The sequence below is a fragment of the Tenacibaculum singaporense genome (genome assembly GCF_003867015.1).
GTDB classification, from domain to species: Bacteria; Bacteroidota; Bacteroidia; order Flavobacteriales; family Flavobacteriaceae; genus Polaribacter; species Polaribacter singaporensis.
Genome location: NZ_CP032548.1, coordinates 1,684,728 through 1,742,398, shown reverse-complemented (window position 1 = coordinate 1,742,398; position 57,671 = coordinate 1,684,728). Strand labels below are relative to the sequence as shown.

General features: G+C 32.2%; 37 protein-coding genes (2 of these 37 cut by a window edge). 22 read left to right on the top strand and 15 right to left on the bottom strand.

All coding sequences use genetic code 11. The annotated features are described in order from the left end of the window. The 3 genes in view from D6T69_RS07705 to D6T69_RS07695 are tightly spaced (at most 47 nt apart) and all read right to left on the bottom strand, a layout consistent with a single transcriptional unit that may run on beyond the window. Positions 1–10,815: the 5' portion of a T9SS type B sorting domain-containing protein gene (locus D6T69_RS07705; RefSeq protein WP_125067196.1), read on the bottom strand. Its footprint begins 3,480 nt before the window's first position; 10,815 of the gene's 14,295 nt are visible here — the first part of the coding sequence; the start codon lies at positions 10,813–10,815; its stop codon lies off the left edge, out of view. Positions 10,816–10,862: 47 nt separating this feature from the next. Next, positions 10,863–12,692: a PorP/SprF family type IX secretion system membrane protein gene (locus D6T69_RS07700; RefSeq protein ID WP_125067195.1), complete on the bottom strand. Its 1,830-nt coding sequence runs from the start codon at positions 12,690–12,692 to the stop codon at positions 10,863–10,865. 7 nt (positions 12,693–12,699) lie between these two features. Next, complete coding sequence (locus D6T69_RS07695; protein WP_125067194.1) at positions 12,700–14,943, bottom strand: T9SS type B sorting domain-containing protein; 2,244 nt, start codon at positions 14,941–14,943, stop codon at positions 12,700–12,702. Positions 14,944–15,210: 267 nt separating this feature from the next. Between D6T69_RS07695 and cmk the strand changes: the two genes are divergently transcribed. Continuing rightward, positions 15,211–15,900 (top strand): (d)CMP kinase, encoded by a 690-nt coding sequence (cmk, locus tag D6T69_RS07690; protein ID WP_125067193.1) that lies wholly within the window; start codon positions 15,211–15,213, stop codon positions 15,898–15,900. A 90-nt stretch (positions 15,901–15,990) separates the two neighbouring features. After that, positions 15,991–17,478 carry an NAD(P)H-hydrate dehydratase gene (locus D6T69_RS07685; RefSeq protein ID WP_125067192.1) on the top strand — a complete coding sequence of 496 codons (1,488 nt, stop codon included), beginning with the start codon at positions 15,991–15,993 and terminating at the stop codon, positions 17,476–17,478. Here D6T69_RS07685 and D6T69_RS07680 read toward each other — a convergent pair. The 4 genes from D6T69_RS07680 to D6T69_RS07665 all read right to left on the bottom strand — a co-directional run bounded on the left by D6T69_RS07680 (position 17,475) and on the right by D6T69_RS07665 (position 23,396). Continuing rightward, positions 17,475–19,136 (bottom strand): sodium:solute symporter, encoded by a 1,662-nt coding sequence (locus tag D6T69_RS07680; protein ID WP_125067191.1) that lies wholly within the window; start codon positions 19,134–19,136, stop codon positions 17,475–17,477. The genes D6T69_RS07685 and D6T69_RS07680 overlap by 4 nt on opposite strands. 129 nt (positions 19,137–19,265) lie before the next feature. After that, positions 19,266–20,027: a DUF6503 family protein gene (locus D6T69_RS07675; protein ID WP_125067190.1), complete on the bottom strand. Its 762-nt coding sequence runs from the start codon at positions 20,025–20,027 to the stop codon at positions 19,266–19,268. A 115-nt stretch (positions 20,028–20,142) separates the two neighbouring features. After that, on the bottom strand, positions 20,143–21,894 hold the full coding sequence (locus D6T69_RS07670; protein WP_240628389.1) for a cytochrome-c peroxidase: 1,752 nt from the start codon (positions 21,892–21,894) through the stop codon (positions 20,143–20,145). Between the two features lie 41 nt (positions 21,895–21,935). Next, the gene (locus D6T69_RS07665; RefSeq protein WP_125067188.1) at positions 21,936–23,396 is read right to left on the bottom strand and encodes an alkaline phosphatase PhoX; all 1,461 of its coding nucleotides are present in this window, start codon (positions 23,394–23,396) and stop codon (positions 21,936–21,938) included. 1,672 nt (positions 23,397–25,068) lie between these two features. Between D6T69_RS07665 and D6T69_RS07660 the strand changes: the two genes are divergently transcribed. The 3 genes from D6T69_RS07660 to D6T69_RS07650 all read left to right on the top strand — a co-directional run bounded on the left by D6T69_RS07660 (position 25,069) and on the right by D6T69_RS07650 (position 28,043). Further along, complete coding sequence (locus D6T69_RS07660) at positions 25,069–25,278, top strand: hypothetical protein (RefSeq protein ID WP_125067187.1); 210 nt, start codon at positions 25,069–25,071, stop codon at positions 25,276–25,278. A 76-nt stretch (positions 25,279–25,354) separates the two neighbouring features. After that, positions 25,355–27,370: a tetratricopeptide repeat-containing sensor histidine kinase gene (locus tag D6T69_RS07655; protein ID WP_125067186.1), complete on the top strand. Its 2,016-nt coding sequence runs from the start codon at positions 25,355–25,357 to the stop codon at positions 27,368–27,370. Beyond that, positions 27,360–28,043 (top strand): response regulator, encoded by a 684-nt coding sequence (locus D6T69_RS07650; protein ID WP_125067185.1) that lies wholly within the window; start codon positions 27,360–27,362, stop codon positions 28,041–28,043. The genes D6T69_RS07655 and D6T69_RS07650 overlap by 11 nt, the downstream gene beginning before the upstream one ends. 18 nt (positions 28,044–28,061) lie before the next feature. On the opposite strand, the gene acs is transcribed toward D6T69_RS07650, so the two are convergent. Beyond that, a complete protein-coding gene (gene acs, locus D6T69_RS07645; RefSeq protein WP_125067184.1) occupies positions 28,062–29,969 on the bottom strand; it encodes an acetate--CoA ligase in 1,908 nt (635 codons plus the stop codon). A 92-nt stretch (positions 29,970–30,061) separates the two neighbouring features. Then, the gene (locus tag D6T69_RS07640; protein ID WP_369919150.1) at positions 30,062–30,166 is read right to left on the bottom strand and encodes a DUF779 domain-containing protein; all 105 of its coding nucleotides are present in this window, start codon (positions 30,164–30,166) and stop codon (positions 30,062–30,064) included. A 205-nt stretch (positions 30,167–30,371) separates the two neighbouring features. On the opposite strand from D6T69_RS07640, the gene D6T69_RS07635 reads away from it, so the two are divergent. Together D6T69_RS07635 and D6T69_RS07630 are read left to right on the top strand one after the other, a co-directional pair. After that, on the top strand, positions 30,372–31,292 hold the full coding sequence (locus D6T69_RS07635; RefSeq protein WP_125067183.1) for an AraC family transcriptional regulator: 921 nt from the start codon (positions 30,372–30,374) through the stop codon (positions 31,290–31,292). Between the two features lie 46 nt (positions 31,293–31,338). Then, the gene (locus D6T69_RS07630) at positions 31,339–32,118 is read left to right on the top strand and encodes a sulfite exporter TauE/SafE family protein (protein WP_125067182.1); all 780 of its coding nucleotides are present in this window, start codon (positions 31,339–31,341) and stop codon (positions 32,116–32,118) included. Between the two features lie 9 nt (positions 32,119–32,127). Here D6T69_RS07630 and D6T69_RS07625 read toward each other — a convergent pair whose 3' ends face one another. Both D6T69_RS07625 and D6T69_RS07620 read right to left on the bottom strand, forming a co-directional pair. Continuing rightward, positions 32,128–33,516: a serine hydrolase domain-containing protein gene (locus tag D6T69_RS07625; protein ID WP_240628387.1), complete on the bottom strand. Its 1,389-nt coding sequence runs from the start codon at positions 33,514–33,516 to the stop codon at positions 32,128–32,130. A gap of 113 nt (positions 33,517–33,629) precedes the next feature. After that, the gene (locus tag D6T69_RS07620; RefSeq protein WP_125067181.1) at positions 33,630–34,100 is read right to left on the bottom strand and encodes a Dps family protein; all 471 of its coding nucleotides are present in this window, start codon (positions 34,098–34,100) and stop codon (positions 33,630–33,632) included. A gap of 116 nt (positions 34,101–34,216) precedes the next feature. Here D6T69_RS07620 and D6T69_RS07615 point away from each other — a divergent pair, with 116 nt between their 5' ends. Further along, complete coding sequence (locus D6T69_RS07615) at positions 34,217–35,158, top strand: hydrogen peroxide-inducible genes activator (protein ID WP_125067180.1); 942 nt, start codon at positions 34,217–34,219, stop codon at positions 35,156–35,158. Between the two features lie 84 nt (positions 35,159–35,242). On the opposite strand, the gene D6T69_RS07610 is transcribed toward D6T69_RS07615, so the two are convergent. Continuing rightward, positions 35,243–37,135 (bottom strand): SulP family inorganic anion transporter, encoded by a 1,893-nt coding sequence (locus tag D6T69_RS07610; protein WP_125067179.1) that lies wholly within the window; start codon positions 37,133–37,135, stop codon positions 35,243–35,245. Positions 37,136–37,282: 147 nt separating this feature from the next. On the opposite strand from D6T69_RS07610, the gene pyrR reads away from it, so the two are divergent. Genes pyrR through D6T69_RS07585 form a run of 5 tightly spaced genes read left to right on the top strand, consistent with a single transcriptional unit; the run spans position 37,283 to position 40,435 of the window. Continuing rightward, the gene (gene pyrR, locus D6T69_RS07605) at positions 37,283–37,837 is read left to right on the top strand and encodes a bifunctional pyr operon transcriptional regulator/uracil phosphoribosyltransferase PyrR (RefSeq protein WP_125067178.1); all 555 of its coding nucleotides are present in this window, start codon (positions 37,283–37,285) and stop codon (positions 37,835–37,837) included. Between the two features lie 24 nt (positions 37,838–37,861). Then, a complete protein-coding gene (locus D6T69_RS07600) occupies positions 37,862–38,794 on the top strand; it encodes an aspartate carbamoyltransferase catalytic subunit (RefSeq protein ID WP_125067177.1) in 933 nt (310 codons plus the stop codon). A 2-nt stretch (positions 38,795–38,796) separates the two neighbouring features. Next, positions 38,797–39,129 (top strand): hypothetical protein, encoded by a 333-nt coding sequence (locus D6T69_RS07595; protein WP_125067176.1) that lies wholly within the window; start codon positions 38,797–38,799, stop codon positions 39,127–39,129. Between the two features lie 43 nt (positions 39,130–39,172). Then, the gene (locus D6T69_RS07590) at positions 39,173–39,493 is read left to right on the top strand and encodes a T9SS type A sorting domain-containing protein (RefSeq protein ID WP_125067175.1); all 321 of its coding nucleotides are present in this window, start codon (positions 39,173–39,175) and stop codon (positions 39,491–39,493) included. Next, positions 39,494–40,435 (top strand): ribonuclease Z, encoded by a 942-nt coding sequence (locus D6T69_RS07585; RefSeq protein WP_125067174.1) that lies wholly within the window; start codon positions 39,494–39,496, stop codon positions 40,433–40,435. Here D6T69_RS07585 and D6T69_RS07580 read toward each other — a convergent pair. After that, the gene (locus D6T69_RS07580; protein WP_125067173.1) at positions 40,432–40,794 is read right to left on the bottom strand and encodes a CoA-binding protein; all 363 of its coding nucleotides are present in this window, start codon (positions 40,792–40,794) and stop codon (positions 40,432–40,434) included. The genes D6T69_RS07585 and D6T69_RS07580 overlap by 4 nt on opposite strands. A gap of 96 nt (positions 40,795–40,890) precedes the next feature. Here D6T69_RS07580 and D6T69_RS07575 point away from each other — a divergent pair, with 96 nt between their 5' ends. After that, the gene (locus tag D6T69_RS07575) at positions 40,891–43,287 is read left to right on the top strand and encodes an outer membrane beta-barrel family protein (protein ID WP_125067172.1); all 2,397 of its coding nucleotides are present in this window, start codon (positions 40,891–40,893) and stop codon (positions 43,285–43,287) included. A gap of 87 nt (positions 43,288–43,374) precedes the next feature. Beyond that, entirely contained in the window at positions 43,375–45,744 is a 2,370-nt protein-coding gene (locus D6T69_RS07570) for an outer membrane beta-barrel family protein (protein WP_125067171.1), read from the top strand. A gap of 58 nt (positions 45,745–45,802) precedes the next feature. Here the strand turns inward: D6T69_RS07570 and D6T69_RS07565 are convergent, their stop codons facing one another. Continuing rightward, entirely contained in the window at positions 45,803–46,813 is a 1,011-nt protein-coding gene (locus tag D6T69_RS07565) for a 3-oxoacyl-ACP synthase III family protein (RefSeq protein WP_125067170.1), read from the bottom strand. 108 nt (positions 46,814–46,921) lie between these two features. Here D6T69_RS07565 and D6T69_RS07560 point away from each other — a divergent pair, with 108 nt between their 5' ends. Then, a complete protein-coding gene (locus D6T69_RS07560; protein ID WP_125067169.1) occupies positions 46,922–48,313 on the top strand; it encodes a Gfo/Idh/MocA family protein in 1,392 nt (463 codons plus the stop codon). A 78-nt stretch (positions 48,314–48,391) separates the two neighbouring features. On the opposite strand, the gene D6T69_RS07555 is transcribed toward D6T69_RS07560, so the two are convergent. Continuing rightward, entirely contained in the window at positions 48,392–50,194 is a 1,803-nt protein-coding gene (locus tag D6T69_RS07555; protein ID WP_125067168.1) for a sodium:solute symporter family protein, read from the bottom strand. A gap of 71 nt (positions 50,195–50,265) precedes the next feature. Here D6T69_RS07555 and D6T69_RS07550 point away from each other — a divergent pair, with 71 nt between their 5' ends. The 6 genes from D6T69_RS07550 to D6T69_RS07525 all read left to right on the top strand — a co-directional run. Further along, positions 50,266–51,159, top strand: a complete 894-nt coding sequence (locus D6T69_RS07550; protein WP_206197841.1) for a nucleotidyltransferase family protein — start codon at positions 50,266–50,268, stop codon at positions 51,157–51,159. Further along, entirely contained in the window at positions 51,150–52,229 is a 1,080-nt protein-coding gene (locus tag D6T69_RS07545; RefSeq protein WP_125067166.1) for a phosphotransferase enzyme family protein, read from the top strand. Before D6T69_RS07550 ends, D6T69_RS07545 begins: the two co-directional genes overlap by 10 nt. Before the next feature lie 66 nt (positions 52,230–52,295). Then, entirely contained in the window at positions 52,296–54,209 is a 1,914-nt protein-coding gene (gene htpG / locus D6T69_RS07540) for a molecular chaperone HtpG (RefSeq protein WP_125067165.1), read from the top strand. 415 nt (positions 54,210–54,624) lie between these two features. Then, on the top strand, positions 54,625–55,359 hold the full coding sequence (locus tag D6T69_RS07535) for a helix-turn-helix domain-containing protein (RefSeq protein ID WP_164506701.1): 735 nt from the start codon (positions 54,625–54,627) through the stop codon (positions 55,357–55,359). 132 nt (positions 55,360–55,491) lie between these two features. Beyond that, complete coding sequence (locus tag D6T69_RS07530) at positions 55,492–56,622, top strand: DJ-1/PfpI family protein (RefSeq protein WP_125067163.1); 1,131 nt, start codon at positions 55,492–55,494, stop codon at positions 56,620–56,622. Further along, positions 56,623–57,671, top strand: partial view of a serine hydrolase domain-containing protein gene (locus D6T69_RS07525; protein WP_125067162.1) — the 5' portion only. 451 nt of this gene lie beyond the right edge of the window; only the first 1,049 of its 1,500 coding nucleotides appear in the window; its start codon is at positions 56,623–56,625; its stop codon lies beyond the right edge, outside the window.

Below are 57,671 nucleotides of genomic sequence, written 5' to 3'. Positions count from 1 at the left end.
GATTGATATTGTGAATGGATCACTACTTATAATACCTCCAGTTACTAAAACTCCATCTACAGAACCCGCTACATCATATTGATAGTTACTACCAGAAGTCCAGTTAACCAAATCAACTGTTACAATACCATCTGGTGATGCAGAACAATCTACCTTCTTCGTTTCAACTAACGAGAAGTTTACATCTGGATTGATCGTAACATCTGTTGGTGTACCTGCATCACATCCATTTGAATCAACTACATTCACAGTATAATCATCAGCAGGTAAATTCGTAAAGGTATAGGTTGTTGCTGTTAAAATTTGTGTTTCAACAACTCCTCCTGCATTTGATAAAGTATAAGTATACGTACCTGTACCTCCTGCTGCAATTACTTCAATACTGCCTCCTAAAGATGTATCACATACATTATCATTATGAGTCACATTGAATGTTACTGGTGTTGGATTAACTACGGTTACTGTGGTAGAGCGTGGACATCCATTTCCATCTCTTACACGTACCCTATAATCACCTGGAGGGATTCCTTCAAATATATTATCATTACTATAAACAAAGCCTCCATAAGCCACATTAGGAGTAGATTGTAATTCTAATTGATACTCATAGTTACCCCAACCACCTGTTGCTGTTCCTGTAATCGTAGCATCAGAACCATTATTACAACTTACTAATGGATCAACTACAGCAGAAACTAATAATGAGTTTTCCGGTTGATAAATAGTAAAATTAGGACTTCTTACCTCACAATCAGGACTATCAGTCATCGTAACAATGACATAATATGTACGAGAAGTACCTGGATTTGCATCTAAATTAGCAATTGGAGAGTCTCCTGTTTGTCCATTTACAGTTCTATAAATTGAATCGTCACTAGCATCATAAACAACATAATCATATTGTCCTGCATATGGTGTTGAAGTACTAAAGCTCATTAATACACTAGCATCATCATTCTCTCTACAAGATTCATTTACTACATCTGTAATTAATAAGTCAAATTCTGGCTCTTCATCTACCGTATAATATGTTACCAACTCACATCCTGTTGTAGGGTGTGCTATTGTTATTTCATAATCTCCTGTTGGTAAATTGTCAAAATCTCCAGAAGTTACACCATTTTGAGTTACAGCCGCATAACTATTACCATTGATTCCTTGAATTGTAATATTAGCTGCAGTACCTAAAGTTGAAGTATAGGTTACAGTAATATCTTCACCTGCACTACAAGTAATTGCTGTATCTAATGTTGTAATAGGATTAGAAAGTGCATCAAAAGGAGCAATCGTTGCAGTAGTTGTTCCTAAACACCCTTTGTCATCATACACATCTATATTTACAGTACCTCCTGCGGTATTTGATGTCGTAAATGTGAAGTTATTTGAATCTTGAATTTCATCAGCACTTCCATCTGCAGGATCGTAAGTAAATACTACTCGTGTATAAGTTCCTGAACCACCAGTGGTACCTGTTGGTAATTCTACCGTAGCAACATTAACTGTATTACCTGTTGTACAAGCAAACTCTGTTACTATTGGTGTTGATGGAGCTACTGCGATATATTCAGTTATTACAATATCGGTAACTGTTGTTGTACATCCATTAGTTGCTGTACCTGTAATACTATACGTATTTGGAGGTAAATTAGTAAATGTACTATCACCATCATATGTACCAGCTACAGGACTAATTGTATAAGTTACTGGTAAAATACCATTATCAACTGCCGTTAAAGTAATGGTTCCTGAATTATCTCCTGAACATAAACTATTTTCTGCTACATAGGTAAAACTAGGTTCAACAGGATCTTGAACAGTAATTGCTTTCGTTTCTGAACAACCAGAGTTTACATCAGTAACAGTTACATTATGTACTCCTGGTGCAAGTGAAATTACTGTAGTTGAAGTTGCAGGGGAAGTTATTGTTCCATTTGACCCTGTATCAAATGAATAATTATAATTTCCTCCAGTACCTGAAGTTACATTTATTTCTACCTGACCATCATTACCTGGTACACAAGTAGCATTTTGAGTTACACTTAAGTTAAAGTCTATGTCTGGATTTACAATTATTCCTGTTGCAGTATCCGTACACCCATTAGCATCTCTAACTACTACATCATAACTTGCTGGTGTTAATCCATTAAAGGTATATGACGTATTACTTGTTGGAGAAGTAAATGTTGTACCTCCATCAATAGAGTAACTATAAGGAGCTGTACCATTATTTGCATTAACTGTTATTGTTTTATTTGTATCACAGCTTGCAGGAATTGCAGAGACAATATTTGGTGAAGGGCTTAAATTTAAAGCCACCGTACCTAAACTTACTGGTCCACAACCATTCGTATCTTGAGCAAAAGCTTCAACTGTTACTGGTGAACCAGTTACAGTTCCTGCTGCAACAGTAATTGTATTACCTGATAAAACTCCAGTTCCATTTGTTACATTAAAAGTATAAGTGTAACCTGGGAAACCTCCTACTACATTTTCAATTCTTACTAAACCATCTACACTACAAGTAATATCTCTTACTTTAGTTACTTGCCCTGAAATTTCTGTTCCTTCAATTATCTCTACATCTTGACTTCCGAAATCACAAGTTCCTATATCATTCGTTAATACTATATAATATATACCTGGTGAAAGACCTGTTACTGTAATATTTGTAAAACCACTTTGTGCAATATTTGTATAACCAGCTACTGCTGAGCCTACATTTGTTGTTGCATCTCTTTCATACAATGTCCAAGTAAAATCATTCGATAAATCACCACTAGTGTTATCTATTGTGAATGTTATTTGACCTGAGTTTGTACCAAAACAGGCTTGATTATTTACAGTACTAGTAATAGGTACAGTAGGAGTAAAATCAATATAAAGATCTTCATTATTTTTTTCAATACAATCATCTGATGGATCAGCTGTCCCTTTTGTATCTCTAACAAAAAATTCATACGTTAATCCTGGTGTTAAACCTGTAAAAGTATATGTTCTGTCTGGATCACCAAGTGTTCCATTATTAAGTGCATCAGGTCCAACCCAACCTGAAGGGGAGTTAATGGCAAATTCAAATTCACTAGTTAAACCACCTCCTAATGCTTCTACAGTTACCGAAAAACCAACTGAACAGTCACTTGGGTTTGCTATAGGGTCTACAATTAAACCGGTAACGTTGTATGGAATTTCATATGGTCCGTATGCTACTAAACACAGTGTAGTACCAGAACTATCAATTGTTTGTAATACAGGGTGTACTACGTCTCCAGAGTTTAATCCTCTTATTTGACCATTCGTATCAGTAAAGTTTATCCATGTAACACCATTATCTAAACTATACTGTAAAGTATTAGGTAAATAAGTTACAGGATCTATGTTAATAAAATTAAACCCTGTCTGAGATGTATCTTCAATACAACCTGCTGGTAAAACATCTTCTATATCCATTACAATTGCTGGTGGATCTGTTAATGTTACAGTTTTTGTATCCTGGCAATTTAAAGCATCTGTAATTGTAATGGTATAAGTCTCTACTGCTAAATTATCGAAACTAATACTTGATCCTACAAAATTATTAATTGTGTTTGTATACCCTCCTCCACTATCAGAAATTGTAATTGTATAAGGAGACTCTCCTGTATTGGCTAAAATTGCTACATCTATACTTCCTGTATCTCCATTACAAGTTGGTTCGTTAGTCGTAACGTCAATTTCAACAGGTGTAACCGAAGCTACAACTATATCTTGAACGACATATTCACAGCCTTCATCATCTCTCACATACACATCATAAGTTCCTGATGCTAAACCTGTGACAGGGTTTGTTGATGCATACGCTCCTGCTAATGAACCATCAGTCACTACTGAAAACTCATATCCACTTCCTGATCCTCCTGTAGCATTCACTAAAATTTCTCCTGTAGGGTTACAACTTGCATTAGTAGGTGTTGCTGTAGCTGATAATTGTGGATTAATAGTTACTGGAGTATTCTCTGTACATCCTCTGCCATCTTGTACATATACTGTGTAATTTCCATCAGATAATCCAGAGAATGTATAAGTATTAGAGGTTAAAGGTGTTGGTGTTTGCCATGTAGTTCCATTTAAACTAAAGGTATAATCACCATTACCCGAGTTAACTGTTATAACTATTTGTCCATTAGTTCCATCATAACACTGAGGTTCAGCATTAAAAGTTACTGTCTCTATTGGGGCAACTGTTACCCCCACAGAACCTGTACATCCTAACCTGTCAGTTGCTACTACTGTGTAAGTTCCTGCTGGCACATCTGTAAATGATATAGAATTGTTTGAGCTATCTAATAATTCATAAGTATATGTTGGTCCGTTACCTCCACTTGCATCTGGAGTAATTGTAGCTCCTGTAGCAGGATTACAAGTAATCTCTTTTGTTACAGGTGCCGTTACCACTATTGGTGTTGGATCTACCAATGTTTCTTGTAATGTTATTGTACAAGCTGCTGGTGATGCACTATTAGGGCGAACTTCAATCGTGTTTAGTCCTACTGGTAAACCTGTTATTGTAAATGGGTTTGTTCCTGCTGCTTGCCATCCATTTCCATTAGCATTATATTCAAATGAAGTTGGAGTATTCGAAGGAAAAGAAGTCTCTACAGTAATTGTTCCATCGTTACTTCCAATACATGTTTTTGAATTACCTGTAATAGCAGCTGTAAACTCTTGATTTGGTTCAACATTTACCGTAATATCTGTCGTACAATTACTCCCATATTCAACAGAAATAGTATGGGTTCCTACTGCTACATTATTAAATACATTGTTACCTGTTTGTGGTATTCCTCCATCTAATGAATAAATGTAAGTTCCATCTAAAGGAGTTATTGTAATATTTCCTGTTCCATCACAGTTATAATCTACTGTACTATTCAATGTTGGTTCAGTAGGTAAATCTGCAATAGTTACTGGGTTTAAGTCTAAAATACATCCATTAGCATCCACCACTCTGGTATCATAGTTTCCTGGAGCTAGATTTGTTACCGTAGTGCTTCCTGCTTGTGTATAATTACTATCGCTTGTTAACTTATAAAAATATAAGTAATCTGTTGTACCTCCTGTTGGAGCTGTAAAAGTGATTGTTCCTAAAATAGTTCCTGAAGGACTGCACATTAAATCTGTTGCTGTAGCACTACCTCCTGTTAAAGCAGATGGGGCTGTTATTGTTTCTGTTGTAGGTGATGATGAACATCCATTAGCATCAGTCACTACTATTTGATAAGTATCAACAGCTAACCCTGAGAATGTATAATTCAACCCATTTGAAGGCCCTTGTGTTATTGGAGCTCCAGAACCTGTAACGGTAACTGTATAATTTGCTGTACCGTTGGCTACAGTAACATTAATTGTTCCTGTTTCTCCATTACATTTAGGTTGTACAACAGTAGTTGTATGTGTAGGATTTACTATTTGATTTACTGTTACTGTATCTGTAAATTCACAATAGTCTGTTCCTCCATTTTTATCTCTTACATATACATTATATGTACCTGAAGGTACATTTACTGGACTTGATGTTGTCGTTATTGGAGCAATAGCACTTGACGTATCCTCTATATAATATTGATAAGTTCCATCGCCTCCACTTGGGGTAATTACGATTTGACCATCATTACATGTTGCGCTTACTGTAGTAACTGTTGCTGTTACTTGTGGAAGAATTGTTGCCTGTTGTGTATCGCTACAACCTTTACCATCTTGTACGGTAACATCATAAGTACCATCTGTTAATCCTGTAAAAATGTATTCTGTTGGTGTTGCCGCATTAGGTGTTTGCCATGTCGCTCCACCATCTAAACTAAACTGGTAATCATCATTACCTGAAGTTACATTAACCGTAAGTGTTCCATTACTACCATCATAACATGTTACTGGTGTTACCGTAAAATCTACAGAAGCTGGTTCTACTATAGGCACACTAACTGGTACACAGTTTGTTCTATTAATATTAATTTGTACATCATCAATAAAGTTTCCTACAGTGTTATTTCCTCCAGCCGTCGACAATGCATCAAATGCAATAACCGTAGTTGATTGTCCTACAGGAACAGTATATGTCCCTGAATATACTCCCCATGCAGAAGTACCATCACTCATAGTTTCAACAACTGAAGCGGTAGCTAAATCACTTCCTATTTTTACAGTTGCTTCATCTACACCACTTCTACCTCTGTGTGCTACTGACCAATTAATTACGTCTCCTGGTTGTGTACAATACTCTTGGTATAAAGAAGAAACCGTATTAGCATTTAATTCTGCAAAAGCGTTACCTTCATGAGCGGGAACTCCATTAAATCCATTATACCAAATTTCAATCAAATTATCCGACGCTGTAGAATCCCAACCTGGAACTAAATCTTCATTCATTTGCTGGTATGTTGTTGCTGAATTAGCAGGTAACTCAAAACCACCATTTTCAAATAAATTTGCTGTACATCCACATTCATTACAGCTTCTACTGTCTCTAACCATTACAATGTAATCAGTTGCTCTTGGTGGTACATTTGAAAATACTGGGGATGACTGCCAAGTAGCCCCTCCATCAATACTAAATGTATAAGGAGGAATCCCTCCTGTAGCTGAAGCTGTTATTGTTCCTGTTGCTGTATTACAAGTTACTTCTTGAGTAGCTGAAGCAGAAAGTGTTAACTCCTCAGGTTGATTAATAACAACATTTCCTAAGTCTATTGGACAAGTTTGTCCGTTGGCTGTTTCTCTTATAAATATATTATATGTTCCTGCAGCCAATCCTACAACCCTATATGGATTATCGGCGGTCATTGACCAAGTAGTTCCTCCGTCTGTAGAATACTCAAAGCTTCCTCCAATAACGTTATTCGCTGAAATAGTAACGGTTCCATTATCTGACCCATAGCATTCACTATCCGTAGATCCTACAATACTACCTGTAAACGCTTGATTTTGTTCAATAACAAAACTTACTAACGTACTACAATCTTGACCTTTATAGTATACCAAAATCTCATGAGGACCTGGGGCTAAATTTGGAAAGTTATTAATATTAGTTGTTGGTGCTCCATCTAGAGAGTATTCGTAATTATTTTTTATTTCTGAAGGTGGTCCTAATACTACATTTCCTGTACCGTCACAATTATAAGTTATATCTGGTACTAATTGTGGTGCGTTTGGAGAATCCAAAATTTCAATATCTCCTGGTATTTCATATACACAACCATTTTCATCTCTTATGTAAAAACGGTAGAATCCTGGAGTCAAACTATTAAATACTGCTTCTGCCGACCCGTTATCATCAAAAGAATAATAATCAATATTTGTTACGTTTCCACTACCATCTACAGTACCTATACCATATTCATATCCTCCAGTACCTCCAGTTTCATTTTCAAATCTTACTTTACCTCCTGCACCACAGTTGTAGTCTCTTTCTTTTACTACTTCTGCACTAAGCGCTGGTGGTTCTGTAATTGTAGCACTTACTTGGTAAGTACATTGATAGGTGTTTTTTGAGGCTCTAATATCAATGTTATAAGAACCAACTGATAATCCAGAAAATACACCTGTATTATTCGTTGTAGAAAAACCATCTATACTATATTCTAAAGTATATCCTGTAGCATCACCTCCTGTTAACGTTACTTGTATCGTACCATCATTATCTCCATTACATGCAATATTTGTTGGTGTTGCCGTAAACTGCAATGCTGGTTCAACCACAACAGTAGCTTCAGCAGTTGTGCTACAGTTGTTATCATCTCTTACTTCAAACACATATGTTCCTTCACTTCCCATTGGAACTTCGTACGTTGTGTCAGTAAAATATACTTTATCAACATCTGCTACTGGAGTTCCATTTACAGAAATTACAGCATATTCGTATGGTGAAGTTCCTTCACTTGGTGTTAGTGTTATAATTCCTGGAGAGCTACCATTTTCACAAGTAATGTTTTTTGTTGTAATTGCTGAAAGTGCAATTGGCTCAGGTAACGTTATTACTCTTGTTTCATTTGCTGAACAACCACCTTCTGTACTTACAAGAATTTCATAAGTACCACTCTCTGTTATGGTATATCTTTGGTCATTGCTATCAATAAAGCCATTAGACCCTGCCATGTATACATTATCCTTTCTTATTTCATAAGAATATCTACCTGGAACATTTTCTATCTGTACCGTAAGTTCTGATGCTCCACCACAAACATCAATATTTGTAAGCACATTTAAACCAATATCTAGACTTTGTATATTTACACTATCTGTAACATAATTACAAGATCCGTTAGAACCAACTTGACGAATTGTTACAGTATAATCTCCTGGGTTAGTTATAGAAAAAGTATTACTTGTTTGAAAAGGAGTCGTTGTACCATTGCCTGATAAACTATATTCATACCCATCAGGTACACCATTAACCACAATACTTCCGTCTGTACCACATAAAATATCAGTTGGTACAACAGTAGGAGTTAATGAGTTTCTAAATACATTAAAATAATATGTTTTCGGACACGTACCGTCATATAAAACTTCTAGTTTATAAGCTCCTGTTTCATCAAAAGATTGAGTTAAATCTGTTCCTAACGAACTCCAAGAACATCCAGTAGAAGTAGGTGCACAATCTTCAGTTTCAAAGTTATAGCCGCAACCACCATCTCCATTTAATTTAAACCATTCTACAGTTGTATTTGATCCTGCGAAAGGTAAAGTAATATCTCTTGATTCTGTTGTGCTTCCACATAAATAAATTTCAGCCAACTCTGTAGTATTACTAGTACAAGATGTATTGAATCTATCTGCAAAAGGTGGAGCTAATGGGTTTGACACATTAGCAAAACTTATTACTTCTACAATTTCTGGTTTTGTAATACAGCCTAAGGTTGTTGTTTTAGTTACAGTATATACTCCTGCACTACTTACTGTAATACTTTGAGTATTTCCTAAAAACTGACCATTTTCATCTTCCCAACTATAAGTATCAAAACCGTCTCCTGCTGTTAATTCTATACTTCCTCCACAAAGAACCTCTGTTCTTCTAAAATCACAATCATCTAAATTAACTAAGAAGTTTGAAGATCCTACAATACCAAAATCACAACTATCAAAACCTGAATAACTAGGTTCATTGTCTACTACAACTCCACCTCTAACTCCTTCAAATCTAGCAAAAGCCTGGTTTTGAACCACATTAGAACAGACATCTCTTAACTCATTACAATCAGAAACAACTTGTACATGTAAACGAATATTATATTCTGCTCCATTTTCTTGTACCATACTATCTGGTATTCCAAACTCTACTTGAGCTCTAAAACCATTCGTTGCTGATGGTGCTTCATACCCCACTATTGTTACTCCGGCAGGTAAATCGATGTCGAAACGCACACCATTATACACAGTTCCTCCTGTAGAAGTTTCTAATAAGTCTACATTTTTAGGTAACCTATCCGTTATAACCGTATTAGTTGCATCATCAGTACCTACATTTTGAAAGCTTATATTATACCATAATTCACTACCTAAGCCTACAGGTGTCCCTTGAATATCGTTACCGCTACCATCTAAAACAGATTTCACCATTTGTAGCTCTGGTTCAATTATTTCAACTGCCAAAGCATTTAAAAAAGGCCAATAAACATCCCCACTAGTAGTGAATCTAACATTAGCAGAAGTTTGCCCATTAGTAATAACACTATTATTAGTATTACTTAATTGATATAAGTCTACATCAAACCCTAATGTATTTTCACTATCTGGAATACGAGAAGTTAAATATTGATCATTTATACTTATAGAACCATTAAAAAAGTTATAACTTGGGTTTATATTTGGTGTAGATTGACTTACATAGTTGCCACTAGTATCTTCTATTTGAAACCTATCTCCTGAAATACTTCTATCCCCCTCTAACGTAGCAGCCAACAGGCTAACTCTTACTGGTGCTGGGTTTGCTGGGTTTCCAACAGGCACCGTAGTAAAACCAGAATATGATAACTCCACATCATTACTTCCATCTACATCAGCATAACCATCAAAAATAGCAATGTTTTTACTTGATAGTGTTTGATTTTCATAAATTACTACCATGGTCCAACCTCCAGAACCTCCTAGCCCATCTGGATCCTCTCCTCTTGTTGCTCTAATGTTTGCTGCAACATATGTACCGTTATGACCTTCTGGGTCTACAGCTGAAAGCCCTTGAATATCAGATGTAATATCTTTATAATAAACATAACTAAAACCTTGGTCATAAACTGTTTCGTCTGCAGTTATATCTTGATAAACCCCTCCTGGTAATCTAAATTTAATTTGATTTGGGTTACCTGATCTGTTTTCATAATTCCATGTTTCATATGGGTAAACCCCAGCCCAGTATAATCCTGCATATACTACTCTTGAACAAGTAGGTAAACTTAACACATCAGAACTTGATGAAAATGTTGAGGCATCACTATCTATATCAATATATTGCATATTGAGATTTCCATTTGAACTAGAACCGTCATACGGATACTCAGGATCATATTGATTACCTCGATCTCTACTTAAAACATTATTGGCTATAAATGTAATATCTCCTTTTATGTTTATACCACCTGAAGTTCCATCAGGATTTATAGTACGTTGATTAAAACCAGCTGCTAACTTGGCTCCATATTTTTGCGTTTCTAATGATAAGGATGCTTTTAACTTAGCATAACCTTTTGCTTCATTTAAAACTTTTGAAGTTGTTTCCGGTTCTTCTTGTGAAAAACTAAAAAAGGTTTGTAATACAAGTATTAATAAAGTAATTATTCTTTTCATAATTTCAATTGGGGGAATTAATTAATCAAGTTCTTCTGTTATGTATTCTATTTTATTTGTACGATTGCTTTACGATCGTAAAAGGCTCCATTTAAATTTGTATTGTACATTTTTATTGCTTCTGCTCTATCAGTTGTTTTAAAAATGTAAACATGCATAAATCCTGTTTTGGGGTCTACAAAATAATCTGCATCTATATTATCATTTCGTAACTCATCTACATTTCTATCTGCTAATGCTTTTTGTGAGTTAACATATACTCTTAAATAGTACCCTGGTTCTACTCCTTCAGCTTCCATAGGATAAACTCTAGCAGGTGGTTGTGTTTTAGGTTCTTCATAACTACTCAGTGCCCCTCCTAAAGTAATTTTAACCACATATACTGGATCTTTTGTTGTTTTTTGAACTTTTATCGTTGAGTTATCTTTCTTCTCATCGTTCTTTTCAAATAATCGAGTTTTATCGTTAAAATTATCTACCTCTTCTTCTGCATCTTCCTCTTTTGCAAACCTATCAAGGTAAACGTAATACAACTTTTTCTTAGGTTCAAATACATATTTTGCTTCAATATCTAATCGAGACCATTTATCTATTAATGCTTCTGCATTTTCTTTACTTCTAAACTGATCAGAAACTACATAATACATAGTACCGCCTCCTCCTGAACGTGTTATTGTACTCTTACGCCATGGTTTATTTGACCTTCTTTTTAATGAAGTATCTTTTGACTGAACCGTATCTCTTATTATTACTGTATTTGTAGTTGTTTTCGGTGCTGGTTGATTTTTCAATAAACGTAACACCTCATCAATTTTCTTATTCAGAATATCAATAGAATCTTGTGCTTGTTGAATTTCATCAGATAAATCGTTGTGCTCTGGATTTTTATATTCAATTTCACGTTTTGGTGCTCGTTCTGGAAGGTTTACTTTTACATTGCCTGTTCTTCTTTTAGGGCGTTCTCTAGTAAACGACCTTTTTCCAAAGTTATAAATCAACCCTATTTCATTAGTTGCGGCAAAACTACTCTTTTCATAGGTAAAACCAATTGCTAGCTTATCCGATAAATTCACTCCTACACCTGCTGAAATACCGTACGTTTTATCATAACCCGCTTTTACCCAACCTGCTTTAGGTAAATCTACAATAGCATTTGCCCCATAACCAAATTCTCCATTTCCCGGTTTTCTTGCCATTGCTAACATTCGTATATCTGCTCCTTCAAAAAGTCCTTTTGCGTAAGTTAATTCATGTGAATACATTAAATGTCCTGAAAATGTTTTTTCTCCAAAAGAAGTAGCCATTTCACTCTTTTTCAGATTAAAATCAACTAAATTCTCAAAAAACACTCCTACATCAAACTTTCCTATAGATAATGTTATTGCTGGTTGAAAATTAACGATAGGAAGATCTTGGTAATTTGAAATTTGAGGATCTGGTTCTGCTGAATTTACTTTTAACCCATCTGCACTTCTTCTGCTATACAGGAAGTTAAATCCAAAAGTTAAATCCATCGTTTCATTTAACTGCAAACGGTGCGCATAGTTAGCTAAGGCACCGAAATCTTTAAAAACTCCTACTTCTTGTTGATAAATTGCTAAACCAGCTCCTACATTTTCCCGCATTTTCCCTGAATATGTAGCCAAATATAATCTGGGGTTGTCTTCAAACTCAACATTACTATTCCTAACTATAGCAGAAAGTGAAGTTTTATTTTCTCTTAGAGCAGAAAAAGTAGGTACCGTTAAAAAACGATTAAATTTCATAAAGTTACGTGAACTAAAGCTACTATATTGCTGTTCACCACCAGAAAACTGTGCTTGTACCACAAACACATTTAATACTATAATAATAAATAAAGTAATTTTTCTAATCATCTAAAATTTAATCTATTACTGATATCGTTCCTGCTTTAATAAGCCTACCTTCTCTAATAATCTTATAATAAAATATTTTTTGATTGCCTAAACTTTCTACAGGCCAATCATTTTTGTAATCAGTTGTTTTTAAAATTTCTTTTCCACCTGAATTATACAATATTATCTCTACACTTGGTTGGTATGCATACGAATTAGACAATTTCCAAGTATCATTAATTCCATCTTGATTAGGCGATACAATATTAGGCACTATAATTTGTCCATCTGGCTCTACTACTTCTATTGTCTTATATAGTGTACAGTTACCTACTTTTACTTGCACTGTATAAAAACCTAATTCAGTTACCTCTAACTGCTCTGTTGTTGACAACAAAGTTCCTGAAGTATCTTCTCCTTGGTACCATTCATAAGTTTCTCCACCAGCTGCCACAACTATAGCAGAACCTCCTTCTTCCAGCACAACAATTTCTGATGGAGTAACGGTTACTGCTGAATCTTCAAAAGGAATAACATTTATCGGTGCTAACTCGTTGCTGCAGCTTGAATCAGAATATTTTAACACATACTCCCCTACTTCAGTTACTACTAATGTTTTGGGGTCTGTAGGGGTTACATCTTCATCACCGTCTTTTATCCATTGATAAGTATAACTCGTATTAAAGTTATCTATTGTATAAACAATAGAAGAACCTGCACATAAAGAGTTTGAAGTTGATGTAGAAGATACCTGAGGCACCTCTACTAGCTTTACATCAATAGCATTAGAATCACCACTTTTTCCTGTATTTGTACTTACTGTTAATGTATATGAACCATTATCAGCATATGAATTAACAGTATACTCTTCACTTGTTCCTCCGGTAGAAATTCCATCTTTTTTCCAGTCAAAGTTTAGCATAGCTATTTGATCGGAAGTTAAATCATATTCGTTTCCATCTTCAGCTATGGCTTTTACGCCTACCATGCTTAACTTTGTAGTAGCTGAATTACACTCTTCATAATCAGTAGCAGTTCTAATTACTACATTAAATGAGTCTACAGCTAATAGCACAAATTCTTCTGAATCAACTACAGCATCACAAGCAGAACCTGTACTTTTTGTAACTCTTGCAAAGTAAGTTCCTGCTGTTGTTGCATCAATACATAATTGATTTCGCACAGCTGTTCCCATTGCCCCCCCGTTTCTAAACCATTCAATGGTTACATCTTCAATAGGTGTAGCATCATGGCTTATACACAATTCTTTTGATTCTCCAAATAATATAATTCGTTTCAGAGCACCTTCATTGGTTACTGTGTATCCTGCATCTGTTTGTTGTCGTAATACTACATCATTTGAAACTGTAGTACATGTTCCTGCCTCAATTTCTAAACGGTATGTACCAAATTGACCTGCAGTTGGTGTTGTGTATGTTGGATTATTTGAAGATTGTTTTAATTGGCCATCTAAATACCAATTATAGGTATAAGTAGTATTAGTAGCATTTGCTTCAAATGTATGAGATTGATCTCCACAAATTTCAATAGTTGACGCCCCTTTAATTTGCGTATCTGCTCCACTAAGACCATCAACGGTTAAAAACCTTGACTTTGGACCTCCACACAAGCCATAATCAATTACTACATAATATTGTCCTGTTTCTGCTATCGTATATTTAGGTTCTTGTGTAGTTGCTACCAGTTCATCCGTACCACCATTTCTTCTATACCATAAATATTCTCCAATAACATTGGTATCTAAGGAAACCTCTCTTGTCTCTCCATTACATAATGTAAAAGAGTTACCATTATTTATAGATAACTCACCCTCTGCAAACATGTCATAATACGCTTCAAAAGAAGCTGTTTGTACTGTTTGTACAGGATTACTTGTTTTTACACGTATCACATAGTTTTTCCCATAAGTTCCTTCTTGCAGCTGAAAACTAATATTATCCATACCTTGACCTTTATTGTAGTCATTTGCAGCTGTGCTTATAAGTGTTCTTAATGTTTTTACTTTAGCTGGGTCTGAAAAAGACCCATTTTCATCAGAAAGTTCTATTGTAAAAGTATTAGCATCCTCAAAAATACCAGTGAAACTTATATCTAGAGAATAATCTGTCCCTCCTACCTGATCACAAAGAGCTCTATTACTCACGCCCACTAAATCGTTAATAACGATACTTTCAAGCACTTGAGCACTTGAATTTATACACAGTAGAAATGTTGCTAAAAGTAATAATATGCTTTTAGAGCTTCTTTTCATTTAAGGGATTCTTTTAAGGGTGTCAAATTTATAGTTTTTCTTAACAAAAGTATAATAAAACCAATAAAATTAATAGGGAAATATATAAAATCTATTTTTAACAGGCAACTAAAGTTTCTATCTTACTTAATCTGAACTGCTTTTTTACCTTAAAACTATATTAACCAACACCTTAAACCCACTTCTTTTACTGCTTTATTTTCATATTACAAAACCCTTCATCTATATTAAAATTCTACCGTATATTTGCTGTCTATTCTTCATATTATGACCAAGAAAATAACTATAGCCATTGACGGTTTTTCATCTACAGGAAAGAGTACTATTGCTAAACAATTAGCTAAAGAGCTTAGTTATATTTATGTTGATACTGGTGCTATGTATAGAGCTGTTACTTTATATGCCATGCAACATGGTTATATTTCTGAAAATCATTTTAACTCAGAAGATTTAGTTGCTGATTTACCTAACATTTCTTTGTCTTTTACATTTAATGAAAAACTTGGTTTTGCTGAAATGTTTTTAAACGGAACTAATGTTGAAAAAGAAATTAGAAGTATTGAGGTTTCTAAATTAGTAAGTAAAGTTGCTGAAGTTTCTGAAATTAGAAAAAAGTTAGTTCGTGAGCAACAAGAAATGGGTAAAAACAAAGGTATTGTTATGGATGGTCGTGATATTGGAACCGTAGTTTTTCCTAATGCTGAACTAAAATTATTTATGACTGCTTCTGCCGATAAACGTGCTACACGTCGCTACAAAGAATTAATAGACCGTGGTGACAAGGTTAACTACGAAGAAATTTTACAAAACGTACAAGAACGTGACAGAATAGATTCTACCCGAGAAGATTCTCCTTTAGTCATGGCTGACGATGCTATTGAGTTTGATAATTCTGACATGGGGCTTAAAGAACAATTTGAACGTATTATGAGTTTGGTTAATGCTAGAATTCAATAAAAACTACGTATACCATTAATTATAGTAAACCCACAAAATTCTTTGTGGGTTTCTTTTTGCTTTTTTTATGTAATGTTGTAAATTTCTTACATGGAAAATCTTCAAAAAATAATCAATGTTGCTCAAATACGAAAAGCTGACGAACATACTATTACTAAAAAAGGGGTTACCTCTTTTGCTTTGATGGGACAAGCGTCTTTAGCCTTTGTAAAAGCTATTGAACCTTTGCTAAATCGTTCTCTAAAAATTGCTATTGTTAGTGGGGTTGGTAATAATGGAGGTGACGGATTTGCCATTGCTAGAATTTTAAAAAGTAAAAAATATATTGTACAACCTTTTTTAGTTCAGTTTAAAGATACACTTAGCTCAGATTGTAATATTAATTTTCAAAAACTTGATGATACTATCATTATAAAATCAACTAGTAAAGTTCCTGACTTCTCTGAATATGATGTGATTATTGATGCTATTTTTGGTTTTGGACTTTCTAAACCTATTACTGGTTTTATAAAACATGTTATTGAAAGTATTAATAATGCTAAAAAAACTGTATATGCTGTTGATGTTCCTTCTGGGTTGTATTGTGATAAGCTTCCTGATTCTGAAACTGTTGTACAGGCAGACCTTGCTGTAAGTTTTCAACGACCAAAATTTTCATTTTTTTTTCCTGAAAATGGAACCTTTGTAAAAAATTGGAAAACAGTTGATATTGACTTAGATGAAGATTTTATTCAACAACAAGAAAGCAACTATTTTATTTTAAATGAAAAGATTACTGAAATTTTAACACCCCGATTACGTCAATCACACAAAGGAAGTTACGGACACGCTTTATTAATTGCAGGTTCTTATGGAAAAATGGGAGCTGCAGTACTCTCTTCTAAAGCTTGCTTACGAAGTGGTGTAGGTCTGCTGACTAGTTACATACCAAAATGCGGGTACCAAATTATGCAATCTTCCATTCCAGAAGCAATGTGCCTAACCGATGAGAATGAAGAATTCGTGACCCAACTCCCAGAAATTTTCAAATACGACGTTCTCGCGATAGGTCCTGGAATAGGTGTTAACGAAAAAACAACACTACTTGTAAAAAAGTTAGTATCGGAAAGTAATAGTCCGTTAGTTATTGATGCTGATGCTATAAATATTATTGCTCAAAACGAAGAATTAAAATCGTTACTTCCTAAAAACTCTGTCTTAACTCCACATATTAAAGAATTTGATAGATTGGTTGGAAAATCTGACACCTCAACTGAACGTTTTCAAAAGCAACTTGAGTTTTCTAAAAAATATCAATGTGTCGTAGTTTTAAAAAACGCATATACTACTATTTCTTCTCCTGAAGGAAATTTATACTTCAACACTTCTGGAAACCAAGGAATGGCAACAGGTGGTAGCGGTGATGTACTCACAGGAATTATCACAGGGTTGTTAGCACAAAATCACCCTCCATTACATTCCGCTTTATTGGGTGTATTTTTCCATGGAAAAGCAGGTGACGATGCCGCTTACAAAAAAGGACACAAAGCATTAATTGCTTCTGATATTATTGATGCTTTACGAATAGAAAAAAGTTAGTTTTCTTTAGACGTTGATTGAATTAGTATTGCTAATAGCATTACTAAACCGCACCCTAAGGCATTCAACCACAAATACGGTAGCCAATCGATGTACCAAACTGCGATAATAATTAATTGCGTAATTATCGCTGCAATAAATACTGCATTTCCTTTGACAAACTTTACAAAAAAGGCTAATAAAAAAATTCCCAACACATTTCCGTAAAAAATAGAACCAATAATATTTACGAGCTGAATTAAATTATCAAATAAATCTGCTATACAGGCGACTAAAATTGCCAAAATCCCCCAACCTAGGGTAAACCATTTTGACATTTTTACATAATGCTCTTCGCTATATTCTATTTTAGTATTTCGTTTGTATAAATCAATAGCTGTTGTACCTCCTAAAGCGTTTAATTCAGATGCTGTAGAAGACATGGCAGCTGATAAAATTACCGCTAACAACAAACCTATTAATCCTTTGGGTAAATTATTCAGGATAAAGTGAATAAACACATAATCTTTATCATTTGTTTCTACCAATGGATCTACTTTTGAAATAATAGTCTTTGCTTCTTCTTTTAGCACCTTATCTTGTTCATTAAACTCTTGAATCTGTGCTACATTCTCAGGTGTTAATCCTTCAAAGATCAATGCTTTCTTTCTTCCTTCAATAAAACGATGTTGTTCTTCTAGTTTAACATACTGCTCTATTGTTTCAAGGTTAGAATTTGCTATTGCTTCTCCAGCTTTGGGGTTGAAATTTATAGGAGACGGATTAAACTGATAAAATACAAACACCATCACTCCTACTAACAGAATAAAAAACTGCATCGGTACTTTTAACAGCCCATTAAAAATCAATCCTAATTGACTTTCTCTTAATGATTTTCCTGATAAGTATCGCTGTACTTGGCTTTGGTCTGTTCCAAAATACGATAACATTAAAAATGTCCCTCCTAAAATACCTGTCCAAACCGTGTAACGGTTATTCAAATCCCAAGAAAAATCAAGCACTTTCATTTTATCGGAAGCTCCTGCAATTTCTAGTGCTTTGGTAAATGTAATATCGTCGGGTAAGTATTGTAATATCAAGTAAAAAGCTACAAACATTCCTGCGAAAATTACAGCCATTTGTTGTTTTTGTGTAACACTTACTGCCTTTGTTCCTCCAGAAACAGTATAAATAATTACCAAAACCCCAATGATGATATTCAAAGTAATTAAATCCCAACCCAAAACAGCAGACAAAATAATAGCGGGCGCAAAAATGGTGATTCCTGCTGCTAATCCGCGTTGAATTAAAAACAGAATTGCTGTCAAGGTTCGAGTTTTTTGATCAAACCTTCCTTCTAAATATTCGTAGGCTGTGTAAACTTTTAATCGGTGATAAATAGGAATAAACACCAAACAGATAATTACCATGGCTATTGGCAACCCGAAGTAAAACTGTACAAAGCCCATTCCGCTATGGAACGCTTGTCCTGGAGTAGATAAAAAAGTAATAGCACTGGCTTGTGTTGCCATAACTGACAAACCAATCGTCCACCATTTACTTTCGTTTCCCCCTTTTATATAGTCTTCAACATTTTTACTTCCTCTGGTTTTCCAAGCTCCATATAAAACAATAAACAATAAGGTTACCGAAAGAACAATCCAATCTATTAGTTGCATGGTTTATTTTGTATATATGTTAGTGATTATGTAAAATAACACGATGTATACTAAATTAGCCACTAAGACTAATGTATACTCTTTTTTCCATATATACTTTTTATCCATACTTTGTTTTTTATTAGTTGATTATTCTTTTGGTTTTTCGTAAAAACTATTGGCTAATGATGCTTCACTTAACAAAGGCATTTTAAACTGAATTGGTTCTCTTCCTGGTTCTGTTGGTTGCCCGTTTTCATCTTTAGCATACCAAGTTATGGATTTTGGTAATAACAAACCGTTAACATTTTCCCAATCGTTATATTTTATAATTTTATAAGCATCAGTTGGTTCTTTGCTAAAATAAGTAACCGTATACCCTAACCATGCCATTTGTTTTGTTTCTGGATGGTAAAATATAAAATAATTATCATCTGGTGAAGTTCCTACGTTGGCTTTGTATGAAATTTTTATTCCTGGATAGCTAACTCCTTCAAAAGTCAGTGGTTTTGTTTCTGAATACACAATGCCATCATCAGCTAATACAAAAGGCATTGCATAAAAATAAAAATATAGATTGTAATAAAACTCAGGGTTTCCTTTAAACGCTGTTGAATCTTGTTGCTGTAACCACACTTCTCTTCCATCAAACCCTAAAGAATATTCTGGTGAATTCACTACTGTTTTTCGTGAATGCAAATCCGTAGTATGTTCTTCATTTTTAAGTGTGAATGACAATGTTTTCATTTTTTTCCATTGTTCAATCCCTCCATGTTTTTCAAGAACTTTTTCTAATGCTTTCGGATATTTTAATGTTGCTACCTCTTCTTTTTTAATTGTTTCCTTTTTAACTTCTTTTTTGCATGCTATTGAAACAAGAGCTATAGCGATTAGTACTACTATTTTTTTCATGATAATTGATTTGTTCTAATTGGTCGAAACTACCATTAGAAATTACAGTAAAAATAAAAAACTCTCTATATATATATATTAGAGAGTTTTATGTTAACTATAAAAATTGAATGAATTATTCATCCGTTAAGGCTTCCATAAAAGCTATTAGGTCTTTAATTTCTTTTTCTGACAAATTCAATTTATCTGATGGTAACGTTTGATTTGGCACTTTATATCCTAATCCTTGTCCACCACCTTTATTATAAAAATCAACTACTTGTTCTAAGGTTTCATACACCCCATTATGCATATAGGGAGCCGTTTTGGATATGTTACGAACAGTAGAAGTTTTGAAAAAGTATTTGCGTTCTTCAGTTTTAAATATATCATAAGCTCCTAAATCACCATCTAACCCTGTTTCTTTCATATTTGGAACTCCAATAGATTCTACTTCTGTTTCCGTAAAATTAGGTGGAACTGTCCCGTTAAACACAGGTGGAAAGTGACAAGTGGCACATTTTGCTTTCCCCATAAAAAGATTAAATCCGTTGATTTCAGAAGTTGTTAAAGTGTTTTCTTTATTGTTGATATTTTTATCAAACTTAGAACTAAAATCGCCTAAACTTCTAATATAATTTGCTATTGCATTTCGGATGTTAAAATCAGTTACCTTTCCATATAAATTAGCAAACGATTTTGTATACGCACTGTCATTTTTTACAGTTTCTGTCAAGTTTTCTAAATTGGTATGAAACTCATTCTTATTTTCAACAACTCCCACAATTTGCCCCTCTAAACTACCTGCTCTTCCATCGTGAAAAAAAGTTTGTTGGTAAGCAGCATACGGTAAGGTTGGTGTATTTCTTTTTTGCTTCGGAAAAGTTGCTAGTCCATCGGTAAAAGCTTTATCCTTAATATGACAAGTAGCACAGCTCATAACACCGCCTTTTGATAAATTCTTATCATTAAATAGTTTTCTTCCTAAAGCTATTTTTTCATTAGACATTGCCTTTTCTAACTGATGATAATCGTTAAAGAAATCAATATTAAATGTTTCTTTAGAAAATAATGAAGTGATGTTATTGTTGAACGCCATAGTTAAAGGAAATTCCACTTTCCAATCTTCAGCAGTATTCGCCAATAATTCTAATTGTTTATGTGTGTGATTTTTTATAAAATCATAGCGGTTAAAAGACTCAAAATCGCTTTCTTGTAACATTTTTTGAGCTGTCTGCAACTCATTTACAAAATCAGTATACAATTTATCTTTTGAAAACTCACTTTTATACGTATTTATAATAAAGAGTAAGGTTTCGTAGTTTGTTTTTGCTTCTAATAAAGATTGCTCTAACACTGGTGAATCAAAACCTGTTATTCCTACCAAAGCTATACGGGCAATTTGATCACGTAACAGCCATAAAATATGATGCTTTTTTAAATACAACGTGTTGTTTGCCGCTATTAGTTTAAGTCTACTTACTGTCTTTTTTATAATGCTCCCTACCTCTGCAACGTCAACTTCATCCTCATTTAATAACTCTTCAATAACTTGAAACCCAAAAGGGGCTCTTATTTTAATATCCGTAGCATCTTCCTCTTCAATCTTTAAAATATTAGAAGCATTTAGACTCTTGTAGTTTTCTTTATCAGCAAAAGCTAATATAGGTTCTATCAACTTAAACTCCCTTCTCGCCAACTTATACTTATTGAGTTTTTCGGAAATCTCATCAACAACATTAATTTCTTCTAAACTTGAAATACAGTTATCAAGACGCTTTGAATAATATTCTTGAACTTTTGCCACCAAAGCTCGATTATCTAGCTTTGAATAGCTTGTTGCGTTTTCTTGTTTACAACCAATTATAGATACCAGAAAAAGACACATGATAACATGTGCCTTTTGTATTTTTTGAAAATTGTTTGTCATTATCTATCTAATCCTTGAACTACATATAATTGACTTCCTTCTTTTCTTGTTTCTGCTGCATCGTTTGCCATAGGGTCAGTAAATGCTCCTCCATCAGCAGGTTCCCAGCCATGATTTTGAGTAATTAATAAAAATGTATTGCTTACTCCTATAGTTTCAGAAACATCGATCATACCAGTAATTTCCCATGCCTTATCTTGATAAGATACTCCATAACCTTGGGCAGAAGCTGCAACCTGATCGCACTCTAATACCTTCTTTAACTCCCCTGTTTTCAAGTTGTATTGATATAAGCTAGCTGCGTGATTCTTTTCACCATCAAAATATCCGTTTGGATCTTCTTGAATATACGCATAGTTTTCTGTAACTACGATATTATCTGGACTATGGAAAGCTTTTGCTTTACCATCTAATTTATCTCCATCTAAAACACAGGTAATTTTTGCTGCTCCAGTAGGGTCATTTTCATTTAACTCTACTTTATATACACGCCCATAGATAGTTCCTTTTCCTACTAAACCGTCTTTTTTACGACCTGTTACACAAAAATAAATTTCACGATTGTTTTTAGCAGAACCTCTTCTCCAATCAATATCTTCTAAACGAGAGAATCCCATCACTCCTTTTTCTTTAGCTTCCGCATCTAATAAATCGATATTCTTTTCGGTTAACTCAACAAAAGAAGCATTATAAGTTGTACCTTCTTTCATATCTACCTCATAAGCAATCCCTTCATCAGTTACCTTTAAACCATATAATTTACCACCTTCTAAATCTCCTCTATCACCTACATACATTCCTAATTGGCCTGAAGGTACTTCATTATCTGAATGATCATCTCCAATAAATACAACAGTTTTATCTGCGTACGCATCTTTACCAATTGCCACTGCATTTTCTGTAGACCATTGCCCCATAGCCGTTAACATTCTTGGAGTACTTGCTGCTGAAGCATTTTTTAAAGGATCTGTTGCAAAAACCCCTTTAGAAGCTCCTCCCCATTCTCCACCAGATAAATATAATGGACCAAAACCATGTTCTGCCTCTGTAATTAATGAACCTGAGCACTGTGCTGTACTAGCAGTAGCATTTGCATTTAAAATATATTCACCATGTACAGGCTTAAAAGTTTTATCTAATTTAATACGAGCAATTGAATAATCTGCCTCAATATTATTTATTAAAGTATAAGTTCCTTCTGAATTTCTCATTAACCCAGCTCCATCTGCCATAGAACCGTATACAAAGTTTGGTGTATCTTCTAACTTATCTTCAGAAGACAATAAAGGAAAAATGTTTACTCCAGAAAACTCTGATTCTAATTTTAAAAAGTTTGGAGTTTTTGAGTGTGCTTTTAATTCAATTGAATCTCCGTGACTAGGTGTACTATCAGAATCGCAAGATGTTAAAGCAATAGCTCCACAAACACCTAAGAATCCTAATTTAAGTAAGTTTTTCATTATTATGTTAATTTTTGTTTTATGTCCGCAAATCAACAACACTTACTTTAAGAAGTTCTTAGCTGTAGTTTAAATCTAGCTCACTAAAAGGTTACGAAGGTTACCAAAATATTAAATACACAATAACGAAAAGACCTTAACACATTAATTATCAACACTATTTTAAAAATGCTATTATACCTAAAATGAAAGCACTCAATACATAAAAAATATATAGAATTAGATTTAGCAACATTATTTTTGTTCTTTTAATACAAAAAACGCCTTTTTAAAGGCGCTTTTTGTCTTGCATCAAGTTTTTACTTTGGTTAGAGTAAAAAAATCATTTTGTTTTTCTTTTTCTTCATAGAACTTTCCCTACGACGTGATATAATTCCCCATTTTATATCTTAACCTTATTGAAGGTCTAAATTTTAACCGAGACAAAAATAAGCCGTCTAATTTTCTTTTTGGTAAGTCAGTGACTTACTTTTAGTAAGTCACTGACTTACTTTTTCACCAAAATGAGGTAAAAAAGACCCCAAAAGCCAAAAATTTCGTTAAAACAGTAATTATTTTAAATTTTATATATTTGCTTTTTATGAAAAAAATGAATTTACATATAGCACAAGAGCTTGTAAGCTCAACATGTAGTTTTCGTGGGAATCCTGATGAAGGAATCTTTCGAAACCGGACGTTGTATGTTAATTATAATGAAAACTCAAATATGATTTGATTATAAAAACTAATGATATACAAAGCGTCCAATTAATTTTGGACGCTTTTTTTATATTTTTTTTGAAAAATGGAATTTTAATTTAAAACATACTAAAAACTCTTAATTGAACTCTAAGACACTAACGTACAAAACGTTACAAAAACACTACTCATCTGGATATTATCCGGACAGCCCTCCTTCACCTTAAAAACAACGCAAATAACTGATTTACAATTACTTAAATCTAAAAAACACTTGTTTTATTGTAAAAATTTCGTATATTTGTACCATACTTATTAAAGTATATTAATAAATAATAATTTAAAACTATGGTATTAACTAACATAAACAGAAGTATCAGCTTAGCTTATAGAAAAGGAGCTGGTTACGGAACAAAAAAAGACAAGGATGTTTATTGTGGAGCAAAATATTTAATGAGGAATTAGCAATTATTCTACACTTATATATAACACAAAAGCGTCTTTTTTAAAAAAGACGCTTTTTTTATTAAAAAACACATTTTTAACAAGTTAAAACTTGTATAATTCGTTTTTTTTCACTATATTAAGAAGACAAAATAAATGCTATGAAAACATTAAAATTGCACATACTAAATGGAAAAGGACGTTTACTCATTCAACAAGAACGCTTACTAAAATTATCTTCATTATATATAATGTTGTCACTATTTTAGAATTAAAAATCAACTAGCGTTCATTTCAAAATTGCAAATGCTTCCTTTATGACAAAGTAGAATTCCCTGAAGTCTGTTGTACTCAATAGGCCTTAGTAGTAACGCATCTTCATGAATTGATGTTTCTATCAATTTAATTCTACTTACTACCCAAACACTTGGGTTAGATGACTATTGCCTCATTTAAAAAATGATGTAATACACACGAAAATTTATTTCGATGCTATACGAGCCGCACATGCGGCTAGGAAAACTATTGTCAAAATTTAAAAATTGAAATTATGAGAACTTTAAAATTTACACTACTAATATGCATGTTATTTTTGTTAACTACAAGTTGTACAGACTTAACAGAAGATATTGTACCAAACAACAACGATAATCATATAGAGTTAGTTAATTCTATTGATATTGATAACCCTCTTGATCCACCAGTAGATGGAGACACAGGTGATGGTGATGGTGAAAATGATGGTGGTAAAGGAAATTAATACTAATTAATAAGTCAAGCCTTTAACATATGTTAAGGGCTTTTTTTATAGATTTGCTTACCACTTTTAATTTAAAATGATAAAAAGCATCACTTTTTTCCCTCTGTTAATTCTACTTATCAAAAGTAGTTTTGGATACAACACTAATATCAATCTAATTCAAAGTGACAGTATAAAAACTTGGATGAATCAAGCCAAAAACAAAGAATTAGAAGTTAACAACAAAAAGAAGCTACTTCTAAAATCGTACAAACACATATTAAACAATAATTTAAATAGTCCTTTAGAATTAAGCTCTATAGCTTATGAGTATTATAAACTAAAAGACACTTCCTTTTTTAAAAAAATCAACAACAAAGCCATAGAAATTTCTCATAAACAAAAAAATTATTATGCTTTAGGTGATGCTCACTGGAATTATGCCACATATTTTGTTAGAAAACTAAACTACCCTAAGGCTTATTACCATTTCAATAAAGGGTATGAAGCCTTCAATAAAGGAGGGCACAAATATGAAAAAGGGAAAATGTTACATGGTATGGCTCATGTTAAAGGTAGATTTAAAGATTACTATGGTAGTGAGAATTTAACAATTAAAGCTATTGAGATTTTTAAATCTTTAAGTAAAAACCAAGATCTTTATATTTCTTATAACCAATTAGGTTTACTGCAAAAAGATATTAATGAATACGATAAAGCTTTAGAATACTATCATAAAGCCTTATTTTTCCTCAAAAAACTCGACAAAAAAAAATCTAGGGCTAAATACATTCAAGTTTTTAATAACATAGGTAATATATATTCAAAGAAGAAAAAGTTTAAAAAGGCTATAAATTATTACAACGAGGCCTTAATAGACAACAATAAAGCTAGTAGTTTTGCTAGAGTACTTGATAATAAAACATATGCTAGACTTCTTGTAAAAGATACTACAAACATAAAAAAAGACTTTTTCAAAAGTTTGCATATAAGAGACAGCTTAAAAAACAAGGGAGGAATTCTAACTTCAAAAATTCATATTTCAGATTATTATAAATATATCAAAGACACCACAAAAGCGCTACAATATGCCAAAGAAGCTAATATACTGGCCAAAGAATTAAAAAACGGGGGAGATTATTTAACTACTTTAAATCAACTCGCCAATTTAGACAAACAAAATTCTAAAAAATACTTAGATCGTTATATAGAGTTTAACGATAGTTTAATTAGTGCTGAACGTAGAATACAAAATAAATTTACACGTATTGAGTTTGAAACAGATGAGTATATTGAAGAAACGGAGCGTTTAAGCCAACAACGTGCATGGATTATAGTAACTAGTTTTGCAGGTCTGTTAGTTCTTAGCCTACTATATTTTTTACGTGTACAAAAAGTAAAAAATGAAAAATTAAAACTAGAGGCGGAACAACAAAAAGCCAATGAAGAAGTATATGTATTAACACTACAACAACAGGCTAAGTTAGAAGAAGAACGTGTTAACGAACGTAATCGTATCTCAGCAGAACTTCATGATGGTGTTTTAGGAAAACTTTTCGGTACTCGGGTAAACCTTGGTTTTTTAGCAATGCAAATGAAACCCGAAACTCAAGAAAAACACCAAGCTTTTTTAGATGAGTTACAAGAGATAGAAAAGGAAATTAGAGATGTTTCTCATAGGTTAAGCGACAATTTTGATAGCGCCAATATTAACTTTACAACAATTTTAACACAACTTTTAAAGGACAGAAGCGCCATTGGTAACTTTACTTATCAATTTGATTTTGACAAAACTATCCCGTGGAGCGAAATTAGCGAGGTTACAAAAGCCAATGTATATCGTATCATTCAAGAAGCTTTACAAAACATTATTAAGCATTCTAAAGCAAAAAATGTTACCTTAGACGTTTCTTTTAAGAAAAAAGAGCTCATTATTTCGTTAAAAGATGACGGAATTGGTTTTAATACCGAGAAAAAGAAAAAGGGAATTGGTATAAAAAATATTACAGCAAGGGTACAAAAACTAGGTGGTACTTTAGAGTTTTTTTCTAAAGAAAACCAAGGAACTACACTTGTTATTATAACCCCTTTTAATACTAAAAATGGAAAGTAAAAAGTATAACGCTTTAATAATTGACGATCATCCTTTAATATCAGAAGCCTACAAAAGTGCTTTCGCTTACATTGAAAGTCAAAATGAAAATATTTCTTTTCAGGTACAAATAGCAAATAACTGTGGTGCTGCCGATGAAATTATAGAAACGTATTCTTCTTCTAATCGATCTATTGAAATTATTTTTTTAGATATTAGTTTACCCCCTCTAGAAGAAAAAGGTATTTTATCTGGTGAGGATTTAGGTTTGATTATAAACGAAAAACTTCCTGAGTCTAAAATTATTATCTCCACTACTTTTAACGATAATTACCGAGTACATAGTATTTTAAAAAACGTAAACCCTGATGGGTTCTTAGTTAAAAATGACATTACCCCTGTAGAGTTAGTTCATGCTATTGAAGAAGTACTTAACGACCCTCCTTACTACAGCAAAACGGTAATGAAAATGCTGAGAAATCAAGTGTCCAATGAGTATTTTTTAGATGATTTGGATCGAAAAATTTTGTATGAATTATCTATTGGTAATCGTGTAAATAAACTACCCAACATCCTACCTTTATCATTAGCTGCTGTACAAAAAAGAAAACGACAAATGGCTAAAATATTTGAGGTTGACAATTCTGATGATCGTGATTTGATTTTAATAGCAAAAGAAAAAGGATTCTTATAAGAATCCCTTTTCACTATTTTATAATCTGTTATCAATTATATTCTGTACCACTTCAGGATTTAAGAGTGTAGAAACATCTCCTAAATTATCTAATTCATTATGTGCAATTTTTCGAAGAATACGACGCATAATTTTTCCTGAACGTGTTTTGGGTACTCCTTCAGTAAACTGAATTTTATCCAACTTCGCTATCGGACCGATATGCTCCGTAATAATTTGATTTATCTCTTTACGTAAGTTATCTTGATTTCTTACCTCTCCGGTTTCTTTCAAAATCACATAACCATATAAAGCGTTTCCTTTTACTTCGTGCGGAAAACCAACTATAGCGCTTTCTGCTACTGCAGGATGCTCATTAATGGCATCTTCAATAGGTGCAGTTCCTAGGTTATGTCCAGAAACTATAATTACATCATCTACCCTACCTGTAATTCGGTAATAGCCTACCTCATCACGAAGAGCACCATCACCTGTAAAATACATATCATCGAATGCAGAGAAATATGTTTCCTTATAGCGCTGATGATTTCCCCATATAGTTCTTGCCATAGATGGCCAAGGGTATTTTATACACAATCTTCCATCAACCTGATTTCCTTTTACTTCTTTTCCGTTTTCATCCATCAATGCTATTTGAATTCCTGGTAAAGGCAATGTTGCATAAGTAGGTTTTGTTGGAGTGATATAAGGTAAAGGAGAAATCATAATTCCACCAGTTTCAGTTTGCCACCAAGTATCTACAATTGGACTTTTCTTTTTTCCAACATTATCATTATACCAGTGCCATGCTTCTTCGTTTATAGGTTCTCCTACCGTACCTAACACTTTTACTGATGAAAGGTTATGGCTATCAACAAATTCTAAGTTCTCTTTTGCTAATGCTCTAATTGCTGTGGGCGCTGTATAAAATTGATTTATGTTGTGTTTTTCTACAATTTCCCAAAAACGACCGAAATCTGGGTAGCTAGGAACTCCTTCAAACATTACAGTTGTTGCTCCGTTTGCTAACGGACCATACACAATATAACTATGTCCTGTAATCCAACCAATATCTGCGGTACACCAATACACATCATTCTCTTTATAATTGAAAACATTTTTAAACGTATATGCTGTGTATACCATGTAACCCGCTGTGGTATGTAACATTCCTTTTGGACTTCCTGTTGAACCAGAAGTGTATAAAATGAATAATGGATCTTCAGCATCCATAATCTCTGGAACACAATCTTGATAAGCTTCTTCTAATAAAGGTGCTAACCACTTATCTCGTCCTTCTTTTAATTGAATATCTGAATTAATTCTTTTAGCAACCAATACATTTTCTATACTAGGGCAGTCTTCTAATGCTTCATCTACAATACTTTTTAAATCAATAGTTTTTGCTCCTCTGTAAGAACCATCTGAAGTAATTACCATTTTTGCTTCGCAATCATTAATTCTCGTAGCTAATGCTGTTGATGAAAATCCTGCAAAAACAACCGAGTGTACTGCTCCAATTCGTGCGCAAGCTAAAACAGAAATAGCTAATTCTGGAATCATTGGTAAGTAAATACAAACTCTATCTCCTTTCTTAATTCCGTGATCTTTTAACACATTAGCGAACTTACAAACACGCTTGTGTAGCTCTTTATAAGAGATATGTTGAGCTTCTTCTTTTGGGTTGTTGGGTTCAAATAAAATAGCTGTTTTGTCTCCTCTAATATGCAAATGACGATCGATACAGTTTTCTGTAATATTTAGCTTTGCTCCTTCAAACCATTTGAACTCAGTTTTCTCAAAATCATAGTCTAAAACGGTATCCCATTTTTTCCTCCAAACAAAGTGTTCTTCTGCTATTTCTTCCCAAAATAATTCTGGATTTCTAACGGACTTTCTATATACTTGAAAATATTCTTCTAATGTTTTTACGTGGTAGTTACTCATTCTTATACTCCTTTTTATTTTAGCTTAAGCTACTAAAATAAATCATTTTTAATTGTTTATCAACTTATTAATTCTTCTTCTTAAAACATATGCTACTCTTCATCCTCTTGTTGCAATAAACGTGAATGTATAATGAAACGAACTCCTAAAGAAATTTCTAATGAAAAACTTGCTCCTCTTCCTTCAGTTACATCAATGGTTAAGTGCGTATACTTCCGTATTCATATTGATCTTTATTCATATAAAAGGAGAAAAGTGGGTTTTATTTCAGTAATTTGAATTTGTAAAAGTTTTACTTAAATCAACCATCAAAATAAAACATAATATTAAACGTATTTATTAAATTGTTACACATATCTATTATCTCAAAAAAAGGATAGATAGATTTTTGTACTATTGATTATGAACCATTTATTAAGTCGACATAAAGAAAGCAGAAAGCTTACTACTTTAATAGAAAACAGAACTACGTATAATGCTGAATATGCTGAGTTAAATATTTTTGAGACTCATAAAAGTGCTGAACAGGTTTCTTTGACTTTTGATTTTCCTGTGATTGCAAGTATGCTCACTGGAAAAAAAGTAATGCATTTAGAAGGTATGGAGCCTTTTGATTTTTTCCCTGGTGAATCTGTGGTAATGCCAACTAACAAAGAAATGATTATAGATTTCCCCTTGGCTAAAAAAGATAATCCCACTCAATGTTTGGCTTTAGGTATTGACTCTGATAAGATTGATGAAATTGTAGAAAAGTTTAATCACAATGTAACTATAGAACGCGAAAACAATCATTGGAAATTAAACGAAACTTCTTCCCACCTTGTTCATAATACGGATATTAATCATTTAATTGGACGTTTGGTACATACGTTTACCAATCAAAACAAATCTAAAGACATTCTTCTTGATCTTATGATACAAGAATTGATTGTTAGATTATTACAAACGAAGGCTAAAGCTTTTATTTTAAATGATCCTTCCGGTACATTTACAGATACCCGTATTGGCATGGTTATTAAGTTTATTAAAAACAATCTTACTAATAAAGATATCACTGTAGAATTGTTAGCTAAAAAGGCTTGTATGAGCACATCTCATTTTCATAAAAAATTTAAAAACACCTTGGGAATCTCTCCTATTGATTATATAAATTCTGAAAAAATTAAATTTTCTAAAAAACTTATAAAGCAATCTAAAAACCTACGAATCTCTGAAATAGCTTACAAATCAGGATTTAATAATGTTAGCTACTTTAATAGGCAGTTTAAAAAAATGGAGATGATTACTCCTCAGCAATTTAAAAAGTCTTTTATAAAAGAATAAATCATCAGCTTTTTTCAAAAAACTTTTATAGTTACATTTGTTTTATATGGTGATATCTCTTTTTCTAGATGTTTTAAGTACTAATTGGTACATAATCTTACTTTTTTTTATTGTAGCTGTTCTATACTCCTCTGTCGGATTTGGTGGTGGTTCTAGTTACTTAGCTGTTTTAGCACTTACTGGCTTACTTTTTACACAAATAAGAGCTACTGCTTTACTTTGTAATGTAATGGTTGTTACAGGTAATGTTTTCCTCTACATGCAACAAAAACAATATAGCTGGAAAAAGGTTATTCCGCTTACTTTATTTAGTATTCCTATGGCTTTTTTGGGTGGCTATTTACGAATAAGTCAAACGTTTTTCTTTATTCTTTTAGGTTTTACACTACTTTTTGCAGCTATTACCATGTGGGTTTCTAATAAAGTAGTTACCAACAACAATAAAACTACCGATTTAAACCTAGTAAAAAATGCAGGTTATGGCGGAATTATTGGTTTTATTTCTGGAATGGTTGGAATTGGTGGCGGTATTTTCTTAGCTCCGTTACTTCACTTAACCAAATGGGACACTCCTAAAAAAATAGCTGCTACAGCAAGCTTTTTTATTTTAGTAAATTCTATATCTGGATTAATAGGTCAGTATACAAACCCTGAATTTTCTATCAACTGGAAGCTTACTTCTATTTTATTAATTACTGTTTTTATTGGTGGTCAAATTGGTAGTAGAATGAGTAACCAATTCTTTACTCCTACTCAACTAAAAAAGGCAACCGCTATTTTGATTGCCTTTGTGAGTATTCGTATTTTAATTAAGTATTTATTCTAATTTTGTTTTTTAGCTTTGATTAGGCATAAGCATACCTTTTTCTTTTTTTATTCTGTTTTGAAAGATTGCTATTTTCTTTCCTTTTTTCTCTGAAAACTTATACGTGTAAAATCCGTCTTCAAAAGAAAAATTATTTGGTGAAGTAGGATAAATCTTAAATTTGCTTGAACTTCCTTCTCTTTGACTGTACAGCTGGTTATTTTCTATCGTAATAATACGAATTCCTCCATCTTCAAACTTATAAGTACCTACCCATTTTTTTAACTCTTCTTTTGATAAAGAAACAGCGTTATTATTTGTAGAAAAAGGTTTATTAATAGCCAACCCTGCTATTTTTATAGCTGTACTTGTTGGTGATTGATTTCCACAATTAGAGAATATAATTACATACACATCTTCACTAGGAACATATACTCCCATAGACCTATATCCAGGTATTGCTCCACCGTGTTCAATAGTTGGAACACCATTTATTTCATTGTGCCCCCATCCATATCCATAGTTTATTTTCTTACCATTATTTAATGTGTAATTGGTAAACGCTTTATCAATTGTTTCTTTTTTAACTAGTGTATTATTACTAATTGCTGTTTGCCATCGTAACATATCATCTACATTCGACATAATTGATCCTGCTGCATAAGGTAATGTTAAACTTATATATTGAGCATTTACGAACTCTCCATTCCTTTTTTGATGACCCGTTGCTCTGTTTTTAATTAATCTTGTATGACTTCCGTAATAAGAAGAATTCATGTTTAATTTCTTAAAGATTCTTTCTTCTACAAACTTTGGATAGCTCATTCCACTTACCTTTTCAACAATATATCCTAAAATGAAGTACCCAGAATTATTGTATTTATACTGTTCTCCTGGTTCAAAATCCATCGGTTCATTTTTAAAGAAATCGATAAACTTTAAAGGAGATTCATCTATAGTCATCACTTCACCAAACTTTCGCATTGAGGTATAACTTTTAATCCCAGAAGTATGTGTTAATAAGTGATGAACGGTAATTTGTTTTCCTTGGGTTGGATAATCAGGTAAAAACTTGGTTATATCGTCTTGTAAACTTAGTTTTCCTTCTTCTAGCAACATTAGTATTGAAACTGCTGTAAACTGTTTGGTAATTGAACCTACTTCGAAAACATTTTCTGGCTTCATGTTTACATCTAACTCTAAATTAGCTTTTCCATAAGCTTTTCTATAAATAACATTTCCTTTTTTAGCAACCAAAGCCACTACTCCAGTTTCTTTATCTTTAAATTGAGCTTTTAAAATTTTATCAATTTTTGACTCTAAACTTTGAGCTGAAACTATGCTTGTCAATAAAAAACATAAAGAGAATAGTAATATTTTTTTTAGTTGGATTCGGTTTTTCATTTGGGTTGTTTTCATGATTATTATACTTAGGACGACATAAAAACAAATAAGTTACATCGTTTTACTAAAAACAAAAAAAGCAACGTAAACACGTTGCTCTTTCATCCCCAAAACATAGATAACTATTCTTAGCCTAACCAAGCATTCATCATCCACAATGTTTTTTCTTGTTCTGCAATAAAGTCACTCATCATTGAGTTTGTTCCTTCATCTTCTGCTTTATCTGACAAATCAAGAATTAAACGTTCTATTTTTAATAATTCTGATAACGAATCAATAATTAATTTTACTGCTTCAACATCATTTGAAATATTTTTTCCTACTGGTACTTTTGATACACTAGTATAATCTTCAAAAGTATGTAATGGTGTTCCTTGTAACGTTAAAATACGTTCAGCAATTAAGTCTACTTTTTCTTGTGCATCTGTATAAAACTCTTCAAACTTCATATGTAACTCAAAGAAGTTTTTTCCTTTAATATTCCAGTGTAGCCCTCTTGCATTTTGATAATACACTTGAAAATTTGCTAATAATGTATTTAATTCATTTACTAAGTTTTCAGTTTTTTGTTTATCTAATCCTAAAATTGTAATTGACATATTGTTTTGATTTTAAGTTTTTTACTTTTTCCACTACAAATTTAAAGCAAGTTTTAACAGTTTTACTATAAAGGTAATCGATTGTTTTAATATCTTTATCGAAAATTATTATTGAAATGACTATAACACAATTAAAATATACACTAGCTGTTGCTGAATATAAAAACTTCACCATAGCTGCAGAGCATTGCTTTGTTACACAACCAACGTTGAGTATGCAAATTCAGAAATTAGAAGAAGAATTAGATGCTAAAATTTTTAACCGTTCTAAAAAACCTATTGAATTAACTGAAGTTGGTAAACGAATTGTAGAGCAAGCTAAAGTAATTGTTGATGAAAGTAATCGTATTATTGATATTGTACATCAACAAAAAGGCTATGTAGGTGGTGAGTTTAGACTAGGAATAATCCCTACAATTATGCCTACACTACTTCCTATGTTTTTAAAAACGTTTAGCAAAAACTACCCTAAAGTTCAATTAGTTATTGAAGAATTAACTACAGAAGAAATTGTTAGAAAGCTAATGGATGGTTATATAGATGCTGCTATTGCTGCTACTCCATTAGAAAATGAAGCCATAAAAGAGCGTGTTTTATATTATGAACCTTTTGTAGGCTTAGTTCCTAGCGAACATCGATTATTTAAACAAAAGAAATTAAAAGTCGATGATTTAGAGGTTGATGATATTTTATTATTAGAGGACGGACATTGTTTTAAAGACAGTGTAATTAATCTTTGTAGAACTAATAAAAGAAGTTCGACGCATCACTTTCAATTAGAAAGTGGAAGTTTTGACACATTAATAAAGTTATCTAAAGACGGTTTAGGAATGACATTACTTCCTTATTTAAATACGCTGGACTTAAATGAGCGAGATAAAACTCATCTAAGAGAATTTGAAACCCCAACACCTGCACGAGAAGTTAGCTTAATTTATCACAAATCTCAGTTAAAGATGCAATTAATTGAAGCTTTAAAAAGCACTATTGATAGTGTAATTAGAGGAGCTATTGCTTTTAGCGATGTGGAAATTATAAGCCCACTTCAAAAAAAATAAGAAAAATAAAAATCCCGCACAATTATGCGGGATTTTTTATTCTTTATAAAACCTAACCTAAATATTTGGCTATCGCTCTGCGATTTAAAAACTATATTCTGATAATGGCTTTGGAAAATCTTCTGGATTTGCAGCTAAATGATAACGAGGGTCATCTACCGCTTCTTCTATGATGTCTGCAAAAATCGGGCTTGCTTTATATAACAGTACCTTACAATCTTCACTTAAATGTTTTAAGGTTACCTTCTTCCCTACTTTTTGATATTTTTCTACTAATATAAAAATAGCTTCAATAGCTGAGTGATCAGAAATACGCGATTCTACAAAGTCAATTTCCACATTAGCTGGGTCATTCTTAATATCAAACTTTTCGTTAAAAGCAGTAATACTTCCGAAGAATAATGGTCCCCAAATTTCGTAAATCTTAGTTCCATCTTCTTTAAAACGTTTTCTCGCTCTAATTTTTTTTGCATTTTCCCAAGCAAAAACTAATGCTGAAATAATTACCCCAACAAATACAGCAATTGCTAAATCAAAAATTACAGTTACCGCAGATACTATAACTAATACAATTGCATCTGATTTTGGAATTTTGTTCATAATTCTAAAGCTTGACCATGCAAACGTGTCAATTACCATCATAAACATTACTCCCACTAAGGCTGCGATAGGTACTTGCTCAATATATTTATCAGCAAAAAGGATAAAAATTAACAAGGTAACCGCCATCATAACTCCTGATAAGCGTCCTCTACCACCTGCATTAATATTAATTACGGTTTGACCAATCATACCACAACCACCTGTTCCTCCAAACAATCCGCTTAACATATTTCCAGCTCCTTGCGCTACACACTCTTTATTACCATCACCTCTAGAATCAGTTAATTCATCCACTAAATTCATCGTCATTAACGTTTCAATCAAACCAACTGAAGCTGCTAAAAAGGCATAAGGCGCTATAAATTTTAGAGTATCTAAGTTGAATGGTAAATTACTCCAAAGTTCTGCTAAATTCATTTTTTTAGAAATCTCATCAAAACCATTCAAACCAGCTCCTCCTCCATCTCTAATAAAATCTCCAACATTTATAGACTCTAATCCACCGAAAATAGATACAAACGTAACAATTAAAATAGCTGTTAACGCTGCTGGTACTTTTGTTGTTACTTTAGGAAGTAACCATATTATTAGCATCGTTAACAATACTAATCCAACCATAGTATACAGCTTTGTTCCTTGTAAAGTAGATTTTACTACCCCACTATCTTTTACTGAATAAAATCCGCCATTTTCAATATTATAAACAACTTTTTTTGTTTTTGCATCAAACACTTGTGTCTCTGATTTTACAAAAACTTCTTGGTTTGTTTCATTATTAATAATTGAATTTCCTTTAATTGAAAACAATGCAGCATTTGACACTAAATCTTGCACCTCGTTATCTGCAACTTTATACACCAACTCTTTCGATTCAGTTTTACGCATGTTTTGTCCAAAAATATCCTTCTTGTTTTCTTTGAACATTCCTAATTGAGCGATAAAAATAACAACGGCTAAACCATTTACGAATCCCATCATTACTGGATGTGGAATTAATCTAACTAATTTCCCTAATTTAAATACTCCTGCTAACACTTGAATAACTCCCATTAAAACTACAGCTGCTAGTAAATAGAAGTATCCCATATTTTCTACAGGTGTATCAAACAACAATCCTTTTGCGTGTCCTTCTTGTATCATATTTACAAAAATTACAGCTACGGCACCAGCTGCTCCAGAGATTAAACCTGGTCTACCACCAAAAATTGCGGAAACAATTCCTACCACGAAAGCTCCGAACAATGCTACAATAGGACTTATTTGAGCTACGAAAGCAAAGGCTACTACTTCTGGTATCATTGCTAACGATACTGTAATCCCTGCTAAAGAATCGTCTTTTATGTTAATCTTCTTACCTTTAATGTATTTCATCATAATTTCTAAGAGTCTTTTGTAAAAGTGCGCAAATGTAAAGATAATTTTATAGACCAAGTTTTAGGTTTCATTAAGTTTAATTTTGTCAGCGTAAATTTTTGCCTTAATTTTGAACGTTGAACTATCAAACCAATTTGGTAGCAACAAATGAGCAGAAAAACACTACTTACTTCGAAAGAAATTGAAATCATTCTGCATCGATTAGCGTGTCAGTTAATCGAGAATCATAACGATTTTTCTAACACCGTTTTAATAGGATTGCAGCCTAGAGGCTCTTATTTAGCTAATCGATTGGCTAAATTATTAAGAGAGGAATATCATATTGAAGACTTAAAGTTAGGCTTGTTAGATATTACTTTTTATCGTGATGATTTTCGCAGAAGAGAAGAACCTTTAGAAGCCACTTCTACACAAATTAACTTTTTAATTGAAGGAAAGAAAGTGGTTATTATTGATGATGTCTTATTTTCAGGAAGAAGCGTTCGAAGTGCTTTAACAGCACTACAATCATACGGAAGACCTGATAATATTGAGTTATTAGTATTAATTGATCGTCGCTTTAGCCGTCATTTACCAATTCAACCTAATTATAGAGGAAGACAAGTAGATGCCATCAATGAAGAAAAAGTAGTTGTGAACTGGCAAGAAACTCATAAAGAAGATACAATTTACCTTGAACCCAAGCCCTCAAAGCTTGATTAGTTATGATTAAAAAAACAAACTAAAATGAAGCAGTTAAGTGTTGAACATTTATTAGGAATTAAATACCTTAACAAAAATGACCTTGAGCTTATTTTTGAAACTGCTGCTCATTTTAAAGAAGTCATTAACCGACCTATAAAAAAGGTTCCTTCGTTACGTGATATTACCATCGCTAATTTATTTTTTGAAAATAGTACGCGTACAAAACTTTCTTTTGAATTAGCTGAAAAACGTTTATCTGCTGATGTTATTAATTTTTCTGCAGGACAATCTTCAGTAAAAAAAGGAGAAACTTTAATTGATACCGTTAACAATATTTTGTCAATGAAAGTTGATATTGTTGTGATGCGACATTCAAATGTTGGAGCAGGAATTTTCTTATCAAACCATGTAGACGCTAAAATTATTAATGCTGGAGACGGTACACATGAACACCCAACCCAAGCATTATTAGATAGTTTTTCTATGCGTGAAACTTTAAATAGCGACTTAAAAGGAAAGAAAATTGTAATTGTTGGTGATGTCTTACACTCACGTGTAGCTTTATCAAATATTTTTGCACTACAATTACAAGGAGCTAAAGTAAAAGTTTGTGGACCTAGTACTTTAATTCCTAGATACATTTCAAGTTTAGGAGTTGAAGTAGAAACCAACCTTAAAAAAGCTTTAGAGTGGTGTGATGTTGCTAATGTATTACGTGTACAACACGAACGTATGGATATAAAATATTTTCCATCAACTAGAGAGTACACACAGCTTTTTGGTATCAACAAAGAAATTTTAGATAATCTTGGCAAAAAAATTGTCATAATGCACCCAGGACCTATTAACAGAGGTGTAGAACTAACAAGTGATGTTGCCGACAGTGATCAATCAATTATTCTAAACCAAGTAGAAAATGGAGTTGCTGTTCGTATGGCAGTTATTTATTTGTTAGCACAACAAATAAAAAGATAGTCATGAACATAACTGATAAAACTGATTACACTTTAATTTCTTCTGATGAGAAAACATTTTCTAATTTCTTAGAAAACTTTGAAAATGAATACCTAAACCTTACAGGAAAAAACCTGATTATTATAATTTCAGAAGATTTTAATGCGTCTAACAAAAATATTTTGCTATTTTTGAAATACGCGGAAGAACATCAAAACAATGGCATGTCTTTTGTAGTTGTGTCTAAAGATGTTACTATTGATGATTTTCCTGACACCTTTAACATTGTTCCTACTTTAGTAGAAGCAGAAGATGTTATAGAAATGGAAAACATTCAACGTGATTTAGGTTTTTAACCTTATATTTTTAAATAATTATCCATCCCCTAAATGATAATTTATGGTAAAAAAAATACTATTTATAACTTTTTTCTTAGCTATTTCCGTCGGTTTTTCTCAAGAAAAATCAATCGAGAAATTAGTAGCATCCCCTAACCCTTTTACGAACAATACTACTATTTACTTTAATGCTAAACATAGTCAAACAGTTATTTTAACTGTTAGAAACGTATTAGGTAAAACAGTTTATAATAAAGAGCTTAAAGTGGTTGAGGGACGTAACTCTTTTCCGTTTCAACGTAATGATTTAAAATCTGGAATGTATATTTATGCAATACAAAGCAATAAAGAAATAATCTCAAAACGCTTTGTAATTAAATAAATGAGTTTACATTTAACTGTTTTAGGTTGTCATTCTGCTACCCCAAGAGTTAATGCTTATCCTACTGCCCAATATTTAGAAATTAACAATCGTCATTTTTTAATTGATTGTGGAGAAGGTACACAGCGTCAAATGCGAAAATACAAGGTTGGTTTTTCAAAAATCAACCATATTTTTATTTCTCATTTGCATGGTGATCACTTTTTTGGTTTAGTTGGACTTATTGCTACTTTTGGAATTTTAAACAGAGAAAAAGAGTTACATATTTACGGTCCTAAAGGCATAAAAGAGGTGACAACACTTCAGTTAAAAGTTTCAAAATCGTGGACTAAGTACCCTATTACTTTTCACGAACTAGAATCTAAAGAAAGTGAACTTATTTTTGAAGACGATAAAGTTTCTGTAAGAACCATTCCTTTAAATCATAGAGTGTACACTAACGGCTTTTTATTTACTGAAAAACCTAAACTTAGAAAGTTACACATTGAGAATATTCAGCAATATGATGAAATAGAAACTTGTGACTTTCATAACATTAAAGCTGGTAAAGATATTATTCTTTCTACAGGAGAAGTAATTCCCAATGAAGAACTTACAATTGACCCTCCTAAACCTTTAAGTTTTGCTTTCTGTAGTGACACTGCCTATAAACCAGACATTGTTCCTATCATTAAAGATGTAGACTTGTTATACCACGAAGCTACATTTTTAAAAGACAGAGAAGATTTATGTGATAAAACTAAACATTCTACTGCAGAACAAGCAGCTTCTATTGCTAGTCAAGCAAATGCAAACAAATTAATTATTGGGCATTATTCTAGCAGGTATAAAAACATTAACGATTTTAAAATTGAGGCTCAAACAGTTTTTAAGAATACTGAATTAGCGGAAGCAGGAAAAAGATATAGTACTAATTCTTTTCCTGTTGAAATTTTAAATTAATACTGCTTTGTTGATAAAAGCACCAAAGTACAAGCTATTTCACTCTCAATACCATTTTCTTTTAACAACTCCATAAGCTCAATATTTTCAGCTCCAGGGTTAAAAATCACTCTACGAGGTTGTAAATTAATTATATACTCATAATAAGATTCCTGACGCTTTGGATTTAGATATAAGGTTACAGTATCAATATTTTCGAAAAAAATATTTTCTGTTTCAATAGCTACATCTGCAACAATTCCTTTTTGTAAACCAACTGCTACAGTTTCTATAGCATTATCTCTTAACCTTTTAATAGCAATATTCGAATATCTAGAGGGCTTTAAAGAGGCTCCTAGTACCAAAGTACGTTTTTTCATTTTCTGTTAATAATACGTTAAACTCTCTTAAACTAAGTAACAAAGTTAGGCAATAAAGAGTCTATTAAGCATCAAAACAATTCAAAAACAACAAAAATGAAAAACATATTACTAATACTTTTAGCTGTATTTACTACAAGTATTTATGCACAAATGCCTAAAAGTAGCCTACCCAAACCAGGAGTTATTACTGGTAAAGTAGTCGATCAAGCAACCAAGCAACCTCTTCCCTATGTAAATATTATAATCAAAGATGCTGCCAAAAAAATTATTACTGGTGGAATTACTGATGACAATGGCTTATTCTCTATAAAAAATATACCTGAAGGAAATAGTATTGTTGAAGTTCAATTTATAGGATATAAAACATTTTCTAAACCTGTTTCTGTAAGTCGAAAATCAAGCAAGGTAAATTTAGGAACCATCTCTCTTACGGAAGATAGTACAACCTTAGATGAAGTAGAAATAAGAGCTGAAACTTCTTCAGTAACCCAAAAAGTGGATAGAAAAGTAATTAACGTTGGTAAAGATTTAACCTCAGCTGGTGCCACTGCTTCTGAGCTACTAAACAATGTACAATCTGTAAGTGTTGATAGCCAATCGGGGAACATTAGCCTACGTGGTAATGAAAATGTACGTGTATTAGTTGACGGAAAACCTACCAACATTCCTGCTTCTGAATTATTAAAGCAAATTCCTTCTACATCTATTAAAAGTGTTGAATTAATTACCAACCCTTCTGCAAAATACAATCCTGAAGGAATGAGCGGTATTATTAATATTATTCTTAATAAAAACGCTAATATGGGCTTTAATGGATCTATAAATACTGGTGTTGAAGCTGGACATTATGTTCGTTATAATGCGTCTACAAACATGAATTATAAAACAGGAAAGGTTAACTTTTTTGGTAACTATGGATTTAATGGCGGAGATCGTTATAACTTTGGTTATGTTAACAGACCTGGAGTTAACAATCAAGACTTTGTTTTTATTAATGACAATGAATCTCATTTATTTAAAATTGGAGCTGATATTTATTTAGACGATAAAAACACCTTATCTCTTTACACTACTCAAAACTGGTTTGATAGCAACGCTAGAGGTCGTGCCATAATTACAGATAACAATGGTGATTTAATTGAACATTCCCCTAACACACAAACAAGTGATAGTCATAATCAGGCCTATAATGTGAATTACAAGCATGATTTTGAAAAAGAGGGGCATAACATTGAATTTGAAGCTAATTTCTCTAAAAATGACACACCTAGCTTTTTAGAAAATCGTTTCTTAGAAAATTCGCAACCAGATTATTTCAATGATATTAATAACAACAGAAAAAGTACTCTATTAAACTTAGACTACACAAATCCTATTTCTAAAAATGGAAAATTAGAGTTAGGGTTAGAGTATAGAGTAAATAATACTGACAACACAAACTTAACAACACAGGTTAATTTTAACAATTCATCTTTTAGTTATGATAGAGATATTTACTCTGCATATGCTAATTACGGGCATAAATTTGGTAAACTTACTATGCAGTTAGGTGCACGTTTTGAGCAGTATAAAATAAAAGGAATATTTAACCAAGAAAGTGAACCTACACAAACTGTTACGGATGATATCTTTAGTGTATACCCTTCAGCTTTTCTTACCTATAATCCTTCTGAAAAAAATCAATTTCAATTAAGTTATAGTAAAAGAGTTGACAGACCAGGAATACAACAAGTAAACCCTATTAGAGAATGGAGTACGCCTTTAATTACCTCGGTTGGTAATCCTGATCTTGTTCCTCAATTCACAAATTCAGTTGAGTTTAACTATACAAGAAAAATAAAAGGAGGATCTATAACTTTAGGAAGCTTTTATAGAAATATTAACGATGTGATTAACAGAGCTACTTATAAAGACCCAAGCGATGCTAATGACGTAAGACAAATATTAACCTTTGCTAATTTTGATGATACAGATGCGTATGGTTTAGAGTTTTCTGCAAACTATAAAATTGCAAAATGGTGGAGAGCTAATGCTAGTATGGATTACTATTCTCAAAAACAATTTGGAACTACTGATTTAAGCGATCCTAACGCTCCTACTACTGAAGTTAAAACAGATATTTTTAACGCACGTATAAGTAATAGCTTTACAGTATCTAAAAAGTTACGTTTACAATTATTTGCAATGTATAGAGGTCCAAGAGAAGACATTCAATGGAACGTAGACCCTATGAAAATGGTTAATATTGGTGCTAACTATAGTATTCTTAAAGGTAAAGGAAATATCAATCTTAGAGTAAATGACATTTTTAATACTATGAGATTCAAGTTTAACTCTGAAAGACCATTTGTTCAAAACGGACGTTTCAAATGGGAAAGCAGAACTGCTTACATTGGATTTAACTATAGATTTGGCGGAGGAAAAAACAAAGCCCGAGCTAGAAAACAACGTGATAATAATGAAAGACAAGGAGGCGGAGGTTTCCTATAAAAATAGTTTTTATTTAATTATTTGAAAAAAACGAAGTATTTAGCTTCGTTTTTTTTATTTTTAGCGCAATTTCATTCCCTTCAATATATGAAAAGATTGCTAATATTAATTTTATTACTAGGCACTTATTTTTGTCAAGCACAGAACCTGCAACTTACAGGAACCATTTTAGATAAAAAAAACAACCATCCACTACCTTTTGTTACAATTACCTGCAAAAACACTTCCAATAAAATACTAACAGGTAGTATCTCTGATGAAAAAGGGAATTTTAAAGTTGAAAACCTTCCAAAAGAAAATTTACTTTTAACTTTTCAATTTATTGGTTACAAAACTTTTGAAAAGAAAATTTACTTAAAAAAGAATAGTAAGATAGGGATAGTTTTTCTTGAAGAAAATACCACTCAATTAGATGAAGTTGAAATACAAGGAGAAACTTCGACTATTATTCAAAAAATTGACAGAAAAGTTATTAATGTAGGTAATGACTTAACAGCTTCTGGAGCCACCTCTATAGAAATGCTTGAAAACATTCCTTCTGTAGATATTAATCAACTTTCTGGGACTATAAGTTTACGAGGAAATGAAAATGTTAGAGTTTTAGTGAATGGAAAACCTTCCAACGTAAATACAGCTCAATTATTAAAACAAATACCTTCCAACTCAGTAAAAAGTGTTGAAATAATTACAAACCCTTCAGCAAAACATACTCCAGAAGGTATGAGTGGTATTATAAACTTAATCCTAAAAAAAAATACTAAAATAGGATCTAATGGAAGCTTTTCTGTTGGAGCTAAACAAAGTAGAAACTTAAGACCTGATGTTTCCTTAAATACAAACTATAAAACTGGTATCACTAATCTTCACCTAAACTATAATACAAGTTGGGGTGATTATGAAACCTTTAATGATTTAGAAAGAACTGACACTAACTTAACTCAAGATATTGATTTTTTAAGTAATTCAAATAATCATAATATTAAATTTGGAGTGGACATAGACATCACTTCACAAAGTATATTATCTGTATACACCTCTCAAAATTTCGATAATAATAGTTTAGCAACCAATACCCTTGTTCATGAAAACAATTCTTTAGTTTTTGATAACAAGAGTTTTTCAGATTATGACCAAAAAGACGAGACCTATAATATTGATTATGTTTACAACTTTGATGATAAAGGACAAAATTTAGAGATTGAATTTAATTACTCTATAACCAAAAACCCTGAAAAAACAACTAACAAAGAGTTGATCAATCCTGATTCTAAGGAATATAATTACACAAACGATATTAAAGATACACGAAAGTTATGGCTATTAAATATTGATTATGCAAAGCCTATCAAATCAGGAAAATTAGAAATTGGATTTGAATTTAGAAAACAAAGTTTTTACAATCAAATACTCACTGATAGAGAAGCAATAAATAGTTCTGCTACACTGCAGCCTGTAGGTAACACTAATTTAAACTATAATCGCTCAATCTACTCAGGATATATCAACTTCAATAAAAAAATTAATAAACTTTCAATTCAAACAGGAATTAGAATAGAACAATTTGATTTAGATGCTCTTTTTCAGAATACTGAACAAGGAAACACTAACTTAAAGGATAATATCTTTAGTTGGTATCCATCGGCATCTATCACCTATAACTTTTCTAAAAAAGATAACTTACAGTTTGCATACAGTAGAAGAGTTGACAGACCCTCTGCATATCAAGTAACACCAATTCAAGAATGGTTCTCTCCACTAACTATATCCAAAGGAAACCTTAATTTGCAACCACAATTTACAAACTCTCTAGAGCTTAATTTTACCAGAACGATTACTAAAGGTTATATATCATTTGGTACATTTTATAGAAGAACGAACGATAAGATTGGTCGATTACTACAAAAAGACAATCAAAACCCTGATAGGACAATTAGTTCTTTTACCAATTATGACTTTGCAGATAGTTATGGTATTGAACTTTCCGCCAGCTTTAAACCTATAAAATGGTGGACACTGAGACCTGCTTTTGAAACCTACATACAAGATTCTCAAGGAGTACTAAATAATAACTTAGAAACAGTAAAAAACACCTTGGTGAAAGGACGAATAAACAACTCTTTTAAAGCTTCAAAAAAACTTAATTTTCAGTTATCAGGTATTTTTAGAGGCAAAAGTGAAAACATTCAATACACTGTACAACCATACACTATGATTAATGCTGCGGTTAGATTAAAGGTATTTGACGGTAAAGGAAACATCACCTTAAGGGGTACTGACATTTTTAATAATGTAAATTTTGACTATACATCTAACACCCCTTTTGTACAAAAAGGAAAGTATACACTGGAGTACAACTCTGTCTACCTAGGATTTTCCTATAATTTTGGAAGTGGTAAAAACAAAAGTAAAGGCAGAAAATATAGAGATAATAATGAAGCCCAAGGAGGTATGTTTTAATAAAAAATCCGAAGTTAATACTTCGGATTTATTTATTTTATAAGTAGGTAGTCTAACATTACCAACGAATCACTACCGATCCCCAAGTAAATCCACTACCAAAGGCAGCTAACACTACCAAGTCACCATCATTTATTTTTCCTTTTTCCCAAGCTTCTGTCAATGCTATAATAACCGAAGCAGCAGTAGTATTACCATACTTCATAATATTATTATACACCTTGTCATCAGATAACTGGAACTTCTTTTGAATAAATTGTGCAATACGTAAATTCGCTTGATGAGGAATTAACATATCAATATCTTCCTTTTGCAGTCCGTTTGCTTGCAAACCTTCTACAATCGCTTCTGAAAAACGAACAACTGCATGTTTAAATACAAACTGACCGTTCATATATGGATAATACGAAGTATCATCAGGGTCATTGGCCTCTATAATTTCAGGAACCCAACGCCCTGTTGAAGGCCCTTCTAACATTAATTCTTTCGCAAACTTTCCTTCAGAATGTAAGTGAGAAGATAAAATCCCTTTTCCTTCCTCATCCGAACGTGATAAAACAGCTGCTCCTGCTCCATCTCCAAAAATTACAGTAACTCCACGACCACGTGTAGAACGTTCTAAACCACCTGAGTGATTCTCAGAACCAATTACTAAAACATTTTTATACATTCCTGTTTTGATAAATTGATCAGCAACAGAAAGTGAATAAATAAAACCAGAACATTGGTTACGTACATCTAACGCACCAATTGTAGGCATATCTAATAAATCTTGAATTTGTACTCCACCTCCTGGAAAATATAATTCAGGGCTCAACGTAGCAAAAATGATAAAATCAATATCATCTTTAGTCAATCCCGCACGCTCAATAGCTATTTTAGCGGCTTTTGCTCCCATTACTGATGTAGAATCATCAGAAGTTTTTGGGTCAATCCAACGACGCTCTTTGATACCAGTTCTTTCCTGAATCCATTCATCACTCGTCTCCATAAACTGAGTCAAGTCATCGTTAGTCACTACGTTCTCAGGAACATAATAACCTAATCCTGTAATTTTTGAACTATACATATTTTTTATGTTGATTATTTTGTTGTTGTCAATTGCAGCCTGTAAAAATAGTAATTAATTAATACCTTTACAAAAAGACATAAAACTACAAATATTAACTAATTATTTATGAACAGAAAAGATTTCCTCTCATTATCAACCAAAGCCGCTATGTTTTTTGGTTTGTCTACTGCCTTTTCTTGTAAAGAAGAAGCTAATGACAAAACCATTCCATTATTAAATAAAACTGCAAAAGGAAGTGCTTTTGCCTTAACTGCTCCAAAAATAGACAAAGTCAATGTTGGGATTATTGGTTGTGGAAACCGAGGACAAGTATTAGTACAAATGTTTGATTGGTTGATAAAAAATGATAATGCTGAAATTGTAGCTGTTTCTGATTTACGCAAAGAAAAAACCGACAAACTAAATGAGCATTTACAAAAAACACATGGTAAAACCGCCAAAGCATACTATGGAAACCCAGATGAATGGAAAAAAATAGCAGAACGTGATGATATTGATTTATTAATAATTGCTACTCCTTGGGAATGGCATACACCAATGGCTTTATATGGAATGGAACAAGGTAAACATGTTGCTTGTGAAGTTCCTGTAGCTTATACGCTAGAAGACTGTTGGAAATTAATAGAAACAGCAGAACGCACACAAAAACATTGTATGATGTTAGAAAACTGTTGTTTTAATAATGAAGAACTATGGGTATTGAATATGGTTAATCAAGGTGTCTTTGGTGATTTAACGCATGCTGAAGGTGCTTATATTCATGATTTACGTAAGCATTTATTAGATGAAAAATACTATGAAGATCAATGGAGAATAAAACACCACTTAAATAAAGATGGTAACTTTTATACTACACATGGATTAGGGCCAATAAGTCAGTACATGGATATTGGACGTGGTGACACCTATGATCATGTAGTATCTATGAGTTCTCGTGAAAAAAGTTTAAGTGATGCCGCAAAACGTGCTGGAGAAAATAAATTTTCAAACATTAAATGTGGTGATATGAATACCACAATGATTAAAACCAAATTAGGCAAAACCATCATGCTACAATTTGATGTGCATACAGGGCGTCCTTACGATCGTTTAAACACTGTTGTGGGTACAAAAGCAGTACATGAAGGTTACCCTTCTAAATTATACATTAATGATGATGAATTAGCTTGGTGGGGACATGAATGGTTAGAACAAGAAAAATACAATGAGTATAGAGAAAAATACAATCATCCTCTTTGGAACAAGTTAAAATCACAAATTTCTGATAATTCAGTAGGACATGGAGGGATGGATTTTGTAATGATTTATCGTTTAATTAAATGTTTAAATGGAGGTCTACCATTAGATATTAATGTGTACGATAGTGTTTTATGGAGTGCTATTACACCACTATCAGAGTTATCCGTAGCACAAAATAGTAGCTCAGTTAAAGTTCCTGACTTTACAGGCGGAACATGGAAAAACAAAAACAAATCAGAAATGTTAAGAGATATTTAATATCAATAAATACTCAACATATAAAAAGCACTAACGTTTTAATGTTAGTGCTTTTTTGGTTTATAAGTTCGAAAAGTTTTATAAAAAATTAACTCTAATTTTTTTCCATAATTTAAGTAATACAAATACAGAAATTAACGCTATAACAGTTAACCCTGATGCTAGCACATAATTACCATAAATCCAATTTCCAGTAGCAAACAAACTACTAAAAACTAAAACACAGCCAGTAAAGGTAGCTAATAATCCATTTCCTAAATTCACTGTTTCTTTCTCATCCTCTAACGAAACATTTTGCTCCTTTGCTTTATCTAAAACATACTTCCATCCTGCTTTTTTAGGTTGAATTTTTTTATAAAAGTTAATCAGCACTTCATCATCTTCTGGTTTCGTTAATATTGTTACCAACACCCAAACAATTGTGGTACACAATACCACTAACGGAAATTGCCAATAACTTTCAAACACTCCTTCATTTCCAAATAAATATTCTGAATTAAAATAAAAGATTAAAGAAAAAATTCCTGATGCTACCATTGCTGAAATTTCACTCCAAGCATTAATACGCCACCAAAACCAACGCAATAAAAATATAAGTCCAGTACCTGCACCAAACATTAATATAAATTTAAAGATCTCTAACGCATTGGTAAATAGTAAAGCTAGTATTGCGCTAAAAATCATTAAAACTACTGTTGCTAATTTCCCAACATTTACCAATGTTTTTTCATTAGCGTTTGGATTTATATTTTGCTTATAAAAATCATTTACTATATAAGATGCTCCCCAATTTAAATGAGTAGAAATTGTACTCATGTAAGCAGCTACTAACGATGTAAGTACAACACCTGCCAATCCACTAGGCAAGAACGTTAACATAGCTGGATATGCTAAATCATGCCCTAATTTGTCATCTGACACATTAGGAAAAGCCTCTTTTATACTCGCCAAATCAGGAAATACCACCAATGAAGCTAATGCCACAATAATCCATGGCCACGGACGCAAAGCATAATGTAAAATATTAAAGAAAAAAGTTGCTCCAATAGCATGATTTTCGTCTTTAGAAGCCAGCATTCTTTGGGCTATATACCCTCCTCCTCCAGGTTCTGCCCCAGGATACCAAGCACTCCACCATTGTACTGCTAAGGGAATAATAAAAATTGATATAAGCAGTTCCTTATTACTAAAATCTGGTAAAATTGATAGTTTATCTACTACATTAGGATGTGTTAATAAATTTTCTAAACCATCTATTTGGGGATGATTTACAGCAACCACAGCTGCTCCAACAGCCCCTATCATAGCTACAAAAAACAATAAAAAATCGGTATATACTACTCCTTTAAATCCACCAATAGCACTAAAAATAACTGTAACTACCGAAGCTATACCTATTGTTTGAATTGGAGTTAAACCTAACATTACCTCTCCTATTTTTATAGCAGCTAAGGTTACACCAGCCATTGCCAAAACATTAAAAAATATTCCTAGATATAGTGATCTAAATCCTCTTAAAAATTTAGCTGGTTTTCCTCCATATCTAAGCTCATAAAACTCTAAATCAGTAGTTGATTGACTCTTTCTCCATAATTTTGCATAAATAAAAACGGTTAACATTCCTGTTAGCAAGAAAGCCCACCAAACCCAGTTTCCAGAAACACCATTGGTTCTAACTATATCTGTCACTAAATTAGGAGTATCAGTCGAAAAAGTTGTGGCAACCATTGAAACTCCCAATAACCACCAAGGCATATTTCTTCCAGATAAAAAATATTCAGAAGTACTTTGTTTTGACTTTTTTGAAACCCAAATTCCTATTCCTAATGTAATACTGAAAAAAATGAAGATAAAAGTATAATCAATCGTAGTTAAGTTCATGAAATAAAATTTAATGTCGACCAAAATAATCAATCAGATTAAATTATATTGGGCTTTTTTAAATAAATGTTATGACTTTAGTAATTCTTGCTGCTGGTATGGGAAGTAGATATGGCGGATTAAAGCAATTGGACGCTATTAGTAATAAAAATGAGTCTATTATAGACTTTTCTATATATGATGCTATTAAATGTGGTTTTAAAAAAGTAGTTTTTGTAGTTCGACAAGATTTTTTAGAAACTATAAAAGCCTTGTACTTACCTAAACTTCAAGATAAAATTAAGGTAGCGTTTGTTTGTCAAGAAGTAACTAATATTCCAGAAGAATTCAAAAATAATAACAGAGTAAAACCTTGGGGAACCGCACATGCACTACTAACAGTTAAAAATGTAGTTGATGATAATTTCTGTGTGATTAATGCCGATGATTTTTATGGAGCTAATGCCTTTCTTAAAATGGCTGAGTTTTTAAACAAAACGACTCCTTTATCAGGGGAATATGCCATGGTCGGATTTAAAATTCAAAATACACTTTCTGAAAACGGAAGTGTTTCAAGAGGAGAATGCTACCTTGATGCTAATAATTATTTAAAAAAGATTGTTGAGCGCACGAATATTAGTTTGATTGATAACCGTATAATTTATACAGAAAATAACCAAGAGAAAGAAATTCAAAAAAACAGCTTAGTTTCAATGAATTTTTGGGGATTTACTCCCACTATCTTTCGAGAAATGGATGCTCTTTTTTATCAATTTTTAAAGGAAAATTACCAAACAGACAAAAAAGAATTTTACTTACCTAGTGTCGTAAATCATTTACTAGAAACTAAAAAAGCTACTGTAAAAGTTTTAGAGACCAACTCAAACTGGTTAGGAGTTACTTATAAAGAAGATAAAACAGCGGTAATTTCTAAAATAACTGAATTAAAAAAAGACGGTGTGTACCCTGAAAGTTTATGGAGTTAGAAAAAAAATTAACCACCATTTTTAATACGTTTCAAACTGAGCATACTTTTAAACGTTTTGAAACATTCAATTCTGGGCATATCAACGATACTTTCTTAATCATTACTCAAGAAGACATAAATTATGTGCTACAAAGAATAAATGGAACTATTTTTAAGAAAGCTTCTGATGTCATTGAAAACAAAATAAAAATCACACAACATTTATCAAAAAAGGGAATTCAAACAATTCGGTTTATCCCAACCAAAGAACATGTTTTTTATATAGAGGACGCGGATAAAAATCTGTGGAATTTATCTGAATTCATTAAAAACTCTCAAACCTTTTTAAAAGTTAACTCTAATGACATCGCTTATCAAGCGGGCTTAATTACCGCGGAGTTTTTAACACAAACTTCAGATTTTGAATCTGATTTGGTAGAAACATTACCGAACTTTCATTCGATGTCTTTCCGATTTCAAGAATTTCAAGAAGCTCTAGTTTCAGCTTCAAAAACAAGGAAAAAACAAGCCCAAAAATGGATTGATTTTGCTCTCCTTAATAAAGAAAAAATGATGGTACTTGAAAATGCTATCAATCAAAAAGAAATTCCGTCACGAGTAACTCATAATGACACTAAAATTTCTAATATTTTATTTGACTCCAACAATAAAGCTATCTGCTTAATCGATTTGGATACTGTTATGAAAGGATGTATACATTTTGATTATGGTGATGCTTTACGAACTATTTGTAACACTGCTGAGGAAGACGAAGCAACTATCTCTAAGATTAATTTTAATATTGATTATTTTAAAAATTATACAGAAGGTTTTCTAAAAAATTTAGCTAGTAATATTTCTAAACAAGAAATAAATTACCTTCCAATAAGTATTCAAATTATGACATTTATTATGGGGCTTCGTTTTTTGACAGATTACTTAAACAATGACGTTTATTATAAAACTAAACACCCTAAACATAATTTAGATAGAGCCAGTAACCAATTTACCTTGGTCCAAAAAATTCGCCAACAGCAACATGAAATAAATTCCTTTGTAAAAAGTACTTATATGTCAGTTTGTCACTAATTTTTATTTGGTATTTTTTTTGACTATTCAATCCACAGAAAATAATATCAAATAAAATATATACTTATGAGTAAAGGAAACATTAATGTATCGGTTGAAAATATATTTCCACTGATTAAAAAGTTCTTGTATTCTGATCACGAAATCTTTTTACGTGAATTAATTTCTAACGGAACTGATGCTACTACTAAATTAAAACATCTTATCTCAATTGGTGAAGCTAAGACAGAATTAGGTGACGCTAAAATTGAAATAAGTATCGATAAAGATGCGAAAACCCTAACCATTAAAGACCAAGGTATTGGTATGACAATGGATGAGGTTGAAAAATACATCAACCAAATTGCCTTTTCTGGTGCTGAAGAGTTCTTAGAAAAATATAAAGACGATAAAAACGAAACAGGTGTTATCGGTCACTTCGGATTAGGTTTCTATTCTGCTTTCATGGTAGCTGATAAAGTAGAAATTTTCACAAAATCATTCAAAGACGAGCCAGCTGCTCACTGGACATGTGATGGTTCACCCGAATATACTTTAGTGGAACACGACAAGTCTGACAGAGGTACAGAAATCGTATTACATATTGCTGAAGATTCTACTGAATTTTTAGAAGAAGGTAAAATCCGTGGATTACTAACTAAATACAACCGTTTTAACCAAGTACCAATTAAATTTGGAACAAAGAAGATAAATGATCCAGATTTTACTCCCAAAACCACTAAAGACGAAGACGGTAAAGAAGTAACTGAGCCTCACAAACAAATTGAAGTTGATGATATCATCAATAATACTGAACCTGCATGGACTAAAAAACCAGCAGATTTAGAAGATGAAGATTATAAAAACTTCTACCGTGAGTTGTATCCAATGCAATTTGAGGAGTCTTTATTCCATATTCACTTAAATGTAGACTATCCATTTAACTTAACGGGAATTTTATATTTCCCTAAGTTAACACAGAACTTGGATATGCAAAAGGATAAAATTCAATTATACCAAAACCAAGTTTTTGTAACGGATAATGTAGAAGGAATTGTTCCTGATTTCTTACAAATGTTAAAAGGGGTAATTGATTCTCCAGACATTCCATTAAACGTTTCTCGTTCTTATTTACAAGCAGACGGAGCTGTTAAAAAGATTTCTGGATACATCACCAAAAAGGTAGCAGATAAACTTTCTTCTTTATTCAAAAATAATCGTGAAGATTTCGAACAAAAATGGAACGACATCAAGGTTATTATTGAGTATGGAATGTTATCGGAAGAGAAATTCTTTGACAAAGCAAAGAAGTTTGCCTTATACCCTACTGTTGATGATAAGTTCTTCACGTTTGATGAGTTAGTTGAAAAAACTAAAGATGCTCAAACTGACAAAGACGGAAATCACATCGTTTTATATGCTGCTCACAAAGATGCACAACACAGTTATATTGAAGATGCAAAAGCAAAAGGATATGAAGTATTGTTGTTAGACTCTCCTATCGTTTCGCATTTAATGCAAAAATTAGAAATGGAGTCTGGCGATGCTAAAGTACAATTCAAACGTGTAGATGCTGACCATATTGACAATTTAATTAAGAAAGACGATACAGTAATTTCTAAACTTTCTGACGAAGAAAAAGAGAAGTTAAAACCTGTTATTGAAGGCGCAGTAAACAACACAAACTATACAGTACAATTAGAAGCTATGGATTCTAACGCTTCTCCTTTCATAATTACTGTCCCAGAATTCATGCGCCGTATGAAAGAAATGAGTGCTACTGGTGGAGGCGGAATGATGGGAATGGGTAACATGCCAGAAATGTACAACTTAGTAGTAAATACTAATCACGAGTTAGTATCGGAAATATTAAATGCTGATGAAGACAAGCAAAAACAATTAGTTACACAAGCATTTGATTTAGCTAAATTATCTCAAAACCTATTACATGGTGAAGAGTTAACAAACTTTATCAAACGTTCATACGAACTAATTAAATAATGGCGAATTACCATAGATAATTTTTAAAAACCTCTTTGTGAAAACAGAGAGGTTTTTGTTTGCTCTTTAGTACAATATATTATAAAACAAAAGTATTTTTGTTTTATATATTTACTTTATGAAAACGGAACATATTCTTATTCTTTTAATATGTGGTTTGGGTGTTATACATGGTTTCATCCTAGGGCTTTATTTATTAACCCAAAAAGATATCAAACTCACATCTAATAAAATCTTAGGGGTTTTATTAATACTCTTCGGTATTCGAATAAGTAAATCTATTTTCTTGTACTTTACGGTTGATTTAGATTATATTCTAATCACCTTGGGGTTAACTATAATACTTTTACTAGGCCCTCTTTTTTATTTCTATACGAAAAGTTTCCTTCTCAGAAGTTTTAAAATAGAGAAGAAATTGCTAATACATGGAATTCCGTTTTTAGTATTTCTTATTTTAAATAGCTTTAAACTACTAACTAAAGATTTTTATGTTTCTTTTGGTATTTATTTAATTTACCTTCACTTCTTAGTTTATATTTTAGCTTCTTTCTTTTTAAAAAAGTCCTTTGTACAGAAAGAGGATACACTTACTTCTCTAAAAAAAACATGGCTAACATTAATTCATATTGGTATTATTTTTATTTGGGCGTCTTATTTCTTCTTTCTTTTAGGAGATACTATACCATACATTCTTGGCCCCCTAATCTATTCTGTTGCTATTTATTCTTTAAGCCTGTGGGCTATAATAAATAAAGCATTAAAAGAAGATGATAAAAAGTACCAGAGCTCATCATTAAATAATGAAAAGTCAAAAGAAATTTTCACACAACTTGAGTATTATTTTCAAAATGAAAAACCTTTTTTAAATCCAGATTTAAAACTTCAAATGGTTGCCTCAGAATTAAATGTAACCTCTCATTCACTTTCGCAATCGGTTAATGAAAATTGTAAACAAAATTTTCAGCAATATTTAAACTCTTACAGAATTAAAGAAGCAAAAGAAATTTTACTATCGGAAAAAAATAAGAAAATTACCATTTCTTCTATTGCTTATGATTGCGGTTTTAACAGTATCTCTGCATTCAATACTGCTTTTAAAAAAATAGTAAATCAAACTCCTTCTCAGTTTAGAAAAACTGAGAGCAATTAACCTTATTCTTAAACTCCCCTTTATAAACTAAGACTTTCTAGTTCATAATCTGCTATTACTGAATTATAATTCAGATATATTTTGACGAGCTTTTTAGCTTTTTTCGCATCAAATAATCTAAATTAAAATCTCATGAGAAAAATATTTTATTATGTTCTTTTCCTATTTCCGTTACTTCTAAACTCGCAAGCCAAAAACAATGATAAAAAAGTTTTAATGGTGGTAAGCAGCTACGGAAAAGATTTAGGAGCAACAAGACCAGGCTATGAATTTGATGAGTTTTCACAAGCCTATTTAATATTTAAGAATAATGGTCTTACGATTGACATTGCTAGTCCAAAGGGAGGCAATGTAGAAGCTGATAAATTCAATAGAGAAAAGGAATACAATAAGGCTGTTTTAGAAGATACAAAGGCTTTATCTTTATTGAATAACACCAAAGCTACTGCGAATATAAATGCAGAAAATTATAATGCTATTTACATTGTTGGAGGTAAAGGTGCTATGTTTGACTTACCTTATGATCCTTCTTTACAGGATATTATTCTAAACTTATACAATAGAAAAGAAACCGTAATATCTTCAGTCTGTCATGGTCCCGCATCATTTGTAAATATTAAAAACAAAGATGAATTTATTATTAAAGATGTTGAAATAACCGGATTTTGTAATATTGAAGAAGAACTCTTTGGTAAAAAATGGGTACAGGAGTTTCCTTTTAGTTTAGAATCTAAGTTAAAGTCTAGAGGGGCTATTTTCAAGCAAACCGATTTTATGCTATCTAAAATTGCCGTTTCTGGGAAATTTATTACTGGTCAAAACCCTTTTTCAACAACAAGATCTGCTGAAGCAGTAGTTAAATCATTAGGTCTAACACCTGTTAAAAGAACTTTATACAAAGATGAAAAAAGTGTATATCTTATTCAGGATTTACTGAATAAGAAAAAATCTTTTGTATGGGCTGAAAAGGAGCTACTAAACAATAAGTCTAGTTATGACATTCAAATAATTGCGGTGTACGGTTACTATAAGATCTTAGCCGCAAAAAACAATCGAGAAGAATTAGCTACAGGTATTGAACTGGTAGAGTTAACTACACCGCACTTTTTTAATGAACACCTGCAATTCTTAATTGCTAAAACATATAATACTCTAGGAAAAAAAGAGAAAGCTATAGAAGTTTTAAACGAATTAATTTCAAAAAACTTAATTAAAGAAGAAGCGCAAAAATTACTTCAAAACATCAATAATAGTTCTAACTAAATGAAATTTACTTATATCAAGCTAGTTATTACAATAATTTGTATTGTAATCTTAGGTATTCATGTAGGTTGTTCTCCAATCCAACCTGACAATATTGGGAATGAGCAAAAGTCCAAGGCTATCATATCCGAGTATTCAGAATCTGAAAATCTTGTTAATTACATACTCAACGAACTAATGAAATTACCAAGTATGCCCCCTGGAGTTTCATTAGCTATAAGTAAAAATGATGCTATTATTTATACTAAAGGCTATGGATACGTTAATCTTAAAACCAAAGAACCTGTTTTACCAAGTACGCAATTTAGAATGGGTAGTTTATCTAGAATTATAACTATTACTTCTTTATTGAAATTAATTGAAGAAGGGAAATTGAGTTTTAACGATACTCTGGAAGAATTACTTCCTAACTATCCTCAAAAAAAATATCCAATTACAATCAAACAATTAGTTACAGGACTTTCTGGAATGGAAAATTATAGTGAACATGATAAATTTACCAAATCAAGTTATCATAGTGTTGATGAAGCTTTAACCGTTTTTTCTCATGTACCATTGGCTCATAAACCAGGAGAAAAATACAAGTATAGTACACATAGTTATACATTACTTTCTAAAATTATTGAGAAAGCTTCGAATAAAACTTTTCCTAAAGTATTAAATGAAAACATTTTTAGTTTTTTAGCTATGAACTCAACTGCAATAGAAAACTTAGATAATAATTCAAGTCAAATGTCAGGTCTATTTAGTTTAAATAGAGAAGGTGCAAATAAGGGACTCTTAACCGAAATAATCACCCCGAAAGATTATAGCTATAGTTGGGCTGGTGCTGGTATGATTTCAACTCCTTCTGATTTAGTTAAGTTAGGAAACTCTTATCTTAATGGTTTTATAAAAAAAGAAACTTTGAACAGTGTTTTCGAAATACAACAACTAAACTCAAAAGATACTATAAGACAAAGCATTGGTTGGGACAAGAATTGGGATATGGATAACAGAAAAGTTTTTGAACAAGACAGATCTGCAGAAGGTACTAGAAATATTATAAG

What these genes read in the sequence shown, in the direction of transcription:
- D6T69_RS07700 (WP_125067195.1), bottom strand. Translation starts at nt 12,692, where the DNA reads ATGATTAGAAAAATTACTTTATTTATTATTATAGTATTAAATGTGTTT.
- D6T69_RS07695 (WP_125067194.1), bottom strand. Translation starts at nt 14,943, where the DNA reads ATGAAAAGAAGCTCTAAAAGCATATTATTACTTTTAGCAACATTTCTA.
- cmk (WP_125067193.1), top strand. Translation starts at nt 15,211, where the DNA reads ATGACCAAGAAAATAACTATAGCCATTGACGGTTTTTCATCTACAGGA.
- D6T69_RS07685 (WP_125067192.1), top strand. Translation starts at nt 15,991, where the DNA reads ATGGAAAATCTTCAAAAAATAATCAATGTTGCTCAAATACGAAAAGCT.
- D6T69_RS07680 (WP_125067191.1), bottom strand. Translation starts at nt 19,136, where the DNA reads ATGCAACTAATAGATTGGATTGTTCTTTCGGTAACCTTATTGTTTATT.
- D6T69_RS07675 (WP_125067190.1), bottom strand. Translation starts at nt 20,027, where the DNA reads ATGAAAAAAATAGTAGTACTAATCGCTATAGCTCTTGTTTCAATAGCA.
- D6T69_RS07670 (WP_240628389.1), bottom strand. Translation starts at nt 21,894, where the DNA reads ATGTGTCTTTTTCTGGTATCTATAATTGGTTGTAAACAAGAAAACGCA.
- D6T69_RS07665 (WP_125067188.1), bottom strand. Translation starts at nt 23,396, where the DNA reads ATGAAAAACTTACTTAAATTAGGATTCTTAGGTGTTTGTGGAGCTATT.
- D6T69_RS07660 (WP_125067187.1), top strand. Translation starts at nt 25,069, where the DNA reads ATGAGAACTTTAAAATTTACACTACTAATATGCATGTTATTTTTGTTA.
- D6T69_RS07655 (WP_125067186.1), top strand. Translation starts at nt 25,355, where the DNA reads ATGATAAAAAGCATCACTTTTTTCCCTCTGTTAATTCTACTTATCAAA.
- D6T69_RS07650 (WP_125067185.1), top strand. Translation starts at nt 27,360, where the DNA reads ATGGAAAGTAAAAAGTATAACGCTTTAATAATTGACGATCATCCTTTA.
- acs (WP_125067184.1), bottom strand. Translation starts at nt 29,969, where the DNA reads ATGAGTAACTACCACGTAAAAACATTAGAAGAATATTTTCAAGTATAT.
- D6T69_RS07635 (WP_125067183.1), top strand. Translation starts at nt 30,372, where the DNA reads ATGAACCATTTATTAAGTCGACATAAAGAAAGCAGAAAGCTTACTACT.
- D6T69_RS07630 (WP_125067182.1), top strand. Translation starts at nt 31,339, where the DNA reads ATGGTGATATCTCTTTTTCTAGATGTTTTAAGTACTAATTGGTACATA.
- D6T69_RS07625 (WP_240628387.1), bottom strand. Translation starts at nt 33,516, where the DNA reads ATGAAAACAACCCAAATGAAAAACCGAATCCAACTAAAAAAAATATTA.
- D6T69_RS07620 (WP_125067181.1), bottom strand. Translation starts at nt 34,100, where the DNA reads ATGTCAATTACAATTTTAGGATTAGATAAACAAAAAACTGAAAACTTA.
- D6T69_RS07615 (WP_125067180.1), top strand. Translation starts at nt 34,217, where the DNA reads ATGACTATAACACAATTAAAATATACACTAGCTGTTGCTGAATATAAA.
- D6T69_RS07610 (WP_125067179.1), bottom strand. Translation starts at nt 37,135, where the DNA reads ATGATGAAATACATTAAAGGTAAGAAGATTAACATAAAAGACGATTCT.
- pyrR (WP_125067178.1), top strand. Translation starts at nt 37,283, where the DNA reads ATGAGCAGAAAAACACTACTTACTTCGAAAGAAATTGAAATCATTCTG.
- D6T69_RS07600 (WP_125067177.1), top strand. Translation starts at nt 37,862, where the DNA reads ATGAAGCAGTTAAGTGTTGAACATTTATTAGGAATTAAATACCTTAAC.
- D6T69_RS07595 (WP_125067176.1), top strand. Translation starts at nt 38,797, where the DNA reads ATGAACATAACTGATAAAACTGATTACACTTTAATTTCTTCTGATGAG.
- D6T69_RS07590 (WP_125067175.1), top strand. Translation starts at nt 39,173, where the DNA reads ATGGTAAAAAAAATACTATTTATAACTTTTTTCTTAGCTATTTCCGTC.
- D6T69_RS07585 (WP_125067174.1), top strand. Translation starts at nt 39,494, where the DNA reads ATGAGTTTACATTTAACTGTTTTAGGTTGTCATTCTGCTACCCCAAGA.
- D6T69_RS07580 (WP_125067173.1), bottom strand. Translation starts at nt 40,794, where the DNA reads ATGAAAAAACGTACTTTGGTACTAGGAGCCTCTTTAAAGCCCTCTAGA.
- D6T69_RS07575 (WP_125067172.1), top strand. Translation starts at nt 40,891, where the DNA reads ATGAAAAACATATTACTAATACTTTTAGCTGTATTTACTACAAGTATT.
- D6T69_RS07570 (WP_125067171.1), top strand. Translation starts at nt 43,375, where the DNA reads ATGAAAAGATTGCTAATATTAATTTTATTACTAGGCACTTATTTTTGT.
- D6T69_RS07565 (WP_125067170.1), bottom strand. Translation starts at nt 46,813, where the DNA reads ATGTATAGTTCAAAAATTACAGGATTAGGTTATTATGTTCCTGAGAAC.
- D6T69_RS07560 (WP_125067169.1), top strand. Translation starts at nt 46,922, where the DNA reads ATGAACAGAAAAGATTTCCTCTCATTATCAACCAAAGCCGCTATGTTT.
- D6T69_RS07555 (WP_125067168.1), bottom strand. Translation starts at nt 50,194, where the DNA reads ATGAACTTAACTACGATTGATTATACTTTTATCTTCATTTTTTTCAGT.
- D6T69_RS07550 (WP_206197841.1), top strand. Translation starts at nt 50,266, where the DNA reads ATGACTTTAGTAATTCTTGCTGCTGGTATGGGAAGTAGATATGGCGGA.
- D6T69_RS07545 (WP_125067166.1), top strand. Translation starts at nt 51,150, where the DNA reads ATGGAGTTAGAAAAAAAATTAACCACCATTTTTAATACGTTTCAAACT.
- htpG (WP_125067165.1), top strand. Translation starts at nt 52,296, where the DNA reads ATGAGTAAAGGAAACATTAATGTATCGGTTGAAAATATATTTCCACTG.
- D6T69_RS07530 (WP_125067163.1), top strand. Translation starts at nt 55,492, where the DNA reads ATGAGAAAAATATTTTATTATGTTCTTTTCCTATTTCCGTTACTTCTA.